This window comes from Aeromonas eucrenophila, assembly GCF_000819865.1.
Lineage (GTDB): Bacteria > Pseudomonadota > Gammaproteobacteria > Enterobacterales > Aeromonadaceae > Aeromonas > Aeromonas eucrenophila.
Genome location: NZ_CDDF01000001.1, coordinates 362722 through 418166, shown reverse-complemented (window position 1 = coordinate 418166; position 55445 = coordinate 362722). Strand labels below are relative to the sequence as shown.

Below are 55445 nucleotides of genomic sequence, written 5' to 3'. Positions count from 1 at the left end.
CGTTACGTGGTGCGCATGCTCTGCGCCGGCCTCATCCACGGGGATCTCTCCGAGTTCAACGTGCTGGTGGACCAACAGGGCCCCGTCATCATCGATCTGCCCCAAGTGGTGGATGCCGCCGCCAACAATCAGGCCAAGGCGATGCTGGAGCGGGACGTCAACAACATGCGCAACTACTACGGCATGTATGCCCCCGAGCTGCTCAAGACCCGCTACGCCAAGGAGATGTGGGCGCTGTTCGAAGACGGCAAGCTCACCCCGGAATCCGAGCTGACCGGCCTGTTCGAGGAGAGCACCGAGGCCATCGACATCGATGCCGTGCTGCACGAGATCGAGAGCGCGGAAGAGGAGGCGATGGAGCGTCGGGCCCGCATGAAGGCCGAGCAGGAAGAAGAGTTCTGATCGCAGCCCGAGTGGCTTATCGCCGCCGATTCGTTTACCGCCAAAAAGAGAGCGCCATCGGCGCTCTCTTTTTATTTGGATCGGGCGGTCTTCACAGCCCGGCCAGGGGCGGGGCGATAAGACGGGGGCCGGGGTAACCTGTCACCTCACCGAAGCGCGGATGGCCGCTCTCCCAATCCAGGGCGGCGGTGCGAATAGCGTCTCTGTCAAAGCTCACGAAGTTCCACCAGATCTGCAGCGGCTGTGACAGGGGCTCGCCACCGATCAGCAGCAAGCGGGCGCCCTTCGTCAGCTCGACCTCCAGGCTCTGCTCTCCCGGCGGCAGGTAGAGCAGCTGTTCGGCGGCGAGAAGTTCTTTGGCAATGCTCACCTGCCCCTGCAGGGCGAACAAGCCGTGCTCGAAGGCCGGGTCGAGGGACAGCCGCACCCGCTGCGTCTCGCTGGCGTGCAGATCCAGCCCCAGGATGGGGGAGAAGCGCAGGGTAGGGGCACTGCACCCCTGATAGTCGCCGATCAGCAGCGTGAAGCTGATCTCCGCCTCCTGCCAGCGGGGTAATGCGGGGTAGTGATCGAAACGGGGTTGGGTCTCCTGCTCGCCCTCTGGCAGCGCTATCCAGAGCTGGGCAGCGTGCAGGTCGGGATGGCCCGCCAGTGACTCCTCGGTGTGGGCTATGCCGCGCCCGGCGGTCATCAGATTGACCTGACCGGGGCGGATCACCTGCTCATGCCCCAGACTGTCGCGGTGCAATATTTCGCCTTCCAGCATCCAGGTGAAGGTCTGCAGGCCGATGTGGGGATGAGGCCCCACGTCCAAGCCCGCCGCGCCCGGCGCAAAGCGGGTCGGCCCTATGTGATCGAGGAAGCACCAGGGACCTATGGTGCGCCGCTCCTTGACCGGAATGGCGCGAGCCACCGGGATCCCGCCCACGTCGGTGAGGCGGGAGGCAATGCGTTGCCACTGTGGTTTCATCTTCTGCTCCTTGCTGGGCGTTGATCTTGCTGCATCAGGATAGTGTATCCCTCGCGCTCGCCGAGGGCAGTGAGCGCGAGGGATCAGGGCTAGCGGCGGCGGCCGCCACCGAAGCTGCGCATGGGGGTGAAGCTCGGCCTTATCGCCGGTCTGACGGTGGGCGTGCGCACCGGGGCGGCCATGGAGCGGGGGAGATGCGGTCGGGCATCCACCCTGGGTTGAGTCCCGGGGGTCAGCATGCCGTTATTTGTCTTGGGCAGAGTAGAGGGGGTCAGCGCGCCGGTATTGTTGCTGGGCAGGGTAGAGGGTACCAGCAGGCCGCCGTCGACCCTGGGTTGTGCCCCGGGTGCCGGCAGGCCGTTATCTTCCCTGGGTTGTGTCCCGGGTGCCGGCAGGCCGTTATCTTCCCTGGGCTGTGCCCCGGGTGTCAGCAAGCCGTTATCGACCCTTGGCTGTGCTCCGGGTGTCAGCAAGCCGTTGTCGACCTTGGGCCGCGGCGTTGGCGCCAGCATGCCGTTATCGGCCCTGGGGAGAGTGCCGCCCTTGTAGTCCAGTGGTGAGCGCGGGCCCTTGTCCGGGTTGCTGACGCTGGGTCTGTTTTGCCGGTTGTCACGCAGTGCCTGTTGCTGCTCCGGCGTCATGGCATTCCAGCGGCCCGCCAGCTCGCCCCGCAGGGCGGCCACATCAGGCTGGCCATTGTTCTCCTGCCAATCCTGATACTTGTCCTTGATCTCCTGTTGGCGCTCAGGATCGAGCCCGCTCCACCACTTCTTGATCAGCTCGTCAAAATCCCCCTCGTTATCGCAGCACCAGGGGTAGTAGTCATCCCAATAGCCGTAATAGTCGTCATACCACCAGTAAGAGGCGCCATAGTGACTGCCGTAATAGCCACCAGAGCCGACCCCCACACTGCCGCCTGAGGAGGAGGTGTTGCTGCAGCCTGCGAGGCCGAGGGCCAGCAGGGGGACAAAGAGGGCGATACGCATGGGGACTCCGCAACCTTGAAATGACGCAATGAACTGATGATAAAGTAAATATGCACTAATCCCGGCCCCGATGGCAGGCCTTTGCCGGATAAAACGGCCGCTTCCCACCTCCGCCACCTCGCGATAATTGCGGCCTGGCACTGTATGAACGTACAATAGTGCCATTCCAGAACCAATCCCTAGCCTGCATGACTGCGACTCAGACCCGATCCCCCCTCAGCCCACCCGTAGATGGCTTCATCCTGACCCGTCATGGGCGAGACGTGCGCGGGCGCACGGAAATCGTGATGTGGCTCTGGAGCGAACAGGGGCCGGTGCGGCTGGTAGTGCCGGGGCAGGAGCCGGTGTTCTTCCTGCCACAGAGCCACATGGAGGAGGCGGCCGAGCTGTTCAAGGGGGCCGGGGTGAGCGGGCGGTTTCGGCGCCTGCCCATGCACACCTTCGATGGGCGCGCCGTGGTGGGCTGTTATTTCGCCACCCTGAGCGCCTTTCACCGCGCCATCGAGCTGTTGCTGATCCGAGGTCTCGAGCACTTCGAGGCGGACATCCGGCTGCCGGAGCGCTACCTGATGGAGCGTTTCATCACCGCCGGGGTACGCTTTGGCGGCAAGGCGTCGCGCAAGGGCGGCAAGCAGGGCCATTGGGAGGTGAACGAGGCGCGCTGCGCCCCCCAGGCGGTGACGCCGAGCCTCTCCTGGGTGTCCCTGGACGTGGAGTGCGCCATGGACGGTGCCCTGTTCTCGGTGGGGCTCTATAGCGAGCAGGATGCGCGGGTCATCATGATAGGTGCCCCCGAAGCGGGCGCCGAGGCGTGGGAGACGACCATTGAGTGGGTGGCGGATGAGAGCGCCCTGCTCGGTGCGCTGGAGGCCTGGTTTGGCCGCCACGATCCCGATCTCGTGATCGGCTGGAACGTGGTGAACTTCGACTTTCGCCTGCTGCTGCGCCGGGCCGAGCTCAACAAGCGGCGGCTGCGGTTGGGGCGGGGCCGCGAGCTCTGCTTCTGGCGATCGTCGCGCAACGATCCCCAGACCGGCAACGTCATCATCCCGGGGCGCATGGTGCTGGACGGCATCGATACCCTCAAGAGTGCCACCTGGCAGTTTGCCAGCTACAGCCTGGATTCGGTGGCAAGTGAATTGCTCGGTCGCGGCAAGGACATCGAGGACGTGGCGAACCGGGGGGAGAAGATCACCGAGTTGTTCCACTCCGACAAGGAGGCGCTCGCCCGCTACAACCTGGAAGACTGCAAGCTGGTGTGGGAGATCTTCGACCATTGCCACCTCATCGCCTTTGCCATCGAGCGCGCCTCCCTCACCGGCCTGGAGCTGGACCGGATCGGTGGCTCGGTGGCGGCCTTCACCAACCTCTATCTGCCACGGCTGCATCGCGGCGGCTATGTGGCCCCCAATCTGCCCGCCGATGGCGGCCTGGCGAGCCCGGGCGGCTATGTCATGGACTCCAAACCTGGGCTTTATCATCACGTGCTGGTGCTGGATTTCAAGAGCCTGTACCCCAGCATCATCCGCACCTTCTGCATCGACCCCATGGGGCTGGTGGAAGGCTTGCAACAGCCCAATACGGCTATTCCTGGCTTTCGCGGTGCCATGTTCTCCCGTACCAGGCACTTTTTGCCTGATCTCATCGCCACCCTGTGGGCGGCGCGAGACAGGGCCAAGGCGGCCAGCAACAAGGCGCTCTCCCAGGCCATCAAGATCATCATGAACTCCTTCTACGGGGTGCTGGGCTCCGGCGGCTGCCGCTTCTACGATCCGCGCCTTGCCTCCTCCATCACATTGCGCGGTCACGGCATCATGCAGCAGACCCGGGAGTGGATCGAAGGGCAGGGCTATCAGGTGATCTACGGCGACACCGACTCCACCTTCGTCCACCTCAACCGGGCGGTCAGCCCGCAAGAGGCGGACGAGATCGGCCGCAAGCTGGCTGCCATGATCAACGAGAACTGGATAAACCTGATCAGGCGCGAGTTCGACCTGCCCTGTTACCTCGAGATCGAATACGAGACCCACTACCGTCGCTTCCTGATGCCCACCATCCGCGGCCTCGAGAAAGGCAGCAAGAAGCGCTACGCCGGTCTGGTGGGAGAGGGCGAGGGGGAGCACCTGGTATTCAAGGGGCTGGAGACGGTGCGCACCGACTGGACAACCCTCGCCAAGCAGTTCCAGACCCGGCTCTATGAACTGGTGTTTCACGACGCCGATCCCAGCGGCTATGTGCGCACCATGGTGGATGAGACCCGGGCCGGTCAGCACGACGAACTGCTGGTCTACCGCAAGCGGCTGCGGCAAAAGCTTGAGGAGTATCAGAAGAATGTGCCGCCCCACGTACGGGCCGCGCGTCTGGCGGACGAGGAGAACCTGCGCCGGGGCCGGCCCCAGCGCTACCAGCACAGGGGCACCATCTCCTACCTGATGACGGTAGTGGGGCCCGAGCCGCTCGAATACAGGCGCAGCGCCATCGACTACGAGCACTACATCGACAAGCAGCTGCGGCCCATCGCCGACGCCATCCTGCCCTTCATCGGTGAGTCGTTCGACCGGATCTGCGGCCAGCAGCTGGATCTCTTCTAGTCCGAAGGCGTGCAAGGCGTGGAGGGAAAAGAAGCGGGAGGGCGAGCTCAGACGGGGGCAGGCCTGGCCTCTGCTCCCGATTGGCAAGGTGCTGAAATGTAAAAAGCCCGCTCAATGAGCGGGCTTCTTTAATCTGGTGCGTCCTAGTGGATTCGAACCACCGACCCCCACCATGTCAAGGTGATGCTCTAACCAGCTGAGCTAAGGACGCAGGGTGCGCAAGGCGACTTTGTGTTTGCAGGGGAGTGGTGGGTTTAATTGGATTCGAACCAACGACCCCTACCATGTCAAGGTAGTGCTCTAACCAACTGAGCTATAAACCCACATCTGCAATTTATTCAAACTGTTATGGTGCGTCCTAGTGGATTCGAACCACCGACCCCCACCATGTCAAGGTGATGCTCTAACCAGCTGAGCTAAGGACGCATAACAGTGTTTTTCGTGATGGTGCGTCCTAGTGGATTCGAACCACCGACCCCCACCATGTCAAGGTGGTGCTCTAACCAGCTGAGCTAAGGACGCATCACGAAAAGTGGTGGGTTTAATTGGATTCGAACCAACGACCCCTACCATGTCAAGGTAGTGCTCTAACCAACTGAGCTATAAACCCACTCTATGAAATGAATTCGAACCAACGACACAATATTCACCATGCCAAGGTAATGCTCTGACCAACTGAGCTATAAACCCACTTCAACCACGCCAGCATTGCTGGCGTGGTCGGCATACTACCCATGCCCCCCAAGGCTGTCAACAAGGGACATGCACAAAGGAGATTGTTTGCCCAGTTCTTGCGCAGCCTGTTGATTTTGCAGGCGAGCCGCCCTCATGAGCGGCTCGGCAAGCCCCCTTTATTGGGCCCGGGAGAGGGTGGTGCAGGCCTCCGGACTCGCGAAGCGGCCATAGATGAGGCGCAGTCGGGCACCCAGCATCAGGGCGGCGCCGGTCAGGCCGACGATGAAGCCCACCCAGAAGCCCTGCGGGCCCATGCGTGGCACCAGCCAGTCGGTCAGCCCCAGGATCATGCCGGTGGGCAGCCCCAGCCCCCAGTAAGCGACGATGGTGACGTAGAAGATCGCCTTGGTGTCCTTGTAGCCGCGCAGTGCCGCGGCCGCGACCACCTGTACCGAATCGGAGATCTGGTAGATGGCGGCGAAGAACAGCAGGGTGGCCGCCAGCGTGATCACCTGCATGTCGTCGGTGTAGATCCCCGCAATATGCTCGCGCAGCAGCACGGTGAGGGCGGCGGTGCCGGCGGCGACCGCCATGCCCAGCATCAGGCCGGTGCGGGCGGCGACGCGGGCGCTCGCCGGTTGACCTTCCCCTATGCTGTGGCCAACCCGGATGGTCACGCCCACGCCGATGGAGAGCGGCAGCATGAACACCAGGCTGGAGAAGTTCAGCGCTATCTGGTGGCTCGCCACCGTCTCTGCACCGAACGGGGCCAACATCAGCGCCACCACGGTAAACAGGGTCACCTCGCAGAAGATGGCCATGGCGATGGGAAAGCCGAGCCGGAACAGGCGCGAGATCCGGCTGAAGTCGGGGCGGGCGAGCTGGGCGAACAGGTTGATGGCCTTGAAGTGGGAGGAGAACTTCACGTAGACGATCATCGCCAGCAGCATGGCCCAGAGCACCAGGGCGGTGGCCACGCCGCAGCCGACCCCGCCAAGCTTGGGCATGCCGAAGTGACCGTGGATGAAGACGTAGTTCGCGGGAATATTGACCGCCAGCCCCACGAAGCCGATCACCATGGTGGGCATGGTGTGGGAGAGCCCCTCACTGAAGTTGCGCAGCACCTGGAACAGCACGAAGGCGGGCAGACCCCACATGATGGCGTGCAGGAAGCCGGTGGTCTTGGCGGCCATGACCGGATCCACGTCCATCAGATGCAGCGCCAGAGGGCTGAAATAGAGCGCCAGCATGGCGAAGGGGATCACCATCAGCGCCAGCCAGAAGCCCTGGTGCACGGCGGGGCGCACCTCGTCCCGTTTGCGGGCCCCGTTGAGCTGGGAGACGATGGGGGTGAGGGCCATGATGATGCCCTGGGTCAGCAAGATGATCGGCAGCCAGAAGCTGGAGGCCACCGATACCGCCGCGAGATCCACGGCACTGACCTGGCCCGCCATCACGGTATCGACGAAGCTCATGGCGACCTGGGCGACCTGGGCCACCAGAATGGGGCTGGCTAGGCGAACGAGTTGCTTCGCCTCGGACCAATAACGTTGCACTGACACCTCCGAATGGATCAGATAAAAGAGAAAGAACGGATGATTGAGAGGGGCTTTTGTCTCCTCGTCCCGGAGGAGACAAAACGCGGGGGTGTCATTCTAGCCTGAAAAATGGCCAATACGAAAGGTGTGGCGGCGCATTTTGGCGCGGGATCAGGCGTCTTCGTGGTCGCTGATCAGCAGATTGGCGGCGGCATAGGCGGCCTGCTCGCGCAGCTCGCTTGGCACCCGCTCGTCGCTGGCCACGGCGTTGAGCGCCCTGATGGTGGCGGCGATGGCCTGCGGCACATAGCCCTGCTCCCCTGAGCCAATCTGGCTATAGGCGATACGAATGGCCTCACAACACTGATATACCTGCATTATTTCATCCTCAATCGGCAAAGTGCACTGGTCGCCACTATAGCGATCGGGCTCGCCCTTGTCAGCTGGCGTGCTTGTCTTGGCCTGTGGCTGGGGTTAACCTGCCAGCGATTTTTGACACAGCAGGAGACGAGACATGTTCACCGGCATAGTACAGGGGACCGCCGAACTGGTGGCCTTCACCGAGCGCCCCCACTTTCGCACCCATGTGATCCGCATGCCCGATCCGGCCTGGGGCGAAGGGCTGGCGCTCGGCGCCTCCGTGGCTCACAACGGCTGCTGCCTGACGCTCACCCGGATTGAGGGGGAGCTGGTCAGCTTCGATCTGATGCAGGAGACCCTGCGCCTCACCAACCTCGGCCAGCTGAAGGTGGGTGACAAGGTGAACCTGGAGCGGGCGGCCCGCTTTGGCGACGAGATCGGCGGTCACGCCATGTCAGGCCACATCATGGGCATGGCGGAGGTCAGCTCCGTCATCGATACCCCCGACAACCGCCAGGTCTGGTATCGCCTCGCCCCCGAACTGATGAAGTACGTGCTGACCAAGGGCTATATCGGTATCGACGGCATCAGCCTGACCGTCGGCGAGGTGCGCGGCAACGAGTTCTGCGTCAACCTCATCCCCGAGACCCTGGCCCGCACCAACCTCGGTTGGGTCAAGGCCGGCTGGCACACCAACATCGAGATCGATCCCCAGACCCAGGCCATCGTCGATACCGTCGAGCGGGTGCTGGCGGCGCGCAGTTAAGCCGACATCTCTCTATCGATGCCAAAAGGCCAGCAGATTGCTGGCCTTTTTTACATTCTACAGATGATGCATCTCGTTAAATCGAGGTAAGGCAGTGCAACTCACTGCCTGGTGGGGGCAATAAACGCACCCGGCACCGTTAAAACAGCTGCTCGTCGTCCGCATCCACAAACAGCTGCAGGCAGTCGCGCACCTCGTCTCGGTGCAGCCTCAGGTGGATGGGGTTGCAACAGGCCATGCAGTCCTCGTAGAACTCCTGGTCCCCCTGGCTCGCGTCGAGCTCGATCCGGGTGTGGTGGCCGCAGTGGGGGCAGACGATGCGCTTGCTGGTGTATTCGATCATGGTGACCTCCTGGGGCCGACTGGCCGCCTCTTTCCCCTGATTCTAGTCGGCAAGGGGCGCCACATCCGCGAGCGAGCGCACGTTTAGGGCAGGGGCAGCGATAGGGGGGATCCCCGTGGAGCGGACAATCCTGGATTGGGTTGTCTCCAATCCCGGCGCCGGCCGGGCACCGCAATCCCAGCGCATTGATTGGCGAAGAAAATAAAAAGCCCCGCACAGGCGGGGCTCAAAACCGGGATCCCTGTTGCCAGGCGGCTCAGGCTATCCAGCGCGCCAGCATGGCGTCATCCAGCTCGGCCAGAGAGCCGAGCTCGTGATCGGCGATGGCGAGGCGGGGGTCTCCGACCAAGGTCGGGCACATGGGAACGATCAGCGCCTCTCGATGACTCAGGCTATCCAGCGCGCCAGCATGGCGTCGTCCAGCTCGGCCAGGGAGCCGAGCTGATGATCGGCGATGGCGAGGCGGGGATCGCCGACCAAGGCGGGATCCGGCACTATCAGCGCCTGCATGGAGGCCGCCTTGGCCGCCAGCAGCCCGGTGAAGCTGTCCTCGATGGCCAGACACTGCACCGGCAGGACGCCGAGCTTCTCGGCGGCGTGGATGTAGACATCCGGGTGCGGCTTGCCGAAGCGCTCCACCTCGGCAGAGTGCACCGCGAGGAAGCGATCCCGGATGCCGAGCTTGCCGAGCACGGCGTCGACCATGGCAAAGGGCGAGGAGGTGGCGAGCCCGATCTTGAGGCCACGGGCCTCCATCAGTGCCAGCGCCTCCAGCACGCCCTCCTTGGGTTGGCCTTCCTGCAAGATAAGGGCGATCACCTGATCCAGGATGCGCTGCACCACCTCTTCCTGGGTCGGGCCACTCCAGGGACGAATGCGATACCAGTGGGCTACCAGCTGATCGATGCGCACGCCTATGGTGGAGTTGCAGTCTTCTTCTGTGTGGAAGTGACCAACTTCGGAGAACACGGCGATCTGGGCGCGCTGCCAAAAGGGTTCGGAATCGATCAGGACACCGTCCATATCGAAGATCACGGCAGTTAACATCATCTACTCCTGACAAGGTTGAACGGGGATTATAAGCCGGACGGGCAAATGCAAAAGGGGCATTTCACTGCCCCTTGCGCCGGATCATGTGGGAAGCGGCGTTCGCTTAAAAGATGACCTCTACCTTGGCGGCCACCGCCTTGGCCCGCTCGACCGCCTCGTCGCAGTCCTGACCGCGGGCCAGGGCCACCCCGAGCCGACGGCGACCGGCGATCTCGGGCTTGCCGAACAACCGCAGCTGGGCGCCCGGCACCAGGCTCAGGGCCTCGCCAATGCCTCGATAGCGGATGTCCTGGCTGTGGCCCTCTCGCAGCACCACGGCGGAGGCGCTCGGCCCGTATTGGGTGATTTGGCCTACGGGCAGCCCCAGGATGGCGCGCACGTGCAGGGCGAACTCGGAGAGATCCTGAGAGATGAGGGTCACCATGCCGGTGTCGTGGGGACGGGGGGAGACCTCGCTGAACCAGACGTTGTCACCCTGCACGAACAGCTCGACCCCGAACAGGCCATGGCCGCCGAGGGCTTCGACCACCTTGGCGGCGACTTCCTTGGCACGGGCTAGGGCCAGCTCGCTCATGGCCTGGGGCTGCCAGGATTCGCGATAGTCGCCGTCTTCCTGACGGTGGCCGATGGGATTGCAGAAGTGGATGCCATCCACCGCCCGCACCGTGAGCAGGGTGATCTCGTAATCGAAGGGCACGAAGCCCTCGACGATCACCTTGCCACGGCCGGCGCGGCCCCCCTCCTGGGCATAGGTCCAGGCATCGTCCAGCTTGGCAAGGTCGCGCAGCAGACTCTGGCCCTTGCCGGACGAGCTCATCACGGGTTTGATCACGCAGGGCAGGCCGATGGCCGCCACCGCGGCGACGAACTCTTCCTTGCTCTGGGCGAAGCGATAGCTGGAAGTGGGCAAGTCGAGCTCTTCGGCGGCGAGGCGACGGATCCCCTCCCGGTTCATGGTGAGCTGGGTGGCGCGGGCGTTTGGCACCACTCTCACCCCTTCTTGTTCAAGCGCCGCCAGGGTATCGGTGGCGATGGCCTCGATCTCGGGGATGATGAGGTCGGGTTTGACCCGTTCCACCAGGGCGCGCAGGGCCGCGCCATCGAGCATGTCCAGCACCTGGGCATCGTGAGCCACCTGCATGGCGGGGGCGTTGGGGTAACGGTCGGCGGCGATCACCTCGATGCCGAGGCGTTGCAGCTCGATGGCGACTTCCTTGCCGAGCTCTCCCGAGCCGAGCAGCAGGGCACGGGTGGCGCCGGGGCGGGTAGCGGTTCCAAACATCTGATCTCTCCTCACGTCGATGGCCGGATCAGGGCCAATGAAGGGACAAAAAAAGAGGCACGCATAGCGTACCTCAGGAAACGGATTTATGAGCGCGCTGCTCGAGATGAGTCAGCAGCGTGATGGCGCCTATGATGATGGCGGCGCCGAGCCACAATCGGCCGGGGGGCGCCCAGCCAAACACCAGCCAGCCTGCCAGCACGTTCATCGGCAGCTTGGCGAAATCGAACGGCTGCACAAAGGACGCCTCGGCCACGCTGTAGGCGCGGGCGATGGACATCTGCGCCAGGGCCGACAGCACGCCGGAGGCCGCCAGCAGCAGCCACTGGGTCTCGCCAGGCCACTGCCACTGGGGCAGTGCCAGCATGGCGTTGAACGGGGTGCTGAAGATGAGCAGGTAGACCACTATGGTGTGGGACGACTCGCTCGCCGCCTGGTAGCGCACCAGCAGGGAGTAACCGGCCCAGAACAGCGCCGCCGCCACCGGCAGCAGGGAGGCCATGCTGAAGTCATCGGTCCAGGGGGCCAGGATCAGCATGGCACCGACGAAACCGGCAAGGGTCGCCAGGATCCGGGCCCGGCTCACCCGCTCCTTGAGCAGCAACGCCGACCCCAGGGTGGCGAACAGGGGCGAGGTCATCAACAGCGCTATGCCCTGCCAGATGGGCACGGGCACCGCCAGCGCCCAGAGCCAGAACTGGATGCCGATGACCGCCAGCAGCACCCGCAGCAGGTGCAGGCGCAATTGATTGGTCATCAGGGATTGACGCAGGCCGTGGCGTATCAGCCAGGGCAGCAGGCACACCAGGGCGACCAGGTACTGATGGAAGGCGACCTGAGTGGAGGGGAGGCCGAGGGTGAAGCTGACGTACTGGCTCAGGCTGTTGACGGCGGCGAAACAGAGGCCTGCCACCATCATCCAGACGGCGCCGGCAAAGGGAGAGTGCCTGCGGGAGGGTTCCATGGGATCCGGGGTCATGCAAAAAAGTGCCGCGGATCATAACGGCAATCGTTTGTTCTGCCAAGGGCAGGGTGCTTGGCGAGTGCCCTCTGGCGAAGAAATGCCCAGTCATCAAATTTTTTGAATAAGTTGAGCATCTATTTTCGCTATCCGCCTTGAACCCCTCTGTTTATAGTGACCTCCATCGACAGTCCTGCTGTCCAACTGACAATCAAATGGAGTCTTACCATGGCCAACATCCTCGTACTCAAGTCCAGCATCCTGGGTCAATATTCCCAATCCAACGCCCTGATCGACGGCTTCCTGGCCGATCACCAGGATGACAACATCACAGTGCGCGATCTGGCTGCCCTGAACCTGCCGGTGCTGGATGGCGAGCTGGCCTTCGGTCTGCGCGGTGGTGAGAACCTGAGCGAGCGTCAACTGGCCGTGCTGGCGCAGTCCGACGAGCTGATTGCCGAACTCAAAGCGAGCGATCTGGTGGTGATTGCTGCTCCCATGTATAACTTCAACATCCCGACCCAGCTGAAAAACTGGATTGATCTGGTGGCTCGTGCTGGCGTGACCTTCCGCTACACCGAGACTGGCCCGATCGGCATGGTGGAAAATACCCGCGCCCTGGTGGTTAGCCCCCGCGGTGGCATGCACGTCGGCGCCGCCACCGATCTGGTGACCCCTTACATGCGCACCGTGCTCGGCTTCATCGGCATCAACGAAGTGGACTTCATCTACGCCGAAGGCATGGGCATGGGCCCGGATGCTCAGGCCAAGGGCATCGAGCAGGCCAAAGAGCAGCTGGAAGCCCTGGCTATCTAAACCGCTCAGGCTCTGCCAGACAGAAACAACAACGCAGCCCAAGGGCTGCGTTGTTGTTTTGAGGCGAGGGCGCCGCTGAGGCGATCACTCTTGCAGGAAATGGCGACAGCCGCTGCCGACCATCAGGCACACGGCCACCAGAGCACCGAGCAACAGGCTGCTGAGCCACTGTTCGGCGCTGTCTGGCAACTGGGGGGAGAAGAGGCTGATCGTGAAGAGGGCGCTAAGAATGATCAGGCTGGTCTGTCGGGTGAGGATCATGGGGGTCGTCCTTGGCTGGTGGATCTTGGTAACGCTAACCACCGTGTGTGACAGCCTGATGTATCCATACCTCAGGCGACGGCTCGGCACGTGGTCGCTCTCACCTTAGCAGTTTTTGCCGCCAGAACCAGCGCCATGGGGCAGTCTGTGATCCGGATCCCTATCTGAACTGCTTTTGATCCGTCTGATAATGGAAATCGCCGCTGGCGAGCCGGGCGACCAGGGCTCCTTGATCGAGATCCTGGGCCTTGCAGAGATCGTCGAGATCATCGTAACGATCACGCAACTGCATGTTGATGAGACTCAGCAGCATGTTGACGTCCATGGTGGCAAAATTTTTCAGGTTCATGGCTGTTGCTCCTGATCCAGCAGGTGGAGTTGCTCGATGGCGTCACTGACGCTCTGCAGGTGCAGACGAATGCTCTCCCGCGCCTCGCTCGGCAGGTAGTCGGTGAGGGTATGCTGCCAGCTACCGGCCTCGGTCTTGAGCTGCTGGAACAAGACCAGCCCCGCGTGAGTGAAGGAGACCAGGCTGATGCGCTTGTCCTGGGGGCTGCTCTCGGTGACCAAGATGCCTTTTTCCACCAGGCGGTGGATCTCGCGGGAGATCCGCACCTTGTCCATCCCGCTCGCCTCCACCAGCTCCTTCTGGCTGATGGGGTAGTTGGGGCCGAGCACCATCATCAGGCGCCACTGGGGTACCGTCAGCTGATAACGTTGCTGATAAAACTGTTCGAAGGTATCGCGCACCATCTCAGCGGCATGGACCAGCTGATAGGGAGGATAGTGGGCGAGCAGCTCTATGATCTTTGACATATGGACTTCCTGCTGTGGCGGCTGCATCTGGTGCAGTTTCTCTTGATACTTTGAATCTGATGATACGTAACACAAGGGCATTTGTCTGAACAAGCACCAGAAAAATGTGCGTTCGCGCACGTGTTACGTCATGAATATAGTTTTAAAGGTTTCAATTGAACTAGCTTGCCGCATTTTTTCGTAACGAGATCAAGGCATTGTGGCCGAGACGGCTTTCACGGCTGTGTAAAAAGCGGCGCAAGATCTCATTTTGGCGACTCGCCTGTCAGTCGGGAGGCTGAGGCCCCCGGACGCACGCAAAAAGCGGGTCAGCTCATCTCCTGCTCACAGTGTGTTGAGCCCCTAACGAAGCTTGTTTTAGATTTTACGGTGGCGAAGTCTACCCAAAAATGGGGTCATATGCAGCAAGGAGCTGGCTGAATGCTGCTAATATCGCCAGGGCGGTGCCAGGTGCACGGGAAAATAGCGCGGGGCAGGGGCAAGGGACTAGGCCCTGTCACGGCTCTGGGGTAACATGCGCGCCTGCATGAAAAATGACGCTGGCTGTCAGTGCCCACGGCATGACAGGGGCGATGCACACCTATATTACGGGCACGAAATTTGGGCCCACCCGGATATTGAAAGAAGAGATCACCATGTTACAGATTGGCAAGATGAACACCCTCACCGTCGTTGAGCTCGAAGACCGTGGCGCCTGGCTCGCTGCGGGCGAATATGGCGAGCTGTTGCTGCCCAAGCGCCAGTTGCCCGAAGGCGTCACCGTGGAGAGCGAGGTGTCCGTCTTCCTCTATCTGGATGCCGACTGCGAGCCGGTGATCACCACCGACAAGCCGTTTGCCATGGTGGGCGACATCGTCGGCCTCAAGGTGATCAACGCCAACAAGATCGGCGCCTTCCTCGACTGGGGCATGAAGAAGGACTTGTTTGTGCCGAGCCGCGAGCAGAACAAGCCGATGCAGGTGGGTCATGTCTATCTGGTGCACCTGATGCTGGACAACGAGGGTCGCATGGTGGGCACCAGCCGCCTCGAGCGCTTCCTCAGCATTCATAACCCGCCCTTCAAGGCCGGGGACGAAGTGACCGCCCTGCCCGGTGAACACACCCCGCTCGGTATCAAGGCGGTGGTCAATGGCAAGTACTCCGGCATGTTGTTCAAGAACGAGGTATTCGGCCGGGTGATGACGGGCCGTCCGCTGACCGCCTGGGTCAAGCAGGTGCGTGACGACGGCAAGCTGGACTTGACCCTGCAAAAGCCAGGGATGGATCGGATGGATGATGCCGGTGGCCGCATTCTGACCCGTCTGCAGAAGCAGGGCGGCAGCCTGGCGGTGGGGGACAAGAGTGAACCCGAGCTCATCTACAAGATGTTCAACATGAGCAAGGGCACCTTCAAGAAAGCCATCGGCGGCCTCTACAAGCAGGGCAAGATTATCATCGACGACAACAGCATCAGCCTGGTGGATGCGCCCAAGGCTGAACGCCAAGAAGAGGCTGGCGAATAAGTGCCGAGCCCCTGTATCGGTGACTGCCGGGCCAGGGACGGGCTCTGTCTCGGCTGCGGTCGTACCCTGACCGAGATTGGGCACTGGTCCGCCATGGACAGTGAGGCCCAGCTGGCGCGCATGGCCGAACTGGATGGTACGCGCAGCACCCATGTCTGCCCGGGCTGCGGCGAGCCGGCGTTTTGCGCCGTCTCCGCCGGTGAGGAGATCTCGGCCTGCTGGTGCAGCCAGTTGCCCCTGATGCCGATGAGCGAGGGGACTACCTGCTGGTGTCGCCGCTGCCTGGCCAAGGCCATCGCGCTGCAACCCTGAGCGGGATGCCAGACATCAGAAACGAGAAAGGCGCCCTGGGGCGCCTTTCTTATGCCTGTTGCTGACGGTGCCAGCGCACGTGCACCTCGTGCTCGCTCTGACTGCGGGGCAGCAGGTAGGTGGCGTAGATCACCTCGAACTCTTCCTGATGATCCAGCAAGCCGACCCACACCTCGGCCCAGCGCTCCATGTCGACTGGCACGCCGAGCTCGGTCGACCAGTCGGCGTTGGGCAGGGTTGCCTCGACGGCGCCGCGCTGCTCGAACTCGAGGGTGATGTCGACAATTTGTTCGGGGGCCAGCATGTCGGCGGCCTGCTCAAGAAACTGATCATAGGCCCACTCGACCAGCTGATCCGGGCTGCGTTGTTCCATGAAATCACTCCAGATACATCCAGGTTCGCCACTGTAGCAATTATTGATGAGGGCGGCCAGATCGGGGCGCAGACAAGGCCCCTATCCAATGGCCGGATCAGGGGATAAGGTTAACAGAGTCGCCGCCATCCGGTGGTATGAGAGGACATCTGGGCAGCATGAAACGACGACAGCAGAAGCGGCAGCTCAAACGGCGGCGGGAGACCTGGTGGTGGCACTACCTGCCGCTGCATCAAGAGACCATAGGCGGCCATCTGGGACCGGCGGCAGAGCCAGCCGAGGGCGCTAGTTGGCCTCGTGTACCCGGTCCAGGGTGATCTGGCCGAGCTGCCCCATCTGGCGGCGGATCCAGGCCGAGCGTTGCTGCACATAGGGGGAGGGCGGCTTGACTCGGTAGCGCCAGGGATTGGGCAGAGCGGCGGCGAGTAACGAGGCCTCGTAGCGGGTCAGGCGGGCGGCCGGCTTGCCAAAGTAGTGCCGCGCGGCGGCCTCGGCGCCATAGATGCCGGGTCCGAACTCCACGATATTCAGATAGACCTCGAGGATGCGGGACTTGTCCCAGCCCAGCTCCATCAGCAGGGTGAACCAGGCTTCGATCCCCTTGCGCAGGAAGCTGCGATCGCTCCACATGAAGAGATTCTTCGCCGTCTGCTGGCTCAGGGTACTGGCGCCGCGCACCCGCTCGCTGCGCTGGTTGTGCCTGAGCGCCGAGTTGATGGCATCCATGTCGAAGCCGTTGTGCTCGGCGAAGCGCTGATCCTCGGCGGCGATCACCGCGAGCTGCAGCTCGCCTGAGATCTTCTCAAGCGGCACCCAGTCATGCTTGACCTCGGTGATCTTGGCGGGCGGGAACAGGGCCCGCTCGATACGCCAGGTCCACATGGGAGGATCGATGAAGCGCAGCAGCACCACAGAGACTATGGTGCTGAGCAGCGCGGCCAGCAGCAGTTTGCCGAGCCAGCCCAGCAGGCGGCGTCTCAGCGCCGGTCGCACGGGGCCAGGCTCGGACTCCCAGACATACTGGCCAGGATCATCGGGGTCGGGAATTATTGGGGTAGCCATTCGATGTGGCAGAACTTCTCGTCGACACGGCGGGAGAGCAGCATGCGAGCGAACAGGTGCTCGTACTCTTCCTCTGCGTTGCCAAGGCCTATCCAGATCTCGGCGTATTCCTCATCGCTCACGGCAAAGCCCACGTCCGCTTCCCAGTCATCGGCCGGATCGCTCTCGGCCAACAGACCGCGGTTGTTGAACTCCTGGTTGAACAGGGCGATCTCCTGCTCCGGCAGGTTGTCCGAGGCCAGCTCCATAAAGAGTTCGAGGGCGGTATCGAGCAGTTCCTCGACGCTGTGCATTTCGTCGTTCAAAGACATAAGTCATCTGTTCCAGATAATAAAAATAAGAAGCCCCGTCGTGAGCGAACGGTGGCGCGCGGTATTCTAGCTGGCCCCCGAGCCCTTGGCGAGATGCAGCGTCATGCTGACTGGCATCGGGGCAATAAAAAACCGGATCCTGCTACAGGATCCGGTCTTCATTGAGGGAAGGGGTCACGCATGGGGCGTCAGCTCATCCCTTCTTGTCATCGGCGAAGGTGATGTTGAGCTCCAGTACCGACAGCTCATCACTCTTCTTGTCGAGCTGGACGGTGATCTTGTCCGGATCGATCTGCACATACTTGCGGATCACGTCGAGGAGGTCCTGCTTGAGCTGGGGCAGGTAATCCGGCCCCCCTCTGGATGAACGCTCGTGCGCGACTATGATCTGCAACCGCTCTTTGGCCAGTTGTGCGGTGTTTTGTTTCTTGTTGGAACGAAAATAATCCAATAATGACATGTTTAACTCCCGAACAGTCGGCTAAAGAAGCCCTTCTTTTCTTCTTCCAGAAAACGAAAATCCTTGGTGTCACCCAGCAGGCGGGCAACGGCATCCTCATAGGCCTGACCGGCATCGGACTCTTTGTCCAGAATGACCGGCTCCCCCGAGTTGGAGGCGCGCAGCACCGCCTGGGACTCCGGGATCACCCCGAGCAGCTTGATGGCCAGGATATCCTGCACATCCTGCACGCTCAGCATGTCGCCCCGATTTACGCGGGTCGGGCAGTAGCGGGTCAGCAGCAGGTGCTCCTTGATGGGGTCTTCACCACGCTCGGCACGGCGGGACTTGGAGGCCAGGATGCCGAGGATCCGATCCGAGTCACGCACGGACGAGACTTCCGGGTTGGTGGTGACGATGGCCTCGTCGGCGAAGTAAAGCGCCATCAGGGCTCCTGCCTCGATGCCAGCCGGGGAGTCGCAGACGATGTAATCGAACTTCATCTCCGCCAGCTGATCCAGGATCTTCTCGACCCCTTCGTGGGTCAGGGCGTCCTTGTCCCGGGTCTGGGAGGCGGGCAGGATGAACAGATTTTCGCAGCGTTTGTCCTTGATGAGGGCCTGATTGAGGTTGGCCTCACCGTTGATCACATTGACGAAGTCGTACACCACGCGCCGCTCGCAGCCCATGATGAGATCCAGATTTCGCAGGCCAATGTCAAAATCGATGACCACTGTCTTGTGGCCTCGCTGAGCTAAACCGGTGCTCAGGGCCGCGCTGGTGGTGGTCTTGCCAACGCCGCCTTTGCCCGATGTAACGACTATGATTCGCGCCATTCTCGCTTCCTTGTAACTCTATTTGATACGGTCTATACGGAGTTGTTCGTTGTCCAGCCGGATATGGACTGGCTCTTGGATAAGACCCGCCGGCAATGCATCGCTCAGCTGAAAAGTGCCGGCGATGGAGAGCAGCTCGGCCTGTAATTGCTGACAATAGATGCGGGCCCCGGTGTTGCCCTTGGCCCCCGCAATGGCTCTGCCACGCAGGGCGCCATAAATATGAATGCTGTCGTCGGCGATGACTTCCGCGCCCGGACTGACCGAGCCCAACACCACCAGGGAGGTGCCGGCGGCATACAGCTGCTGGCCGGAGCGCACCGGTCCTATGTGTACCTTGCTCGGCACCAGAGGGGCCGGAGCAGGCTCGGCCTGGACAGTCTCGGTTGGCGGGGGAACTGGCAGCGGGGCGGGTTCGGGCTCCACCTTGCGGCTCTTGCCCGACACCATCACCGCGAGGCCTGCCACCCTGGCCGCCGTCTTCATCGCCTCATCCTTCGCCCCCGTGATGCCGACCAGCACGAAGTCTTCCGACTCGACCAACTCCCTGAGTTGATCGAAATCCGGGATCTCTACCAGTCGCTCCACATTGATGACGAGGGGGGCACAATTAAAAAACTGGGGGGCTTGCGCGACCTTGGCCGCCAGCAATTGACGGATCCGGGCCGGATTGCCATCGCTGAGATGCAACACAGAAATAGTGAAGGTAGTCCCTTTCAATTCGTTATCGCGTTCAACCATGAATCTTCCCCGAACCGAGACGGTAATACGTTATTGTTATTCAATTCCTGATGTTATAGTTTGCCACCACCAGAGGCAATAAACCCGTCGGATTATATCAATTTCCATGTTGTGTGCAGTCTATAAAAGTCGCAAAAAAGCCGAGACCTATCTCTTTATTGAAAGAAGAGAGGATTTCTCCCGTGTGCCAGAGGCACTGATGAGTACCTTCGGTCGTCCCGAGCTGGTATTGATGACCAAGCTCGATCCCGCCAAACCCTTGGGGATCGCCTCGACCGAGCGGGTGATGGAGGCGCTCAAGCAACAGGGCTTCTATCTGCAAGTCCCGCCGCCGCCTGAGAATCTGCTGGAGCAGCACAAGGCGCAATTAAAGGCCTCATCCTGATGAGAGGGCGGCGGGCGCTGTTATTGCTAAGTGGCATATTAAGCATGCCGTTGCAGGCCAGCCCCGCGTTCGATGACTATGTCGTCGGGCTCAAACGGGAGGCGGTGGCGGCGGGGATCTCCCCGGCCACGGTCGAGGCCGCCTTTGCCGATATCCGGATAATCGAGGCAGCCATCAAGCACGACAAAAACCAGCCGGAATTTAAACTGACGCTGGATTCTTATATTCCCCGCGCAGTGCCCCAATGGAAAGTCAATCAGGCCAAAGCCTTATATCGCCAGCATCTGCCGCTGCTCACGAAAATAGGCCAGGAATATGGGGTGCAACCCCGTTTTATTGTCGCCCTGTGGGGCATCGAAACCAATTTCGGTAAATTGACCGGTAATTTCCCCCTGATATCGTCCCTGGCTACCCTGGCCTGGGAAGGGCGCCGCGAGGACTTCTTCAAGGGGCAACTGTTCGATGCGCTGCGCATCATAGAGCAGGGACACGTGACCCCCACCGCCTTTAAAGGCTCCTGGGCCGGCGCCATGGGGCAGGTGCAGTTCATGCCGTCATCCTTCCTCAAATACGCGGTCGATCAGGATGGGGACGGCAGGAAGGATCTGTGGGGCGATCTCGCGGATGTGTTTGGTTCTGCGGCCAATTATCTGCATCAGAACGGCTGGCGGGAGGATGCAACCTGGGGCCGGCGGGTGAGGGTGCCAGCGAGCCTGGACCCTGGCTTGCTCGGGCTGGAGCAGCGCAAGTCGCTGGCACAGTGGCAGGCACTCGGGGTGCGGCAGCAGGATGGATCAGCGCTGCCGAAGGTCAAGATGCAGGCCTCCCTCATCCGGCCGGATGACGTCCATGGGCGCAGCTATCTGGCCTATGACAATTACCGGGTGCTGCGCCACTGGAATCGTTCCCCCTATTTCGTGGTGGCGGTCGGGACCCTGGCCGATCGGATTGTGGAGTAGCCTCGCCGGGTACAGGGCGGATGGGAAACATCTGATCCGCAATAATCCGGGCAGGTAAAAAGGCATTCACAATATGGATGCTACCGGTTGGCCCGGACCACGCTAAATAACTCAAAATACGAATAATAAAAAAGGCGGGAACTCCCGCCTTTTTTGCATTTCATGTGCGTGCCTTATTCGCAGGCAACCTGCATCACCTTGATGGCCAGGCCACCGCGGGAGGTTTCACGGTACTTGGAGTCCATGTCCTTGCCGGTGATGTACATGGTCTCGATGACCTTGTCCAGGGACACCCGTGGCTTGGAGGTGCGACGCAGTGCCATGCGCGAGGCGTTGACCGCCTTCATGGCAGCGATGGCGTTGCGCTCGATGCAGGGTACCTGCACCTGGCCCGCGACCGGATCACAGGTCAGCCCCAGGTTGTGTTCCATGCCGATCTCGGCGGCTTCGCACACGTGCTCCGGGCTGCCGCCCATCAGCTCGGTCAGGCCGGCGGCGGCCATGGAGCAGGAGACGCCCACTTCACCCTGACAACCCACTTCGGCGCCGGAGATGGAGGCGTTCATCTTGTAGAGGATGCCGACGGCGGCGGCGGCCAGGTAGAAGCGAGTGTATTCGTCGCGACCCACCGGCTGGATGAACTTGTCGTAGTAGGCCAACACGGCGGGGATGATGCCGGCGGCGCCGTTGGTCGGGGCGGTCACGACACGGCCACCGGCGGCGTTCTCTTCACTCACCGCTAGGGCGAACATGTTGACCCAGTCGACGATGTTCATGGGATCGTTCGAGAGGTTCTCGTTGGTGGTGAGCTGGCGGTAGAGCGGCGCGGCACGGCGGGGCACGCGCAGCGGACCGGCCAGGATCCCTTCGGTACGGCAGCCACGCTCGATCCCCTCACGCATGGTGGTCCAGATCTTGCCGAGCTTCTTGTAGATCTCTTCCGGGGTGTTGAAGCACTTCTCGTTCTCCAGCATCAGGGCGGAGATGGAGAGACCGGTCTGGGCGCTGTGGGCCAGCAGCTCGGCCGCACTCTTGAACGGGTAGCGCACGGCCATGTCGCCGCTGTCGGCCTTGCCGAAGCTCTCCTCGTCGACGATGAAGCCACCGCCGATGGAGTAGTAGGTCTTGCTGTAGACAGCCTCGTCGTCGATGAAAGCGGTCAGCTTCATGCCGTTCTCGTGCAGCGGCAGGGCCTCGTCATGGAACACCATGGCGTCGCGGGGGAAGCTGACGGTGTGGCAGTGCAGACCGATGGGCAGGCGACCGGTCTGTTCGACCCGGGAGATGAACTCGGGGATGGCGTCGATGTCGACGTTTTCCGGCAGGTTGCCGGCCAGACCCATGATGATAGCGGTATCGGTGTGGTGACCTTTACCGGTCCAGGAGAGGGAGCCATAGACGTCGACCTGGATCCGGGTGATGTCACGGATCTTGCCGCCTGCACGCAGTTCATCCACGAACTGCTTGGCTGCTTTCATCGGGCCGACAGTGTGGGAAGAGGAGGGGCCAACACCGATTTTGAAGATATCAAAAACGCTGATCATGTAACAATTACCTCAGGGTAGAAGGGGGCGCCATGCCCGCTCGCAGAAATTGGGGTGATCCATGGGACGAGTCTGTCGTCGCAAAGGCCGATGAACCAGCTAACCGCAGTGTAACGGCTCACGGCTTAAAAAAAGTTGAAACAGATCTATTTTTGTTGAAATAACGGCGCGAGTATAAAATTTATTTTGATAGTTATCCAATTTGTTAAGCGCGTGGCAAACGTTTTGCGAAAAAATACCCGGACGAGCCGGGTATCTTAGAGCCAAACGCTGCCGTGTTACCTCGGGTTAACATTCCGTGATGTTGACGGCGAGGCCGCCACGAGCGGTTTCCTTGTATTTGGTCTTCATGTCGTTGCCGGTTTCCCACATGGTCTTGATCACCTTGTCGAGGGACACCTTGTGCTCGCCGGTACCGCGCAGGGCCAGGCGGGCGGCGTTGATCGCCTTGACCGCGCCCATGGCGTTGCGCTCGATGCAGGGCACCTGCACCAGGCCGCCGATGGGATCACAGGTCAAGCCCAAGTTGTGCTCCATGCCGATCTCGGCGGCATTCTCGACCACGGCGGGGCTGCCGCCGAGCAGCTCCGCCAGGGCCCCGGCCGCCATGGAGCAGGCGACGCCCACTTCCCCCTGACAGCCCACCTCGGCCCCCGACAGGGAGGCGTTCTTCTTGTAGAGGATGCCGATGGCGGCGGCGGTGAGGAAGTAGTGCAACAACAGCTCGTCATCCACCTTGCGCACGAAGCGATCGTAGTAGTGCAGCACCGCCGGGATGATGCCGGCGGCGCCGTTGGTGGGGGCGGTCACCACCCGGCCACCGGCGGCGTTCTCCTCGTTGACGGCGAGGGCGAACAGGTCCACCCACTCCATCACCATCAGCGGATCCTTGTTGAAGTTGGTCTCGCAGCTGAGCTGGCGGTAGAGCGCCGGGGCTCGGCGTTTCACCTTGAGCCCCCCGGGCAGCACCCCCTCGCTGCGACAGCCGCGCTCGACACTGCCTTGCATCGCCTGCCATATCTTGCGAAGGCCCGCCTTGATCTCGGCTTCAGTGCGAAACACCTTCTCGTTGGCCAGCATCAGTCCCGAGATGGAGAGACCGCTCTCCTGGCAGTGGGCCAGCAACTGGGCACCGCTCTCGAACGGGTAGGGGATGGGGTGGGCGGCATCGAAGCGGGCAGCCTCTTCCTTCGCGTTGGCGAAGTGGCTCTCCTCGATGATGAAGCCGCCGCCGATGGAGTAATAGGTCTGCTCAAACAGCAGGGCATCCGCCGCGAAGGCGCGCAGGGTCATGCCGTTGGAGTGGGCGGGCAGGGTCTTGCGACGGTTGAAGATGATGGCGCCGACCCGGGGAAACAGGCTGGGACGCTCCCCGCGAAGGAGCAGGGACTGGCTGTGCTCCACCAGATCGAGAAACGCCGGAATGGCCTCGATGTCCACCGATTCCGGTTCGAACCCGGCCAGCCCCAGGATGATCGCCTTGCCGGTACCGTGTCCCTTGCCGGTCTGACCGAGGGATCCATAGCACTCGACCACCACCCGATCGGTTTTAGGGAGCAGATCCGCCTGCTTGAGGACATTGACGAAGGCACAGGCGGCCCGCATCGGCCCCACCGTGTGAGAGGACGAGGGACCTATCCCGATGGAAAACAGGTCGAAGACGCTGATCATGACGTCACTCCAATGATGGGTTTTGTATCAACATTGTATTTTTTGTTGTAGGCGATGAACAGCAGAGAAGCGGCGGCTTGTGATGGCGGTGTGGAAATGGGGGAGACGGGTTGACGGACGGGGCCATGAGGGCCGGCATTGGCGCCTCATGGCTCCGGATTATTCGAAACTTAGTCGAGAAACTCGCACAGGTAGGCGGTCGGTGTCTTGACGGCCAGCTTGAAGGAGGAATGACCGGCAACCTCGAAGGATTGACCCTGGCCGTAGGTGTGCCACTCGTCTTCATCGGCCAGCTGGATGGTGAGAGCACCCTTGATCACCGTCATCCGCTCGGGGGCGGCGGTGTTGAACAGGTAGTCGCCTGCATCCATCACGCCGACCGTGGCTTTCTCGCTGTTCTGCTCGAAACCGATGGATTTAACATTTCCGTCGAAATACTCGTTAACTTTCAGCATCTTTTCTTCCCTGTATGCACGTTTGCCGAGCCAACGTAGCACACTTTTTTGGCCGTTGTCATGGTGAAATGGGGAAAAACAGAGTTGTTGCTTATGAGTCTTGATTTTACTGGGAAAATACTAAATTCATCGCGTTCAGGAATCATAATGTTAAACGGCGAGTAAATATGAGATAAAGCGCGCCGCCAGCGTAATGAGGAGGCTTTGTTGCGCTGGCCAGTCAATTGTACTGGAAAAGTGTCAGTCATTGCTCATTAAAGGAACATTTCGTGTTAACAAAAGGATTAATCAATAACATTGGCTTCCAGGTCGTGGTCGCCATGGTGCTGGGCGCCCTGGCTGGGGCGATGATGGGTGAAAATGCCACCGTCTTCGCGCCGCTCGGCACCCTCTTCATCCAGCTGATCAAGATGCTGGTGATCCCGCTGGTGGCGGTGGCCATACTGTCGGGGGCCGCCAACCTCGGGGCCAGTCCGGCCGCAGGCAAGATAGGGGCCACCACGCTCGCCTTCTTCCTCGGCACCTCGGCGCTGGCGGTGCTGCTGGCGCTGGTGATGGGCCAAGTCTTCAAACCCGGGGTCGGGGTCGACTTTAGCGCCATGGGGACCATGTTCTCCGGCGACTACGCCGACAAGGGCGCCTTGCCGGACGCGGTGGCCACCCTGCTCGGCATGATCCCGACCAACGTGTTCCAGTCCCTGAACGAGGCGAACATCCTGCAGATCCTAGTGTTCTGCATGTTCCTCGGCATCGCCCTGGCCAAGCAGCCGTGCGAGCGCGCCAAGCCGCTGGTAGACGGGCTCAACACCCTGGTGGATGCCTTCGTCTGGATGATCAACAAGGTGATGCTGATTGCCCCGCTCGGGGTGTTCGGCCTGATGGCCGATGCCATCGGCACCTACGGTTTCGACGTGCTGACCCTGGTGCTCAAGCTGTTCCTGGTCTATGTCGGCGCCATCCTGATCTTCGGCTTCGTGGTCTACCCGCTGCTGATCGCGATCTTCTCCAACACGCCGGTACGCAAGTACTTCTCGGCGATGAAGAAACCGCAGATCGTTGCATTCTCCACCGCCTCTTCCATGGCGACCCTGCCGGTCAACATGGAGACCTGCGAGCAGGAGCTGAAGGTGACCAATGCCACCGCCTCCTTCGTGCTGCCGCTCGGCGCCACCATCAACATGAGTGGCAACGCCATCTATTACGGTCTGGTCGCGATCTTCTTCGCCCAGGTCTACAACATCGATCTCAGCATGGGAGCCTGGGCGGCGATCATCCTGACCTCGACCCTGGGCGCCATCGGCCAGGCCGGCGTGCCGGGCCCGAGCTTCCTGGTGGTGGCCGTGCTGCTGGCGGCCGGCATTCCCATCGAGGGGCTGCCGCTGCTGTTCGCACTGGATCGCCTGTTCGACATGATCCGCACCGCGCTCAACATCACCGGCGACGCGGCCTGCGCCATCATAGTCGATCGCTACAGCCCGGATTACGATCCGGATCGCTGGAGCAAGGAAGCCCGATAAAAGCGCCATGTGCGCCGGGGTGAAAACAAAAGAGGGAAGCGATGGCTTCCCTCTTTTCGTTGGTGCGCGGCTCGCATCCTCGGCCCGCGGCGGATAGCCGGGCGCTTGTCAGGGCGTCAGCTGGGCCAGGGCTTGCTGGCAACGCTGTTCGGCGGCTTCGAGCTCCAGCAAGACCATCTTGATGTCTTCCAACTGCTGTTGCAGCGTCACCCGCTTGTCGGCCACCAGTCCCAGCATGGTCTGCAACTGGGTGCGGCTGCTCTTGTCCGCGTCGTAGAGATCGAACAGCTCGCGAATGTCCGCGAGGCTGAAGCCGAGCCGCTTGCCGCGCAGGGTCAGCTTGAGGCGCACCTTGTCCTGTCGGCTGTAGATGCGAGTCTGACCCTGCCGGGTCGGGTTCAGCAGCCCCTGATCCTCATAGAAACGGATACTGCGGGTGGTCACATCAAATTCACGGGCCAGCTCGCTGATGCTGAAGGTCCGGGCGTCATCCTTGGATCTGGTCATAGGGTTATCTTGGCCGTCATCTCGATTGTCAAGGCAGGCTGGCACCTTACCCAAACGTCAACTTCCCCGCAAGTCTTGTTCCTGTCCCGGCGAGGGCATATGTTATCCCCATGTAACAAAAGGAGCAGGTGACGGATGGACATAGTGATAGTGGCGGCCAAGCGTACCCCCATGGGGGCCTTTCAAGGGGCCCTGAGCGGCCTGAGTGCCACCGAGCTTGGCGCCTGCGCCATCGGGGCGGCCATGGCGGCGGCGGGACTCAGAGGCGAGCAGGTCGATGAGGTCTACATGGGCAATGTGCTGAGCGCCGGGCTCGGGCAGGCACCGGCCCGTCAGGCGGCACTCAAGGCCGGCCTGCCCGACAGCGTGCCCTGCACCACCATCAACAAGGTGTGTGGCTCCGGCATGAAGGCGGTGATGCTGGCCGCAGACAGCCTGCGCCTCGGTGAGGCCGAGGTGGTGGTAGCCGGTGGCATGGAGAGCATGAGCCGAGCACCCTATTTGCTCGACAAGGCGCGCAGCGGTTTTCGCATGGGCCATTCGAGCGTGCTGGATCACATGTTTCTCGATGGCCTGCAGGATGCCGACGAGGGGCAGCTGATGGGACATTATGCCCAGCTGAGTGCGGATCGGGCCGGGCTGACCCGGGCCGACATGGATGCCTATGCGCTCGCCTCTCTGGATCGGGCCCTGGCGGCCCAGCGCAGTGGCGGCTTCGCAGCAGAGCTCACTCCCGTTATGGCGGGGGATCGACTGTTGCTGGCCGAGGATGAACAGCCCGCCAACGCCAAACCCGGCAAGATCCCCCAACTCAAGCCTGCGTTCAGCAAGACGGGCACCATCACGGCGGCCAATTCCAGCTCCATCTCGGACGGGGCGGCGGCGCTGGTGCTGATGGGGAGCGATACCGCCGCCCGGCTGGGGCTGCCGGTGCTGGCGCGCATTGTGGGCTATCAGAGTCACGCCGCCCTGCCGGCGGAGTTCACCAGTGCCCCCATCGGCGCCATCCACAAGCTGCTGGCCCGGCTGGGTTGGTCGGTGGAGGAGGTGGACCTGTTCGAGGTGAACGAGGCTTTCGCAATGGTCAGCATGCTGGCCATGACGGGTTGCAATATCCCTCATCACAAGTTGAACGTGAACGGGGGCGCCTGCGCCCTGGGTCATCCCCTCGGCGCCAGTGGCGCCCGCATCCTGGTGACCCTGGTTCATGCCCTGCAGGCCCGTGGTCTGAGGCGAGGGGTGACGAGCCTCTGCATCGGGGGCGGGGAGGCCACGGCGGTGGCCGTCGAGCTGGGTTGAGCGCTTGCGCAGTGTCGGCCTGATGTCGCGCCGGCGTTGAGGCAAGACTTGGGCCGACAAGAGTGCCTTCTTCCCCTCTTTATCATCCTTCTCTGTCGAATCGATCCTGAGGCCGCGCGGGCGGCCTCGGGGTCACACTCTCTCATCTTGCGTCTATGACACCTCCGAGTGGCCGCGCCCTGGCCTATCCAGACGGTGCGAAATCGCGTTTTCCGCATCCGACAGTTGCGCCGAAAAGTCCGTTTTTGGCGGGGAAAACAGGCTTATTTGCATTCATTCAGCCGGGATTAAGCTTGGCGGCCGATTTCGGGACTGGTCTGATTTGTCGGCGCGAAGAGGCTCCCTACTATGCGCCATCTATTTTGCCGCTCTTGAGTTGATCCCGTTTTCGATGGCTCACGGCAGTACCGCATCGTGGTGGCCTGCGCCGCCGTGATGATCATCATCCTGAGTGCCTGCCTGTTGTGGGCGCCCAAACGAGAATCCAGATGACCACCCCATTCAAGCTCAGCATCCTTGCCAGCGCGCTGGCACTGCTCGCCACCAACGCCTCCGCCTCCGGCTTCCAGATCAACGAACACTCCGCCTCCGGCCTCGGCCGTGCCTTCGCGGGTGAGGGCGCCATTGCCGACAACGCCTCAGTGCTGGGCCGCAACCCGGCCGCCATGATGATGTTCGACAAGACTGCCGTCTCCGTGGCCGCCACCATGGTGGATCCGGATTACAGCGTGGACGGGGCCTTCGTCACCGATCTGCCGGGCAGCCGGTTTGATTCCAGCACCGCGGCCAGCCATGGCAACGCCGGCCCCAACGCCGTGGTGCCCGCCGCCTATATGATCCACCCGATCAACGAGCAGTGGGCCGTCGGTTTTGCCATGATGACCAACTATGGCCTCGGCACTCGCTTCGACGACAGCTTCGGTGCTGGCAGCAACCAGGCCGCCGGCTTGCTGGCGGGGGAGACCTCGCTGATGAGTGTCAACCTGAACCCCAATGTGGCCTACCGCATCAATGAGCAGTGGAGCGTCGGTGCCGGTATCAACTACACCATCGCCACCGGTTATGTGGACAGGGTCAATCCCAACGGGAACACCAATGGTTCTCATAATACCCTGGCCAACTTCGATGGTGCCGGCAACGGCTGGGGCTGGAACGTCGGCGGCCTGTTCGAAATCAATCAGGATAACCGCCTGGCGCTGACCTACCGCTCCCAGATCGACGTGGAGCTGGAGGGAGATTACACCGGTGCCGTGGGTGCTCCCGGTTACAAGGCAGATGCCACCGTCGATGTGCCCATGCCCGCCATCGCCGAGTTCTCCGGCTACCACCGTCTGAACCAGCAATTTGCCCTGCACTACTCGGTGATGTGGACCGACTGGAGCGCCTTTGAAAAACTGGAGGCCGTCAGCGGCCAGTGCAACCTGCCGGGCGGCGTCTGCCTGAGCAAGAACGAGCAGCTGCAAGATGCAATGCGCTACGCGGTTGGTGCGACCTGGTATGTGAACCCCCAGTGGGAGGCTCGCGTCGGTGTCGCCTATGACGAGTCGGCCGTGCAGAGCGAGCACGCCACCATCAGCCTGCCCGATGCAGACAAGTGGTGGTACAGCGCGGGGGCGACCTACCATCTGGATGAAACCAAGAGCATCGACATCGGCATGACCTATATCAATGGGGAAGCGAGTGAGGTGAAGGAAGGGGTCCACAGCAACGAACCGGGTCAGTCGTTCTATTTCGAAGGCAACAACGAAGGCAATGCCTTCCTGGCCTCGGTCCAGTTCAACATGCTGTTCTAAGGGTCTCACCGCCAGACATCAGAAACGCCCCTCTCGAGGGGCGTTTTTTTATGGTGTTTGCCGTGCCTGGCTCGGGGGAAGGGCGGCTGGATAGGGGAGCATCCGTTACGCCCTCATTTGTGAAGGACCTTCTCAATCAAATGCTTGAGTGACGGCTCATGGTGCATCACCAGCAACTGATCCGGGTGGCTGGTGGTCTGCTGCACCATCTGTGGCCGGCTGAAGAAGAAGCCCTGAAACAGCGCGACCCCCAGCGCCTTCATCCGCTCAAACTCCGCCTTGTTTTCCACCTTCTCGGCGAGATAGGTGAGGGGCAGGTGCCGGTGGCTCTCGATGAAGGCCTCGATGCTGGCGAGGGGCGTGGCCCTCAGGTCGAACTTGATGATGTGGACATAGGGCAGGAAGCGGTCCCAGGTCGTGGAAAGAGTGAAATCATCCAGTGCCATGCGATACCCCAGTTGATTCAACTCTATCACCTTGGCCAGCAGCGCATCGTCCGGCTCGGCATCTTCCAGGATCTCGATGATCACCTTGTCCTGGGGCAGGCATTCGGCCAGCCCGTCGAGCAGCAGGGAGTGAGGGAAGTTGATGAAGCAGGGGTGCCCGCCAAGCAGCTGATCGATATTCTGCTGCAAAAACTGTTCGGCCACCAGTCGGGCGGTGGCCTGTTGCGCCGAGATCAGGGGGAACACATTATCCAGGCTGTCGCGAAAAAGCAGCTCATAGGCGTGGGTCTTCAACTCCCGATCCAGGATGGGCTGCCTTGCTACGTAGGAATACATTCATATCTCCAGCATGAGTGCTGGCTTGATTCTATGGTGAAGCGGATCACTATGCCAGTGCTGACCGGCGCCCAAGGGTCAACAACTGGCATAGCATCTGGCGGGGAGCCCGGTGATTTAGAACAGGTAATTGAGCTGCAGTCCGGCCAGCCAGGCGTCCCCTTCCGAGGTGCCCTGGAAGCTGGAGCTGGTCTGCGGCACGCCCGGTTTGAGCTGCATGGTCTCGGTCACGTCCACCTTCTTGCCATCGAGCAGGGTGAGCCCGAAGTCCAGCGACAGGTTGCGATCCAGCTGGTAGCCGATACCGGCGCTGTACCAGATCCGGTCCGAATCCGGGATGGAGATGGTGCGGCGCTCGGCGGGGACCGGGCTGCGATCATAGGCAATCCCGGAGCGAAGCTGCCACTGGGGCGCCAGTTGGTAAGTCAGGCCGAGGGCGTAGCGCCAGCTGTCTTCCCAGTGCTCGTCCTTGATGTGCATGGTGCCATAGTGATCGAGCTCGGACTCGAGCTGGACGAACTTGCTCCAGTTGGTCCAGTTGATGCTCGAATGCAGCGCCAGGGCTGGCGTCAGCTGATGGAAGATCGCGAGCTCCGCAGTGGCGGGCAGCGGCAAGTCCAGGCTGCCGGTGTCGGTGAAGGTGCGCCCCTGCAGATCGGTACCGATGGCATCCCCGGACAGGGTGAGGGTCACATCGTGGCGGTAGGAGAGGCCGATGCGGGTCGCCTGTGACAGCTCCAGCAGGGCGCCCAGGTTCCAGCCAAGTGCCCAGCCATCCCCCTTGAGGTGCTTGGCAATCTTGTTGTTGGAGGGGAAGGTGCCGCCCACTTCTCCCTCGCCGTGGATGGCGGACAGGCCGCCACCCAGGCTCCACATCTCGTTGATGCGATAGGCGAGAGAGACGCCGAGATCCATGGTCTTGATGTCGGAGACATTGCCGAAGTGGCCTGCGTTGTAGTTGTCCGGCATCTGGACGCCGAGACCATAGTAGGAGGTGGCCGCGAGGCCGAGCCACCATTGTTCACTCAGGGGCACTATGAGGTAGGCATTGGGCACCCAGGCATCCCCCGCAATGTCGTAAGCGCTCGCGTCCAGGCTCACCGGCCCCGTGGCGGTCGGTACCCGGGTCACACCCTCGATGTTGACGTCGGGGTGGATGTGGATGACGCCGCCGGAGAAGGCCGTGCGTTCGAAACGGGTCATGGCCGCGGCGTTGCGCGACAGCACGCTGGCATTGTCGGCGATGGCCGCTTCCCCGGCGAAGGCGCGCCCCATGCCGGTCGCCGATTGCTCCGCCAGCTGAAAACCGGCCGCCTGGGTCTGGCTCGACAACAGGAGCAGGGCGATGAGGGAGGGCTTCATGTTCGAATGCATTGCGTTTCCTTGGGATGAACTTGGGGTTCATTCTGTTATTTGGTTGGGGGCGGGATTTTATATGGTATGACCAGTAAGGCAACGGGGGCGGGGTGGCTTGGGCCAAAACGGGATTAAATGCTGGAAGAGCGAGGGCTAACAGGCTGATAAAAAACGAAAAGCGTACAGCTGTTTGCTACAACTGTGCGCTGAAATGACGACTCGGTATAAAAAAAGAGCGCCCTTGGGCGCTCTTTTTGGTAACGGGTAAATCAGAATTTCATGTTGAACTGGGCAGAGGCCAGGAAGGCGTTGCCGTGGGAAGTTCCCTTCCAGCGAACCGGATCGGTGTGGCTGGTCAGGCCTTCGTTCACGTCCACTTCCTTGCCATCCAGGTAGGCCATGCCGAAGTCGACGCTCATGTCCTGATCGATATGGTAGGTGGCGCCGGCGCTGTACCAGACACGGTCGGAATCCGGGATGCTCAGGCTGCGGTATTCCGGCTCGATCGGGCTGTTGTCATAGGCGAAGCCGATGCGAGCTTCCCAGGCCGGGTTGATGTACCAGGTACCGCCCAGGGCGTAACGGGTAGAATCCTTGAATTTCTCGTCTTTTTGCAGACAGACACCGCCAGCACAGGAGTTGCTGGTGGCTTTGAGCTCCTGGAAGGCGCTCCAGTCGGTCCAGTTGACGGAGTAGTGCACCGCGAACTGCTGGTTCAGACGGTGGTAACCGGCGAACTCGGCCTGGGCCGGCAGATCCAGTTTCAGGTTGCCATCGACTGTCTTGTAGCCGGAGGTCAGGCCCTTGAAGTCGCCGTCAAAGCTTAAGTCCACCTGGGAGCGATAGGTCAGCGCCAGACGGTTGCTGTCATTGATCTCGTACAGGGTGCCGACGTTCCAGCCAAAGCCCCAGGTGTCACCCTTAAGGTGCGCGATGGCGGTGTCGCTGTTATGCACTATGCCGGTCTTGGCGGTCAGACCCGGCGCCAGGGCACCGGCGTAGCGGTTCAGCTCGGCCTGGGCATAGACGGCGTTGATACCGGCGCCGATGCTGAAGTTGGAGTTGATGCGGTAGGCGATGTTGGGGTTGATGTTGAAGGTCAACAGCTCGGTATCACCGGCACCGGCGCCCGCTGGGAAGGTCTTGGAGTATTCGGTGGCCAGACCGTAGTTGGAGAACAGTCCCAGGCCCCAGGCCCACTGATCGTTCAGCGGCTGGATGAAATAGGTCGCCGGTACGAAGGCATCCGGTGCTATGTCGCTCTCGCTGGAGGAGGCCAGCTTGGTGGGGCCGGCATAGATGTCACCGGAGACATTCACGTCAGGCTTGATATAGGTGCCGGAAACAGACAGTGCCATCTTGTCAAAGGTGGTCATGGCGGCCGGGTTGCGGGACAGCACGGACGCGTTGTCCGCGATGGCCGCTTCCCCTGCATAGGCGCGACCCAGACCGGAGGCCGAGTGCTCGTTCAGCTGGAAGGCGGCAGCAAAGGTCTGGGTACTGGCCAGGGTCACGGCCGCGGCGATCAGGCTTTTCTTGAAAAAGGCAGTTGTCATAGTGTTCTCTCTTGTAAGCAGATTTTCTGTCGATATCACGGCTCTTTGGCCGCTATACACGACAAGATCTGTTGTTATGTAAGCTTCTTCCCATTCACTTCTGGCGTGATTCTATGGATCTGGTAGGAGGTAAGAAATCAGACCAGTGACAGCAGAATACATAAAAGTTTCCATTGTGTTAATCATTTGTTTTAACTTGCCGTTTAAATAGCCAAACTCATCCATTATTGGGTAATTAACAGTCAATGGGTGCCATCTGTATCAGTAAAATAAATTGAGTGGTTTGACACGTAAAAGTGGGCAATGAGTGGGGAATGTCGCGATATGTGGAATGAACAGGCAGACAACGAGCGTGTCTGCCTGGGGTTAGGTGGAGGTAAAAACCCAGTCAGGCCGGGTTAAGTTCTGTTAAATGGACCAGTGCAGATGGGACGCCATTTGCTGGGCAACAGGGGCAAGTGACTCCTGCATATCGCCGATCAGCACCATGTTGGCGCCCTTGAGCGGCAAGATCTCCCCCTTGAGCTGACCATCCGCAAAATCAGGCTGGATCTTGAGGGGTACATGCTTGGGCACCAGGAACAGGGCGACGGGTCCCATCTTGCCCTGCAGCACCATGTGCAGGGCCGGCCCCTGGTAGAAGGCGCAGTGGTTGACATAGGTCACCTTCATGCCCGGCATGTCCATCAGGGTGGCCCCGTATTTCTCCATCTTGGCGTTGATGGTCTGCAGGCTGACCCGTTCATCGACCCCCTCGATGAAGGGTTCCTCCCCATAGACATGGGCCATGGCGACCTGGGCCAGGGACGGCTCATCCGGTGCCGTCACCGGCCAGCTGATCCAGCGGGTACTCATGCCGAGCAGGAAGGCGACCGAGGCCGCCACGGCGAGGGGACGCCAGTTGGTACGCATAGGCGGGGGCGGCAGCGGCACCATTTCATCATCGTCGGGTTCTACCGCTTGCCTGAGCAGGATGCGTTCGGCCAGGCCCGCCGGCACCTCGACCTTCAGGGTGCGGTGCAACTGACGATCCAGCTGCTTCATTTCCTCAAGATGGTTGCGATTGGCGGAGGACGCCTCTGCCGCCTCGAGGAACGCAGGATCTGCATCCGTTGGATGGGCGATGGCCCTGCGGCGAAACTCAAGCTCATCCATTTGTGTGTCCTCTTCGTTGTGCCGCTGACTCCATGGCCTCTTTGATCTGGTTGCGGGCCCGGAACAGCCGGGTCATGACGGTGTTCTTGTTCAGCCCCAACTGCTCGGCGATCTCCTCGCCGCTAAATCCCCCCAGCACCTGCAACAGCAAGGGCTCCTGGTACTCGGCGGGCAGCCGGGCGATGTGGCGCCTCAGCCATTCATGCTCCATCTCCTGCTCGTTGTGCAGGGCGCCCTGATCGCTCAGGGGATGCTCATCGAGACTGATGAGATCGAACTGCCTGCGCTCGAAGCGGCGGGCATTCTCCCGCCTGAGGATGGTGATGAGCCAGGCCTTGGCGGCCTTGTCGTCCAGCAGGGAGTCGATGGCCTTCCAGGCGCGCAGGAAGGTTTCCTGCACCAGATCTTCGGCTATCTGCGGGTCCCGACACAGCCAGTAGGCGTAACGGTAGATGTCTGCGTGCAGGGCATGCACCAGGGCTTCGTATTTGGTCTGTTTATCTGCCATATCCCCATAGACCGGCGTGGCCCCGGGATCCTTTCCCGTTCCCGAGCCTTTTTTTCTGAAAAAACCTAACGCCATGATTGGGCTTCCTTTTTATCCGGAGTCGCTGGCCGTGGGCTCAAGGGCGTCGCCACGCCAGCATTTTAAGGCCAGAGGTTACTGCAACAGTATCGAAGGCGCACAACGCCTTGGCGAGCCGTTGCCAGTCAACCTGAATATCGGCGGGTGAAGTGGAGGTGAAACAGGCCCTGTCCAGGCTGTCGAGCAGGACCCCGACGGCGGGGTCGCCATGGCAGGGCAGGCTGGCGAGGTGCTGATGAGTGCCGGCCCAGCGTTGGTCGGCCCAGGCCAGCAAGGCCCATCTGGCCGAATCAGGCTCCTCGCTCGCCAGGGCACGCTGCAGGCGATAGAAGGCCAACCAGCGGGGCCAGCCTCGCCACAAGGCACTCAGCAGCAAGGCCCCTAGCACCCAGCCAAGGCTCTCTCCCACGGGCGCCGGATCCTGATCGGATGAGGCGGGGGCTGCTTCAAATATCAGCGTCTGCGCCGGCAGGCGGGCATGCTCGATGCGTCCGCTCTGGGTATTGAACCAGGGCAGATCCACGGCGGGCAATTGATAGTGGCCAGGTGCCTCGGCGCTCAATGCCTGGCGCCATTGGCGCTCGAAGCGCAGGGCCCCCTTGGCCACGAAGCGTTCCTCCTGTTGCTCTCCGTCCGGTCTTGCCAGCAGGCCTGCAGGCAGCCTGGACAGTGCCGGCCTTGGCAGGCGGCTGCCATCTCCCCCCTCCATCACCAGGGTCAGGGTGCGGATCACCGGCTCGCCAACCTTGGCTCCCCTTGCCGGACTGAGTTGCTGGCGCAGGCTGAGGCTGCTCGCCACCGGCTCCACCGGTGCCTTGTCCACCTTGATGAACTGGGTTGCGGCCCTGGCCGAGAGGTTGTCGCCGGTGCCGCCGGTCATGGGCAGTCGTCCCTGAAAACGGGGGGACTCCAGCGGATGGAGTCCCGGCTCCCTTGCCTGCAGCAGCCATTTGCGGGTCAACCGGCCTGGCATGCCGGGGTCGGCGGGAGATTCCCACTGATCGTTGCCGAGGCGCCGGATGATGAAGCCAGCACCGACCGGTTCGCTGAGGTTGGGGGCCTCCAGGTTGGCGGGGATCCAGAGGCTCAGTTGATAGATGAAGGGTTGCCCGGGGTAGAGTGGCCCCTGATGCAGCACGCTGGCCTGCAATTCGATGGGGGAGTGAGGGGCTGCCCCAATGGCCGCTCCGGCGGATGTCTGTGGCTCGGTGCGCTTGGGTAGCGGCAAGGGCGGTGTCGATTGGGAGCCGAGCATGAGGGCGGGCACCTGTCTGGCGTCACTGGCCACCCGATGCAGCGGGATCTGCCAGCGGGTCAGGCTGCGGACCTCTGTGGTGACGCGGCTCATTGTCACCCGACCCACAGCGAACTGGCGCAGCAGGGGGGTGAGGCTGAGCTCATCGCCGCGCAGCTGCCCGTCGGCTTCGATGATGAGCAGCCAGTCGCCGTCGCTCGCCCCCGGCAACAGCTCGGCCCGTGGCGGCGCGGCCAGTGCCTGGCCCGCCAACGAGAGGCAGAGCAGCAGGAGCAGCCGGTGGCCCAGGCCGCCGATACGCAGGCGCAAGGCGGGGATCACCTGGACTCCTCGGGCTTGATGAATGAGGAGTCAGCTGTGTTGGCCAGGGCGCGGCGCTGCGCCTCCTTGCGCAGGCGCTGCTCGAGCAGCAGCACTGGGGGAGCCGGGGGCTGTGGGCGCTCCGGTGCTGCAGAGGGTGGCTCTGTGGCCGAAGGCTTGGGGGTCTCGCTGGGTTTGGGTTCCTGTGAGGCGCTTTGCGGCGGTGTGCGCAGCAGGGCCAGATTGAAGAGGGCATCCTGATGGCCGGGTTCGAGGGTAAGGGCGGCGAGATAAGCCTGCTCGGCGGCGCCTGGCTGCCCGAGCCGGACCAGCGCGTTGCCTCTGTTGTAGTGGGCGGTGGCGCTGTTGACGCGGGCATAGGCCGAGGCGGCCCGGGCGTAGTCGCCGGCCCTGTACCAGGCATTGCCCTGCCAGACGGGGTCCTGAAAGCCGCGGGCGGCCGCTTGATAGTGCCCCTGCCGGTAGTCCTGCCGGGCCTGTTGCTCCTGTAGTAAAGGATCGGAAAGGGGCGCGCTTGCCTGCAGCGGCGGCGAGTCGAGCAGGCCCATTCCCAGGCCGAGCAAGAGCAGCCAGTGCGCCCCGATGCGGGCCAGCAGCGCCAGCGGCAGCAAGGGGAGCAGCAGCCACGGGCCGAGATCCCGGGATTGATCTGTGGTCAGCGTCTGGCTGGTGGGCAGGGGGGCAAACCGTGGGATCCCGGCCTGCAGCCACTGCAGACGCCCTCCCAGATCGGTCGCGAGTTGTGCCATGGTTGCCCCATCGGGCGCCGGCAGCCTGCGTCCAAGGGCGCTGCCGAGCCCCTGGCTGGCGGTGGGCGAGGGGGCCAGTTCGGTGGCCTTGCCCCCATTGGCCAGCAGAATATCGAGGCGAGGTCTGGTGGATTGTTGGCAGAACAGCGTGCCCTGGCAGGGCCACAGCTCGGCGATACGCTCGATTTGAGCCGCCGAGAGTCCGTCGGTGACGAGCAGCAGCCGCGCGCTCTGGCCAGCGGGGATCTGCGCAAGGGCCAGCACGACGGCGCGTTCGGGGGCACTGCCTCTGCGGGAGGTCAGCTGCGGCATGATGGCCGGGCGCAAGTCTGGCAGCAGCAGCGAGATGGCCTGATGATCCCGGCTGGGGGGCATGGCGAGATAGGCATCGTCGGCGAACAGGATGAGGGCGATGGGGTGTCGATCCTCGCTCGCCCCCGTGCTCGAGGATTCGTCCAGCATGTCTTGCAGCAGCAGCCGCACCCGGGTCGCCCGATCCGGCGGCAGATCCTCGGCTCGCATGGAATCGGAGAGATCCAGCAGCCAGATGTCGAGGGCGGGGCTCTCGATGGACTGGCTCTGCTGGCGCAGGGCCGGGCCGCTCAAGGCCAAGATCAGGGGCAGGCAAGCGAGCCAGAGCCAGGGGAAACCACGATCCTGGCCCGGCAGCAGATAGGCCTGCATGGCGGGGGCGAGCAGGGTGGGCTGGCGACGACGGCGCCATCCCTGCCACAGCCAGGGCAGCAGGGCCAGCAGCCAGAGCGGGCGCAGCAGCATCAACTCCATGATGGACATTCCCGGCACTCACCCATGGGGCGGCTCCTCTGAAGGGCTGGGGCGTCGCCATCTGGGCCACGCTGGTGCCAGGGCGCTCAGCCGGGTCGGCCAGCTCAGCAAGAGCCAAGCCAGCGTGAGGGGCCAGGGATAGAGCTCCTGATTGGGACGATAGAGGGTCTGCGGGCGGGCCAACGGCTCCAGGCTATCGAGGGCCTGGTTGATGGCCTCCAGATCGGCCTGGCTGCGGGCGCGAAAATAGCGGCCCTGACCGAGTTCCGCCAGCTGTTGCAGCAAGGGTTCATCCAGTTCGGCGCTGGGATCGGCGCTCTCCTGCGGCTGGGCGAAGGTGCCGGGATCGGCGCCGACCCCCAGGGGGTAAATCCGGATCCCCGCGGCGGCGGCCAGTTTGGCCTCGCGCAAGGGATCCGCATTGCCCGCGGTGTTGCGGCCATCGGTGACCAGCAGCAGGGCGGTGGGTCTGGCGGGATCGGCATGCTGGCGCGCCAGCAGTATGGCTTCGCCGAGGGCCGTGGTGCGCCCCACCAGATCAAAATCGAGCTCATCGCTCAGGGTCAGCAGCGCCTTGGTCTCCTGGGTCAGGGGGGAGAGCAGGTAGGCGTGATCGGCGAAGACGATCAGGGCGATGCGATCGCCGGGACGGGTGCTTATCAGGGCCTTGAGTTGCTGGCGCACGGCGCCGAGCCGGTCCCGCTGCTCCCCCTCGTCCAGCATGTCCTGGGTGCGCATGCTGTCGGAGAGATCCACCGCCAGGATGAGATCCCGGCTGGTCTGGTAGTGAATGAGGGGCTCCACCTGCCATTGGGGGCGGCACAGGGCCAGCACCAGGGCGCACCAGCACAGGGTCATGCGCCAGAGTGGCTGGCCGGCTTGGGGGAGCAGCAGGGGAAAGCCGCCGTGGACTAGCCGGGTGCGGCCGTGCCGGTTGCCTGAGAGAGGGGGCAGGCCGAAGCGCACCAGCAGCGGCAGCACCAGGGCGAGGGCAAACCAGGGCCAGGCGAGGATCATGAGGCGCCTCTTCGGCCCTGGCCGGAGGCTCGTCGCCCCTGACCCTGCGGCAGTATCCGTGGCGAGCTGACGCAGCGACGCCCCCAGCGCAGGTAGGCGCGGCGCAGCAAGGCCCGCTGTCGGGCATCAGGCTGTTGCTGATCATAGAGCCAGCCGGCCCAATGCTCTGTCAGATCCGCAAAGCGGCTGCCCCCTTTTTTATCGAGCCAAATGAGCCAGGCCTCTCCTTGCAGGGTGCGCGCCTCGGGCCAGCGGGCCAGCGCCGCCTGGCGCAGCGTGGCTTGCAGCCTGGGCACCAGATCTGCGTCTTGCCAGTCTATTTGACGTGCCCAGCGCCGCTGGCGCCACAGGGTCAGCGCCAGGGTAGCGATCAGCAAAAGGGCGAGCACCGTGATCAGAAGCCAACCCCAGGCCAGCAGGCGAGGATCGGCAACACTGGCGAGCTCAGGCCCAGGGTGGATGTCGCGCAACTGGGCCTGGATCTCGTGCAATCGCCCCTGATCCAGCGGTGCCTGATCCGTTGTGAGGGTCGCGGCAGAGGGGGCGCTCAGAGCAGACGGCATCCACCCTCCTGCCATTGGCGTTGCAGACTCAGGCCGTTGTCGAGCCGATACAAGCGCTGCACCAGCGGCAACAGTTGCTGCTGGCTGCGCTCGGCCTGCTGCTCGGCCGCCTGCCGATAGCGCTGGCGAAAGGCGGACAGCCCCGCGTCGAGCCAGCCGCTGCGCTTGCCCGCTTGCACCGCCAGTCGCCCCTGTGTGGGCAGGCTCGCCTCCAGGGGATCGCGAATTTGCCAGTAGTGAATGTCGTGGCGGTGGCCGAGCAGTTGCAACTGCTCGGCGAGGGCCTCGTCACAGGGGTTGTGATCGCCGATGAGGGTCAACCTGGCGCCCTGGGGCAGCCTCAGGTGTGTCAGGGTCTGGGCCAGGGATGAGGGCAGTGGCGTGCGCGCCAGCCCGGCTTCGTACTGCTGGCAGAGGGTCTGCAGCAAGGGCACCAGGGAGCCGCGCTGGTGCGTTATTTTGGGGGCCATCCCATGGTAGACCAGGGTATTGGCCTGCTTTTCTCCCTGCCAGAGCAGGGCGGCGGCCAGCTCGCAGCCGAGGCGGGCCTTGAGCTGAGGCCCGGAGCCAAAATACATGGCGGGGGAGAGGTCGAGCAGCAGCCAGTGGGCCTGCTCCTGCTCTTCGCCGTAGAGTCGGGTGTAGGGGCGGCCGAGCCGGGCTGTCACCCGCCAGTCGATGTGGCGCACCTCATCCCCGGCCTGATAGGCCCGCAGCTCGCGAAAGCTCAAGCCCGGCATCCGACCTATCCGTCCCTGCCTCGCCTGATGCACCCGCGTCCTGAGCCCTTGTCTCGCCCAGAGCCGGATGGCCAGCAGCCGGGTCAGCGGCAAGGCGATGTCGGGATGAGCGCGAGGATCCTCGTGTTGCGTCAGGGGCAAGGTAAGGTATCCAGCAGCGTGATACATGCCTCGTCGGCAGGATGTATCACCCGTGTTTGAGCGCTGGGGCAGAAAGAAGGAGATGACTCAGGCCGGCAGAGGATCATGGGCATGGGATCATGTCCAGCAGCAGTGAGATCAGCGCCTCGTTATCGAGGTTGTCGGCCAGGGCCTGATAGCTGGGAATGAGGCGATGGCGCAGCACGGCGGGGGCCAGCTGCTGGATATCCTCCGGCAGCACGAAGTCCCGTCCCGCGAGCCAGGCCCGGGCCCGGGCGGCGCGCGCCAGGCCTATGCTGGCCCTGGGGCTGGCACCGACCGCGATCAGGGGTTCGAGCTCGGGACAGAGCCCGCTGCCGGGGCGGGTGGCGCAGACTAGCTGCACTAGATAGTGCTCGAGGCGCGCCTGCATCTGCACGGCCAGTACCTCGTTTCTCGCCGCCAGCAGCGCGTCCTGGCTCAGGGTCATCGACGGTGGTTGCAGCTGCTCGCCGCGGGCGTTGAGCTGCAAGATGGCGAGCTCCATGGCGGGGCTGGGGTAATCCACCATCAGCTTGAGCAGGAAGCGATCGAGCTGGGCCTCCGGCAGGGGGTAGGTGCCTTCCTGCTCTATGGGGTTTTGGGTCGCGGCCACCATGAAGAGCGGCGGCAAACGCCAGCTCTTCTTGCCGACGGTGATCTGGTGCTCGGCCATGGCTTCCAGCAGGGCAGATTGCACCTTGGCCGGGGCCCGGTTGATCTCGTCCGCCAGCACCAGGTGGTTGAACAGGGGGCCGGGCTGAAACACGAAGCTCGCATCTTGCGGGTGAAACACCTCGCTGCCGGTGAGATCGGCGGGCAACAGGTCCGGGGTGAACTGGATGCGGGCAAAGCGCCCCTCCACCACGCCGGCCAGCGCCTTGACTGCCCGGGTCTTGGCCAGACCCGGCGCCCCCTCGATCAACACATGTCCTTCACATAGCAAGGCGATCAAGAGCCCCTCGATGAGGGGGCCCTGTCCCAGAACCTGACTGCCAAGATAGTCCCTAAGCGCTCTGAATCCGGCCGCTGCCATGGAATGAACCCGTTGTTTTAATAGAAGTTGCTCTTTTTATACCCCAGATCCCCCAAGAGGGCGAGGCGAGGGGCCAAGATGGTGACAATTTAGTTTCAATCAGCCGTATGAAAGTTGTGAGTGGATTGTTAAGATGTGGCGCAATGAGGTCAGACCTCTTCCCTTTTAACCTTCTCGTTGAACCAAGGAGCCAGGATGAAACAGCCATTGAAACTGACGACGCGCCAGGGCGAACGGATTGCCGTCGTGGCGGGTCTGCGCACCCCCTTTGCCAAGCAGGCCACCGCCTTTCATGGCGTGCCCGCGGTGGATCTCGGCAAACTGGTGGTGAGCGAACTGCTCGCCCGCACGGATCTCGATCCCAAGCTCATCGATCAGCTGGTGTTCGGCCAGGTGGTGCAGATGCCGGAGGCGCCCAACATCGCCCGCGAGATAGTGCTCGGCACCGGCATGAGTGTCAGCACAGACGCCTATAGCGTGTCCCGCGCCTGCGCCACCAGTTTCCAGGCGGTGGCCAACGTCACCGAGTCCATCATGGCCGGCACGGTCGACATCGCCATCGCCGGCGGCGCGGATTCCTCCTCTGTGCTGCCCATCGGGGTCAGCAAGTCCCTGGCCCGTGCCCTGGTGGATTTGAACAAGGCCCGCAATCTCCAGCAGCGCTTCAATATACTGCGCCGCCTGCGCTTGAAAGACTTGATGCCGGTGCCGCCGGCGGTGGCCGAGTACTCCACCGGCCTCTCCATGGGGCAGACCGCCGAGCAGATGGCCAAGAGCCACGGCATCAGCCGGGAGGCGCAAGACGCCCTGGCCCACCGCTCCCACAGCCTGGCGGCCCAGGCCTGGGCAGATGGCAAACTCAATGCCGAGGTCTTCACCGCCCACGTGCCCCCCTACAAGTCACCGCTCGAGCGGGACAACAACATTCGCGAGAGCTCAGATCTCGCGAGCTACGCCAAGCTCAAGCCGGTGTTTGACCGGCTGCACGGCTCCGTCACCGCCGCCAACGCCACCCCGCTCACCGACGGCGCCGCCGCCGTGCTGCTGATGCGCGAAGGCCGGGCCAAGGAGCTGGGGCTAGAACCCCTCGGCTACATTCGCAGCTTCGCCTTCTCCGCCATAGATGTGTGGCAGGACATGCTGATGGGCCCCTCCTACGCCACCCCGTTGGCGCTGGACCGCGCCGGCATCACGCTGGCCGACTTGACCCTGATCGACATGCACGAAGCCTTCGCCGCCCAGACTCTGGCCAACCTCAAGATGTTTGCAAGCCATGAGTTTGCTCGCGACAAGCTGGGCCGTGACAGTGCCATCGGCGAGGTGGACATGGATAAATTCAACGTGCTCGGCGGCTCCCTGGCCTATGGCCATCCCTTTGCCGCCACCGGTGCCCGCATGATCACCCAGACCCTGCACGAGCTGCGTCGTCGCGGCGGGGGCCTCGGGCTCAACACCGCCTGTGCGGCGGGCGGGTTGGGTGTGGCCATGGTGCTGGAGGTGGAATGATGGAGGCGAGCAAGATGAACACAGCAACATTTGCACTGGATATTCGCCAGGACGGCATCGGCATCCTGACCATGGATGTGCCAGGCGAGAGCATGAATACCCTCAAGGCCGCCTTCGCGGCCGAGATCCGCACCGTGCTGGCCGAGGTGAAAGCCAACAAGGATCTGATCGGCCTGGTGGTGGTCTCCGGCAAGAAGGACTCCTTCATCGCCGGCGCTGACATCGCCATGCTGGCGGCCTGTACCAGCGCCACCGATGCCCAGACCCTGTCCCGGGAAGGGCAGGCGGTATTCGCCGAGATCGAGGCTCTGAGCATCCCTGTGATCGCCGCCATCCACGGCCCCTGCCTCGGCGGCGGGCTGGAGCTGGCCCTGGCCTGTCACGGCCGGGTCATCACGGATCACGGCAAGACGCTGCTGGGCCTGCCGGAAGTGCAGCTCGGCCTGCTGCCGGGCTCCGGTGGCACCCAGCGTCTGCCGCGCCTCATCGGGGTCGCCAAGGCGCTGGATCTGATGCTGACCGGCAAGCAGGTGCGCGCCAAACAGGCGAAGAAACTCGGCCTGGTGGACGATGTGGTGCCCCAGTCAATCCTGCTGGAGGCCGCCATCAAGCTGGCCAAGAAGGGCAAGCCGCGCCACGCGCTCAAGCGGGATCTGCAGGGCAAGCTGCTGGAGACCAATGCGCTCGGTCGCAAGGTGCTGTTCGATCAGGCCAGCAAGGGCGTCAAGGCCAAGACCCGTGGCAACTACCCGGCGCCGGAGCGGATCCTCGAGGTGGTGCGCATCGGCGTGGAGGAGGGGATGCAGGCCGGTCTCATCGCCGAGGCCCGCCACTTCGGCGAGCTGGTGATGACCCCCGAATCCGCTTCCCTGCGCTCCCTGTTCTTCGCCACCACGGAGATGAAGAAAGAGGTGAGCTATCAGGGCGCCGCCCCGCGCAAGATAACCCATGCCGCCGTGCTCGGCGGGGGGCTGATGGGGGGCGGCATCGCCTTCGTCACCGCCACCAAGGCCAAGGTGCCGGTGCGGATCAAGGATGTGGCCAGTGCCGGCATCGGCAATGCCATGCGTTACAGCTATGATCTGCTGGCCAAGAAGCTGAAACGTCGTCAGATCTTGCGCAGCGAACTGGAAAAGCAGATGAGCATGCTATCCGGCACCCTGGATTACTCGGGTTTCCACCGGGTCGACATGGTGGTGGAGGCGGTGTTCGAGGATCTCGCCTTGAAGCACCAGATGGTGCAGGACGTTGAGCGGGAATGCGGCGAACACACTGTGTTTGCCTCCAACACTTCCTCCCTGCCGATCCATCAGATCGCGGCAAACGCCGCCCATCCTGAGCGAGTTGTGGGGCTGCACTACTTCAGCCCGGTGGACAAGATGCCGCTCGCCGAGATCATCCCCCACGCCGGCACCAGTGCCGAGACGGTGGCCACGACGCTGGCCTTCGCCCGCGCTCAGGGCAAGACCCCGATCGTGGTCAAAGACGAGGCCGGCTTCTACGTGAACCGGATCCTCGCCCCTTACATGAACGAGGCGGCGCGTCTGGTGCTGGAAGGGGAACCGGTGGAAGTGCTGGATGGCGCCCTGCTGGACTTCGGTTTCCCGGTTGGCCCCATCACCCTGCTCGATGAGGTGGGGATAGATGTGGGTGCCAAGATCTCCCCCATCCTCGAGCGCGAGCTCGGTGGCGAGCAGTTCCAGGCGCCCAAGGCGTTTGACAAGCTGCTGCAAGACGATCGCAAGGGCCGCAAGAACGGCAAGGGTTTCTACCTCTACGGCAAGGCGGCGCCGCGCAACCGGCTCACCGGCAAGGAAGGCAAGAAGACGGTGGATGAGAGCGTCTACGGCGTGCTCGGGGTGTCGCCATCGCCCAAGCTGGCCCGCTCGGAGATCGCCGAGCGCTGCGTGCTGCTGATGCTCAACGAAGCGGCCATGGCGCTCGATGGCGGTGTGGTAGCCTCGGCCCGTGACGGCGACATCGGCGCCATCTTCGGCATCGGCTTCCCGCCCTTCCTGGGTGGCCCCTTCCGCTACATGGACAGCCTCGGCATCGCCCATCTGGTCGGCCGCCTCGAGCACTATCAGAAGCGCCACGGGGAGAGATTCGCCCCCTGCGCGCGGCTCAAGGCGATGGCGGCGGAGCAGCTGCGTTTCTACCCATAGCCCTGGGGCATGCCCGCGCGGCATGAACAGGATGATCAAGAGAGGCGACCCGGGTCGCCTCTCTTTTTTTGCTCTCTTTTCCTGGGCTATCGTTGAACGGAGGGCATCAGGAGCGTCTGGGCAAACAGATAGTCGGGTCAATAGGGGGTAAATTATTGATCTAGCGCAAACAAGTGCCCCATTTATTACTTTGGTGGCATAGGCGTTAGGCGCCGGTTGAGTTCAAATAACGGCATCAGGAGCGGGGCATCCCCGCCGCCAACGGAAACACCCATTTCACTGGATGAAGGACACACTATGAGTCTGCTTGAACAAACCATCTGGAACATATTGGGATACGGGGCCATGCCCTTTATCTTCCTGAGCGGGTTCGTGGCCGTGGCAGTGACCTGCTGCTTGCTGCTCAATGCCTTCGGGGTCAAGCCCGCCGAGAAGTGAGTCACTCTCGTTCATAACGCCAAATGCCAGTCTCAGGACTGGCATTTGTTTTTGTGCGCCCCTTCCCATGGCAAGGGTTTCACCAAGGTGGTCGAACCTGGCGCCGATTTTGATTACACTGGCGCGCAATCTCAGGCGCTCCCGCCCATTTTCAGCTATTCAAGGTTTCTATGGCTCTCAAGGCAACCGTATTCAAGGCCCAGCTCAGTCTGTCCGACATGGATCGCCATCTCTATCAGGATGTCTCCCTCACCCTGGCCCGTCACCCCTCCGAAACCGACGAGCGGATGATGATCCGGCTGGCCGCCTTCGCCTGGCACGCCACCGAGCGGCTGGAGTTCACCAAGGGGCTCAGTGCCGATGATGAGCCTGAGCTCTGGTGCAAGAACTACACCGACGAGATCGAGCTCTGGATTGAACTGGGCCAGCCCGACGAGAAGCGGCTTAAAAAAGCCTGCAACCGCTCCCGCCAAGTGGTGCTCTATCTCTACGGCGGGCGCGGCACCAGCGTCTGGTGGAAGCAGAACCAGGGCAAGCTCAGCCAGCATGACAACTTGAGCGTCATCGAGCTCTCCGACAGCCAGACCCTGCCGCTGACCGCCATGGTGGAGCGTACTATGCACCTCACCTGCACCATCTCCGATGGTCAGCTCTGGGTAAGCAATGGCACCCAGGAAGTCACCCTCGACCCCGTGGTGCTGATGGGCCGCCCCGCCCGGGAGCTGTAAGCCGTCACATGTTCGCGACCCTGCTCGATATCGTCATTCCCGTGTTTGCGGTGGTGGGCCTCGGCGCCCTCTACGGCCGGCTGCGGGCGGGGGCCGAGCTCGGTTACATCAACCGGGCCAACATAGAGCTGTTCACCCCGGCGCTGGTGTTCTCGGCGCTGGTGAAATACCCGCTGGCCCTTGGGGAGCATCTGCCGCTCGTCGCGGCGGGTACCCTGGTGATCCTGCTGCCGGGCCTGTTGCTCTCCCTATTCAGATTCAAGGAGATAGCGCGGGCGGCGCTTATTCTGCCCGCCATGTTTCGCAACACCGGCAACCTCGGCATCCCGCTGATGGTGCTGGCCTTTGGCGAACAGGAGCTCGGCGCCATCGTCATACTGTTCGTGCTCTCCAATCTGCTGCACTTCTCGGTGGGTATCTTCATCCTCTCCAGCAGTGGCGGCCAGGGAAGCAGTGACTCCCGCTGGCTCTGGTTGCGCAGCCCCATGCTGTGGGCCGCGCTGGCGGGGCTGCTGGTGGCGAACCTGCAGATCCCGCTGCCCGGCTATATGGTGACCAGCGCCTCCCTGCTCGGTCAGCTGTCGGTGCCCTTGATGCTGTTTGCCCTTGGCATCCGGCTGATGGAAGGGGAGCTCGGCCATCTCGGGCTCGCGCTCAAATGCAACCTGCTCTATCTGTTGGCGGGGGGCCTCTCCCTCGCGCTCGCAGTCTGGTTGCTGCCGCTGCGACCGGAGTGGATCCCGCTGCTGACCCTCTCGGTGGCGCTGCCACCGGCGGTGCTCAATTACATGCTCTGTGAGCAGTACCAATGCCAGCCGGACAAGGTGGCCAGCATCGTGCTCGGCGGCAATGCGCTCTCGGTGTTGGTGATCCCGCTGGCGGTCTGGTTGGCGCTGCATCTTGGCGGATAAGCGGCTGTTTATGCCTCGGTTTAATGAGAAAGGCCCACCTCGACGGTGGGCCTTTCTCATGGCAGGGCGTTCCAAACGGAGGTTCACCCCTGCGCCGTGCTCAGCACCAGCTTGCCGTCCTTGACCGGTATGGTAAGGCCGGGATCTTTCTCCATGCGGATCACGCCCTGCTGGCCAGCGAGGCTGTAGGTGACGTCATAGCCCAGGGTGCGGGTGCTGCTGTCTTGCACCGTCTTGCAGCGCTGCTCCTGGGTGGTGTAGGTGTCTTTGGCCTGCCTGTTGGCCTGTGCCTGACCCCCTGCATAGCCACCGGCCACGGCGCCGGCCACGGTCGCCACCTTCTTGCCGTTGCCACCGCCGAACTGGTTGCCGATGGCGCCACCGATCGCCGCACCGACCAGTTTGCCGGCGACCCTGCGCTCATCCTGCACCGGTTGCTGGTGAGTGACGGTGACGTTATGGCACTCCTGGCGCGGGGTCTTGATGGTCTCGGTCACCGGCTTGCTGGCCAGCACCTCGGCGAACTGGGGCTCGGCGGAAAACATGGATCCGCTGGCGACGGCGGACAGGGCCAATGCGGAGGCGATACCGACGCCGATACCTGCCAACATGGATTTGTTCATCTCACTCTCTCTAATATTTAATTAGTCAGTTGTGAGCCATTGTTGGATTTTTTGCCTTCGTCACTCAAGGGAAGGGCTCACCAATTGCGACAGAGGCTGACGACAGGGAAAGTCGCCCTGTCAAAGCGCTGTCGGTGATTGGCGACAAGCGAGCCAAGGGAGACTGCCTGGGCGGGGAATGAGGTGAGAGAATGGCCGAGAGGGCGCAGATGAAAAAAGGCCCACCCCTGACAGGGTGGGCCTTTTCCATGGCAGGGCGCTCCTAACGGAGGTTCAACCCTGCGCGTTGCTCAGTACCAGCTTGCCATCCTTGACCGGGATGGTGGGGCCGGGTTCTTTTTCCATGCGGATCACCCCTTCTTGGCCGGCGAGACGATAGGTCACGTCATAGCCCAGGGTGCGGGTGCTGCTGTCCTGCACCGTCTTGCAGCGCTGCTCCGTGGTGGTGTAGGTATCACCGGCCTGCATGTTGCCTTGCACCTGGTTGCCCGCATAACCACCGGCGGCGGCACCGGCGACGGTGGCCACCTTCTTGCCGTTACCGCCCCCGAACTGGTTGCCCAGCACGCCACCCAGGGCCGCGCCGACCACGGTACCCAGGATCTTGTGCTCATCCTGCACCGGCTTGCGGTGGGTGACGGCGATGTTGCGACACTCCTGTCTGGGGGTCTTGATGGTCTCGGTCACCGGCTTGCTGGCCAGCACCTCGGCAAACTGGGGCTGGGATGAAAACAGGGATCCACTGGCTGCTGCCGACAAGGCCAGCGCAGAGGCGATACCGATCCCGACACCTGCCAACATGGATTTGTTCATTTTGCGTTCTCCTGAGATGCACCATCTGATGCTGTTCGAGCTTGCGGTCATCTTGGCACAACGTCGTGGAGGAACAAGGCAGGCCGCGCGCAGGCACGACAACCTCTGACTCCACCAAAAGTGTCCCCGCCCACAAGGTGTCGGGCTTTGGCGACAAGGCCTGGCAGAAGGCTTGGGTGATCCCTGCCGGTGCAGAGCCGGACTTAAGCCCTGGGGAGCCCGATCTGGGCGGCGGTCATCAGATCATCATCACCTGCACCACCAGCATCAGGGCGCCAAAGCCCAGCACGAAGCCCACCATGGGCAGCACGAACTTGATCCATTGGTTGAACTGGATGCCGAGCATCTGCAGGGTGACCAGCACCAGCCCGGTGGGGGCCAGGAACAACATGGCGTACTGCCCCCAGTTGTAGGCCGAGACGACGATGTAGCGCGGGATCATCACGGTATCCGCTAGTGGGGCCATGATGGGCATGGAGAGCACCGCCAGCCCGGAGGAGGAGGGCACCACCAGCCCCAGCAGAGTGAACACTAGCATCTGGGCGACCGCGAACACGGCGCCGTGCATGCCGGAGACCAGATCGGAGGCGTAAGCCAAGATAGTGTCAGAGATCATCCCCTGATCCAGCACCAGGTTGACCCCCCGCGCCAGGCCGATGATGAGGGACACGGCCACCAGTTCGGAGGCGCCCTGAGTGAAGGCCTCGACCGCCTCCTTCTCTTTCAGCCCGGAGATGAAAATGATGATGATGGCGATGGTGAGGAAGGAGGCCGCCATCTGTGGGAACCACCAGCCCGCCATGGAGACGCCCCACACCATGAGAGGGAAGGCGAGGATAAACAGACTGAGGATGATCTTGCGGCGCAGGGTGAAGGGGACGGCTTCATCCAGCGAGCCTTCTTTCAGGAAACGGGCGCGAAAGCTCTCTCTGTCCTCATAGGTGTAAGAGAAGGCCGGGTTGGCCTTGATCTTCTTGCAGTACCAATAGAGGTAGGAGATGACCACCAGAGTCCCTACCAGACAGCCGATGGCGCGAAAGATCAGCCCCTCGGTGAAGGGGATGCCGGCGGCGTTGGAGGCGATCACCACAGAGAAGGGGTTGATGGTGGAGAAGGTGGTGCCCATGGAGGCGGCGAGGAAGATGGCCCCCACGCAGACGATGGCGTCATAGCCCAGCGCCAGGAAGATGGGCACCAGTATGGGATAGAAGGCGACCGCTTCCTCTTCCAGCCCGCAGGTGGTGCCGCCGAGCGCCATCACGAAGCAGACCAGCGCCACGAACATGAACTCGTTGCCCCGGGTCTTGCGCGACAGGGCGACCAGGCCTGCGCTGAAGGCGCCGGTCTTGTTGATGACGCCGATGAGCCCGCCGAGCACCAGGATGAAGACGATGATGTCGGCTCCCTCTATGGTGCCCTTGACCATGCTCACCGCCACGTCGGTCAGCCCCTTGGGGGCTTGCTCCAGCCGCTGGTAGGTGCCGGGAATGGCGATGGGTTGGCGGATGGTGCCGCTGGTGAATTGCGCCACCCCGATATTGATATGGAGTTTTTCAAGCTCGGCCTGGGTGGCGGGTACCTGGCTTATTTCGCCTTGTGGATCATTGACCATCAATGTGGCGCTGCCCGGATTGTAAGAGAGCTTGGAATAGGCCCCGGCTGGAATGATCCAGGTGAGCGCAATGGCCAGCAACATAATAAGAAACAGGATGGTAAAGGCGGTGGGGAATTGTCTGCGTGATTGCATATTCGGCTCGGCGCACATAAAACGCTCCTTGGTAAGCAGATTCTGGCTCGGCGGAATATCGGGTCGATAGGGTTTTTCGTCATACGGAGTGCGCTATTTCACTGCATTTTTCGCGCTAGGTGGCGATAAATCTGGCCTGATATTGAAGGTGTGGATTATTGTTTTACTGTGCAACCATAACGCTCGGCGACAGGGATGAACACGGGAACCCACCCGCTTTATGGGCTGGCTCACAGATTTTAGGGTGGGAAAATACCAGCTTTTGAATATTGAAAATATATCATTGACCACTTCATGGCATAAATATTCGGCTGGCTATTGATGCAAGTAATAGACGATAAATAGTGAGTGAAAAATAATAGTGTCTATATTGCATGGTGCCTTCAACCTATTCAATTTCAGCCTGGCTTTATTCTTTATCGGTGAGATTGAATATCACGACATGCTTCATCGGATGAAAAGAGAGGGACTGGTGCCTGCCGTTATCCCCAGGTGCAACAGGCGGATAGTCGGCTAAGACGTTTTGCTAATACCTGTCGCGGATCCCCCTTGATACCCTCTCTTTCCATGGGACATCCGCCCGGGCATGAGGCCCAGGGCCGTTTTCCGGCAACAGGCCAGCCAGCCGGACTCACCCGCTTTGTGCCACATATGAGGAAGGAACCCGATGACAGAGCAGAACATCTACGAGACAGGCCTCGATAAAACCGCCGCCAACTTCGAGGCGCTGACGCCCCTGAGCTTCCTCGCGCGGGCGGCCCGGGTCTACCCCGACTATCCGGCGGTGATCCACGGCCCCCTGCGCCAGAGCTGGGCCCAGACCGAGCAGCGCTGCCGTCGGCTCGCCTCGGCCCTGCGTCGACTGGGGATAGGTGAGGGGGATACGGTCTCCATCGTCGCCCCCAATGTGCCTGCGATGTTCGAGGCTCACTTCGGGGTGCCCATGAGCGGCGCCGTGCTCAACACCATCAACACCCGGCTCGATGCCGAGTCCATGGCCTTCATCTTCCAGCACGCCCAGAGCAAGGTGCTGCTGGTGGACCGGGAGTTCGGCGCCGTGGTGCGCAAGGCGTTGGCGCTGATCGAGTACAAGCCGCTGGTCATCGCCATCGACGATCCCCTCTATCGGGAAGGTGAGCTGATAAGCGCGCTCAGCTATGAGGACTTTATCGCCAGGGGCAATGGCGAGGAGCCAGGCTGGTTGCCGCGCGACGAGTGGCAAGCGATTTCCCTCAACTACACCTCGGGCACCACCGGCAACCCCAAGGGGGTGGTCTATCACCATCGCGGTGCCCACCTCAACGCCATCAACAACGTGCTCTCCTGGGACATGCCCAAACACCCGGTCTATCTGTGGACCCTGCCGATGTTCCACTGCAACGGCTGGTGCTTCCCCTGGACCCTGGCGGCCATCGCCGGGGTGAGTGTCTGCCTGCGCCACGTGCAGGCGCAGGCCATCTACCAGGCGCTGCATGAGCACAAGGTGAGCCACTTTTGCGCGGCGCCCATCGTACTCAACATGCTCAACAACGCCGATCCGGCGCTGAAGGTGGGGCTTGATCACCCCATTCAGGTGATGACGGCTGGGGCGGCGCCACCGGCGACGGTGATCGCCGGCATGGAAGCCATGGGGATATCGGTGACCCACACCTATGGTCTGACCGAGACCTATGGCCCCTGCGTGGTGTGCGAGCCCCAGCGCAGCTGGGAGGGGCAGGATGCCGCCGCCCTGTCGCGGCTCAAGGCGCGCCAGGGAGTGACTTCGCCGCTGCAGGGGGAGATGCGCGTCGCCAACCCCGTCAGCGGCGAGCCGGTGCCCCAGGATGGCAAGACCCTGGGGGAGATCTTCCTGCGTGGCAACGTGGTGATGCGGGGCTACCTCAAGAATCCTTCCGCCAGCGTGGAGGCGATGGCGGAGGGCTGGTTTCACAGCGGCGATCTCGCGGTCTGGCACCCGGACGGTTACGTGGAGATCAAGGACAGATCCAAGGACATCATCATCTCCGGCGGGGAGAACATCTCCAGCCTGGAGGTGGAGGACGTGCTCTACCGCCATCCCGACGTGGACGAGGCGGCGGTGATCGCCATGCCGGACGAGAAGTGGGGGGAGGTGCCCTGCGCCTTCGTAAAGCTTAAGGAGGGGAGGGAATTGAGCCAGGCTGAGCTTATCGCGTTTTGCCGTGAGCAGATGGCCCACTTCAAGGCCCCCAAGCGCATCATCTTCACCCCGCTGCCCAAGACCTCCACCGGCAAGGTGCAGAAGTTTATGCTACGCAAGCAGTTGGAGTGACGGGTCGTACATGCAATAAAAGAACGGGACGAGGCCCGTTCTTTTATTGGGAGATTAGGAGGAGACTATCAGCCGTATCGGTATAGGGTTGCTGTTACCAGCAGGGCCATCAGCGTGGGCTGTTAGTCCCCTTCAGGTGTTTGCCGATCGATTCCCCAATGCCCGAGATGAGATGGTAGAGTCCCCCTGCCTCGGTGGCCTTGGTGTACTCGGAGAGCGGTTCAATCATGCCGCTCCTGAATTTCTCGATGGCCTCCTGGTCATCTGCCGCGTCTATGTAATCTCCCACCACCTCGAAACCCTGTTCGAGCAGTTGTGCCTTTTCAGACAAGAAAGTGGGGGAGGACATCGGCAGGAAGGTGACGCTGGCGGGATCTTGCTGCTGGTGGAAGAACTGATATTTGCTCATAAGGCCTCTGACGGTGGAGGGAAAGCGGTAGCGCCATTATTGAGAGGAATATTCCTGCTGGGCAGCCCCCATCTGCGGCGTCAAAAGGACCCTTTGTTCAGGTCAGCTTCAGTCAGCCGCACAGTGACTTGCCCTTCCCAAATTGCGGGCACAAAAAACGGGCCAATGGCCCGTTTTGCTTTGTTCAGTTCAAAGACTACTTGGTGTGGCGCTCATAGAGGCGCTGCACCACATCCTGCAGGCCCAGCCCCTCATTTTGCAGCAGCACGGTCAGGTGATAGAGCAGGTCCGCGGACTCGTTGATGAGCTCCTCCCTGTCCTTGGCCATGGCGGCCAGGGCCACTTCAACCCCTTCTTCACCGACCTTCTGGGCGATGCGCTTGGTGCCCTTGCCGTAGAGGCTGGCGGTGTAGCTGGTGGCGGGATCCGCGCCCTTGCGCGCCGCCAGGATCTGCTCGAGCTCGGCGATGAAACCCAGCGGCGGGAGCGGATGACCATCGAAGCAGGAGACAGTGCCCAAATGGCAGGTGGGGCCCACTGGGTCGGCGGCGATCAGCAGGGAATCGTTGTCACAATCGGTACTGATGGCGACGAGTTTGAGCACATGGCCCGAGCTCTCGCCCTTGGTCCAGAGCCGCTGCTTGCTGCGGCTGAAGAAGGTGACCTGGCCGGTGGCCTGGGTTTTTTCCAGCGCTTCGCGGGTCATAAAGCCCTGCATCAGCACCTGACCGCTCGCGGCGTGCTGGACGATGGCGGGGATCATTCCCTCACATTTGGCCCAATCCAGGCGCTCGGCCAGCGGGGTCTGGTTGTTTACAGCTTGGTTATTCACGGATGGCGACTCCTTCGTTTTTCAGCCAGCGTTTCAATTCGGGAATGGGGATAAGGCCCTTGTGGAACACGGAGGCCGCCAGGGCACCGTCCACGTCGGCGAGGGTAAAGGCATCGAGGAAGTGTGCCATGGTGCCGGCGCCACCGGAGGCGATGAGCGGCACCTTGCACAGAGCCCGCACCAGCTTGAGCTGCTCGAGATCGTAACCCTGGCGCATGCCGTCCTGGTTCATCACGTTCAGCACGATTTCACCCGCGCCGCGCTTTTGCACCTCCTTGACCCACTCCAGGGTGGTCCAGGCGGTGGTGCGGGTGCGGCTCTCGTCGCCGGTGAACTGCTTGACCTGATACTCGCCGATGGCGGCATCGAAGTAGGAGTCGATGCCGACTACCACGCACTGCACGCCGAAGCGCTCGGCCAGCGCCGTGATCAGGGTCGGATCCGCCAGAGCGGGGGAGTTGATGGAGACCTTGTCGGCGCCAAACTCCAGGATCTGGCGCGCGTCTTCCACGCTCTTGATGCCGCCGGCGACGCAGAACGGAATGTCGATGACCTCGGCGACCCGGCTCACCCAGCTCTTGTCCACCACCCGGGCGTCGCTGGAGGCGGTGATGTCATAGAACACCAGCTCGTCGGCCCCCTCGCTGGCGTAGCGGCGGGCCAGCTCGACTATGCCCCCCATCACTTCGTGATTTCGAAACTGCACTCCCTTGACCACGACGCCGTCTTTGACGTCGAGACAGGGGATAATACGCTTTGACAACATGCTCGTTGCTCCATGTAAAGCACGGTTAACAATCGATTCAGCCGGGTGATGCCGGCTTTCTCGTGATCCTGGATAAAGCGGGCTGGCATGGCGCCGGTATGGGCCTAGGGGCAAAGAGCCCACACTATAAGCACGACCTCGTGCCCCGATCCAACCCTTTCTCCGCATTCCTCTCTGCGCCGCCCCTCAATGTCGGGTGATGGCGCCGGATCCCTCCGAATGGAAGGCCAGCAGGTTGTTCTCCACCTGCTTCAGCCCCCTGATGGTGATCAGGGCGCCGTCGAAGTCGAACCCCTTCAGCTGCTGGGCGAGCAGGGTGCCCTGTTCACCAAGGCCGACAAGCATGGCGCCGGCGTGCTGATCGAACAGGGTTATGGCGGCGGTATCGCTCTGGGCCAGCAGCGCCTCCAGCTGGCGCAGCAACTGCTGCTGCCAGTGGCTGCTTGGCAGGGGGGAAACCATGTCCGTCTGCTCATCCTCGGCTCCCAGCCGGAGCTCAAGCTCGACCAGATCCCGGCCTATGCCGGCGATCAGGGCGGCCAGCAGATCCTCTTCCTGTGCCCGCAAGGCCTGCTCCAGCTGCAACCCCTGCTCGGCAAGGCTGGTCAGACCCAGGGTCGAGGCGGCGCCGCG

Annotated in this window: 55 protein-coding genes, 5 tRNA genes and 1 pseudogene (2 of these 61 only partly in view); 17 read left to right on the top strand and 44 right to left on the bottom strand. The window is 62.3% G+C overall.

What is annotated here, in order from left to right:
* Positions 1–402: the final stretch of a PA4780 family RIO1-like protein kinase gene (locus BN1124_RS01760; protein ID WP_042638499.1), read on the top strand. The gene continues 459 nt to the left of window position 1, outside the view; only the last 402 of its 861 coding nucleotides appear in the window; its start codon lies off the left edge, out of view; the stop codon is at positions 400–402.
* A gap of 91 nt (positions 403–493) precedes the next feature.
* On the opposite strand, the gene BN1124_RS01755 is transcribed toward BN1124_RS01760, so the two are convergent.
* Together BN1124_RS01755 and BN1124_RS20450 are read right to left on the bottom strand one after the other, a co-directional pair.
* Positions 494–1372 carry a pirin family protein gene (locus BN1124_RS01755; RefSeq protein WP_082041393.1) on the bottom strand — a complete coding sequence of 293 codons (879 nt, stop codon included), beginning with the start codon at positions 1370–1372 and terminating at the stop codon, positions 494–496.
* 89 nt (positions 1373–1461) lie between these two features.
* Positions 1462–2358, bottom strand: coding sequence for a hypothetical protein (locus BN1124_RS20450; RefSeq protein ID WP_048822922.1), 897 nt, complete (start codon positions 2356–2358; stop codon positions 1462–1464).
* A 188-nt stretch (positions 2359–2546) separates the two neighbouring features.
* Between BN1124_RS20450 and BN1124_RS01745 the strand changes: the two genes are divergently transcribed.
* Positions 2547–4949 (top strand): DNA polymerase II, encoded by a 2403-nt coding sequence (locus tag BN1124_RS01745; protein ID WP_042638495.1) that lies wholly within the window; start codon positions 2547–2549, stop codon positions 4947–4949.
* 134 nt (positions 4950–5083) lie between these two features.
* Here BN1124_RS01745 and BN1124_RS01740 read toward each other — a convergent pair.
* The 7 genes from BN1124_RS01740 to BN1124_RS01710 all read right to left on the bottom strand — a co-directional run bounded on the left by BN1124_RS01740 (position 5084) and on the right by BN1124_RS01710 (position 7540).
* A tRNA-Val gene (locus tag BN1124_RS01740) sits at positions 5084–5160 on the bottom strand.
* 35 nt (positions 5161–5195) lie between these two features.
* Positions 5196–5272 (bottom strand) — tRNA-Val (locus tag BN1124_RS01735).
* 26 nt (positions 5273–5298) lie between these two features.
* A tRNA-Val gene (locus tag BN1124_RS01730) sits at positions 5299–5375 on the bottom strand.
* A gap of 19 nt (positions 5376–5394) precedes the next feature.
* A tRNA-Val gene (locus BN1124_RS01725) sits at positions 5395–5471 on the bottom strand.
* Between the two features lie 11 nt (positions 5472–5482).
* A tRNA-Val gene (locus tag BN1124_RS01720) sits at positions 5483–5559 on the bottom strand.
* Between the two features lie 241 nt (positions 5560–5800).
* Entirely contained in the window at positions 5801–7180 is a 1380-nt protein-coding gene (locus BN1124_RS01715; protein ID WP_042638494.1) for an MATE family efflux transporter, read from the bottom strand.
* Positions 7181–7333: 153 nt separating this feature from the next.
* Positions 7334–7540, bottom strand: coding sequence for a YaeP family protein (locus tag BN1124_RS01710; RefSeq protein WP_033131949.1), 207 nt, complete (start codon positions 7538–7540; stop codon positions 7334–7336).
* Positions 7541–7676: 136 nt separating this feature from the next.
* On the opposite strand from BN1124_RS01710, the gene BN1124_RS01705 reads away from it, so the two are divergent.
* Complete coding sequence (locus BN1124_RS01705) at positions 7677–8288, top strand: riboflavin synthase (protein WP_042638492.1); 612 nt, start codon at positions 7677–7679, stop codon at positions 8286–8288.
* Positions 8289–8427: 139 nt separating this feature from the next.
* Here BN1124_RS01705 and BN1124_RS01700 read toward each other — a convergent pair whose 3' ends face one another.
* From BN1124_RS01700 to BN1124_RS01680, 4 genes are all read right to left on the bottom strand, one after another.
* On the bottom strand, positions 8428–8631 hold the full coding sequence (locus BN1124_RS01700) for a CPXCG motif-containing cysteine-rich protein (RefSeq protein WP_033131947.1): 204 nt from the start codon (positions 8629–8631) through the stop codon (positions 8428–8430).
* A gap of 387 nt (positions 8632–9018) precedes the next feature.
* A complete protein-coding gene (gene hxpB, locus BN1124_RS01690; protein WP_042638488.1) occupies positions 9019–9678 on the bottom strand; it encodes a hexitol phosphatase HxpB in 660 nt (219 codons plus the stop codon).
* Between the two features lie 106 nt (positions 9679–9784).
* The gene (gene purT / locus BN1124_RS01685) at positions 9785–10963 is read right to left on the bottom strand and encodes a formate-dependent phosphoribosylglycinamide formyltransferase (protein ID WP_042638486.1); all 1179 of its coding nucleotides are present in this window, start codon (positions 10961–10963) and stop codon (positions 9785–9787) included.
* Positions 10964–11036: 73 nt separating this feature from the next.
* A complete protein-coding gene (locus tag BN1124_RS01680; RefSeq protein WP_042638972.1) occupies positions 11037–11927 on the bottom strand; it encodes a DMT family transporter in 891 nt (296 codons plus the stop codon).
* A 225-nt stretch (positions 11928–12152) separates the two neighbouring features.
* On the opposite strand from BN1124_RS01680, the gene BN1124_RS01675 reads away from it, so the two are divergent.
* Positions 12153–12740, top strand: a complete 588-nt coding sequence (locus BN1124_RS01675; protein ID WP_042638484.1) for an FMN-dependent NADH-azoreductase — start codon at positions 12153–12155, stop codon at positions 12738–12740.
* An 84-nt stretch (positions 12741–12824) separates the two neighbouring features.
* Here BN1124_RS01675 and BN1124_RS21085 read toward each other — a convergent pair whose 3' ends face one another.
* The 3 genes from BN1124_RS21085 to BN1124_RS01665 all read right to left on the bottom strand — a co-directional run bounded on the left by BN1124_RS21085 (position 12825) and on the right by BN1124_RS01665 (position 13817).
* Entirely contained in the window at positions 12825–13001 is a 177-nt protein-coding gene (locus BN1124_RS21085; RefSeq protein ID WP_152599363.1) for a hypothetical protein, read from the bottom strand.
* A 160-nt stretch (positions 13002–13161) separates the two neighbouring features.
* On the bottom strand, positions 13162–13350 hold the full coding sequence (locus BN1124_RS01670; protein ID WP_042638482.1) for a DUF4250 domain-containing protein: 189 nt from the start codon (positions 13348–13350) through the stop codon (positions 13162–13164).
* Positions 13347–13817, bottom strand: coding sequence for a MarR family winged helix-turn-helix transcriptional regulator (locus BN1124_RS01665; RefSeq protein ID WP_042638480.1), 471 nt, complete (start codon positions 13815–13817; stop codon positions 13347–13349). The genes BN1124_RS01670 and BN1124_RS01665 overlap by 4 nt, the downstream gene beginning before the upstream one ends.
* Before the next feature lie 617 nt (positions 13818–14434).
* On the opposite strand from BN1124_RS01665, the gene BN1124_RS01660 reads away from it, so the two are divergent.
* Together BN1124_RS01660 and BN1124_RS01655 are read left to right on the top strand one after the other, a co-directional pair.
* The gene (locus BN1124_RS01660) at positions 14435–15319 is read left to right on the top strand and encodes a CvfB family protein (protein WP_042638969.1); all 885 of its coding nucleotides are present in this window, start codon (positions 14435–14437) and stop codon (positions 15317–15319) included.
* Positions 15320–15631 carry a DUF1289 domain-containing protein gene (locus tag BN1124_RS01655; RefSeq protein WP_042638478.1) on the top strand — a complete coding sequence of 104 codons (312 nt, stop codon included), beginning with the start codon at positions 15320–15322 and terminating at the stop codon, positions 15629–15631.
* 49 nt (positions 15632–15680) lie between these two features.
* Here BN1124_RS01655 and BN1124_RS01650 read toward each other — a convergent pair whose 3' ends face one another.
* The 6 genes from BN1124_RS01650 to minC all read right to left on the bottom strand — a co-directional run bounded on the left by BN1124_RS01650 (position 15681) and on the right by minC (position 19393).
* On the bottom strand, positions 15681–16004 hold the full coding sequence (locus BN1124_RS01650; RefSeq protein WP_033132006.1) for an HI1450 family dsDNA-mimic protein: 324 nt from the start codon (positions 16002–16004) through the stop codon (positions 15681–15683).
* Between the two features lie 285 nt (positions 16005–16289).
* Positions 16290–16997, bottom strand: coding sequence for a monofunctional biosynthetic peptidoglycan transglycosylase (mtgA, locus tag BN1124_RS01645; RefSeq protein WP_156128014.1), 708 nt, complete (start codon positions 16995–16997; stop codon positions 16290–16292).
* Positions 16998–17050: 53 nt separating this feature from the next.
* Complete coding sequence (locus BN1124_RS01640; protein WP_042638474.1) at positions 17051–17377, bottom strand: HI1450 family dsDNA-mimic protein; 327 nt, start codon at positions 17375–17377, stop codon at positions 17051–17053.
* Positions 17378–17570: 193 nt separating this feature from the next.
* Positions 17571–17837, bottom strand: coding sequence for a cell division topological specificity factor MinE (gene minE, locus BN1124_RS01635; RefSeq protein WP_005311265.1), 267 nt, complete (start codon positions 17835–17837; stop codon positions 17571–17573).
* A gap of 2 nt (positions 17838–17839) precedes the next feature.
* The gene (minD, locus tag BN1124_RS01630; protein ID WP_005311266.1) at positions 17840–18652 is read right to left on the bottom strand and encodes a septum site-determining protein MinD; all 813 of its coding nucleotides are present in this window, start codon (positions 18650–18652) and stop codon (positions 17840–17842) included.
* Positions 18653–18670: 18 nt separating this feature from the next.
* Complete coding sequence (minC, locus tag BN1124_RS01625) at positions 18671–19393, bottom strand: septum site-determining protein MinC (RefSeq protein ID WP_042638469.1); 723 nt, start codon at positions 19391–19393, stop codon at positions 18671–18673.
* A gap of 106 nt (positions 19394–19499) precedes the next feature.
* On the opposite strand from minC, the gene BN1124_RS01620 reads away from it, so the two are divergent.
* Together BN1124_RS01620 and BN1124_RS01615 are read left to right on the top strand one after the other, a co-directional pair.
* Positions 19500–19778: a YcgL domain-containing protein gene (locus BN1124_RS01620; RefSeq protein WP_033132010.1), complete on the top strand. Its 279-nt coding sequence runs from the start codon at positions 19500–19502 to the stop codon at positions 19776–19778.
* Positions 19778–20737, top strand: coding sequence for a lytic murein transglycosylase (locus BN1124_RS01615; protein WP_042638466.1), 960 nt, complete (start codon positions 19778–19780; stop codon positions 20735–20737). The genes BN1124_RS01620 and BN1124_RS01615 overlap by 1 nt, the downstream gene beginning before the upstream one ends.
* A 173-nt stretch (positions 20738–20910) precedes the next feature.
* Here BN1124_RS01615 and BN1124_RS01610 read toward each other — a convergent pair whose 3' ends face one another.
* The 3 genes from BN1124_RS01610 to ppnP form a co-directional block, all read right to left on the bottom strand.
* On the bottom strand, positions 20911–22281 hold the full coding sequence (locus BN1124_RS01610; RefSeq protein WP_042638464.1) for an L-serine ammonia-lyase: 1371 nt from the start codon (positions 22279–22281) through the stop codon (positions 20911–20913).
* A 288-nt stretch (positions 22282–22569) separates the two neighbouring features.
* A complete protein-coding gene (locus BN1124_RS01605) occupies positions 22570–23952 on the bottom strand; it encodes an L-serine ammonia-lyase (RefSeq protein WP_042638462.1) in 1383 nt (460 codons plus the stop codon).
* A 170-nt stretch (positions 23953–24122) separates the two neighbouring features.
* Positions 24123–24407 (bottom strand): pyrimidine/purine nucleoside phosphorylase, encoded by a 285-nt coding sequence (gene ppnP, locus BN1124_RS01600; protein WP_042638461.1) that lies wholly within the window; start codon positions 24405–24407, stop codon positions 24123–24125.
* 269 nt (positions 24408–24676) lie between these two features.
* Between ppnP and BN1124_RS01595 the strand changes: the two genes are divergently transcribed.
* Positions 24677–25924, top strand: coding sequence for a dicarboxylate/amino acid:cation symporter (locus BN1124_RS01595; protein WP_042638458.1), 1248 nt, complete (start codon positions 24677–24679; stop codon positions 25922–25924).
* Between the two features lie 108 nt (positions 25925–26032).
* On the opposite strand, the gene BN1124_RS01590 is transcribed toward BN1124_RS01595, so the two are convergent.
* On the bottom strand, positions 26033–26431 hold the full coding sequence (locus tag BN1124_RS01590) for a MerR family transcriptional regulator (RefSeq protein WP_042638456.1): 399 nt from the start codon (positions 26429–26431) through the stop codon (positions 26033–26035).
* A gap of 135 nt (positions 26432–26566) precedes the next feature.
* Between BN1124_RS01590 and BN1124_RS01585 the strand changes: the two genes are divergently transcribed.
* Positions 26567–27730 carry a thiolase family protein gene (locus BN1124_RS01585; RefSeq protein ID WP_042638454.1) on the top strand — a complete coding sequence of 388 codons (1164 nt, stop codon included), beginning with the start codon at positions 26567–26569 and terminating at the stop codon, positions 27728–27730.
* Between the two features lie 488 nt (positions 27731–28218).
* Positions 28219–29523 (top strand): outer membrane protein transport protein, encoded by a 1305-nt coding sequence (locus BN1124_RS01580; RefSeq protein ID WP_042638452.1) that lies wholly within the window; start codon positions 28219–28221, stop codon positions 29521–29523.
* Between the two features lie 164 nt (positions 29524–29687).
* Here BN1124_RS01580 and BN1124_RS01575 read toward each other — a convergent pair.
* From BN1124_RS01575 to BN1124_RS01525, 11 genes and pseudogenes are all read right to left on the bottom strand, one after another.
* Positions 29688–30305 (bottom strand): annotated as a pseudogene (locus BN1124_RS01575) (EAL and HDOD domain-containing protein); the annotation flags it as partial.
* A 117-nt stretch (positions 30306–30422) separates the two neighbouring features.
* Positions 30423–31679 carry an outer membrane protein transport protein gene (locus tag BN1124_RS01570; protein ID WP_042638451.1) on the bottom strand — a complete coding sequence of 419 codons (1257 nt, stop codon included), beginning with the start codon at positions 31677–31679 and terminating at the stop codon, positions 30423–30425.
* 251 nt (positions 31680–31930) lie between these two features.
* A complete protein-coding gene (locus tag BN1124_RS01565) occupies positions 31931–33217 on the bottom strand; it encodes an outer membrane protein transport protein (RefSeq protein ID WP_042638450.1) in 1287 nt (428 codons plus the stop codon).
* A 408-nt stretch (positions 33218–33625) separates the two neighbouring features.
* A complete protein-coding gene (locus tag BN1124_RS01560) occupies positions 33626–34372 on the bottom strand; it encodes a DUF3379 domain-containing protein (protein ID WP_042638448.1) in 747 nt (248 codons plus the stop codon).
* Positions 34365–34955, bottom strand: a complete 591-nt coding sequence (locus BN1124_RS01555; RefSeq protein WP_082041392.1) for a sigma-70 family RNA polymerase sigma factor — start codon at positions 34953–34955, stop codon at positions 34365–34367. Before BN1124_RS01555 ends, BN1124_RS01560 begins: the two co-directional genes overlap by 8 nt.
* Before the next feature lie 40 nt (positions 34956–34995).
* Positions 34996–36534 (bottom strand): BatD family protein, encoded by a 1539-nt coding sequence (locus tag BN1124_RS01550; RefSeq protein ID WP_082041391.1) that lies wholly within the window; start codon positions 36532–36534, stop codon positions 34996–34998.
* Positions 36531–38069 carry a tetratricopeptide repeat protein gene (locus tag BN1124_RS01545; RefSeq protein ID WP_042638963.1) on the bottom strand — a complete coding sequence of 513 codons (1539 nt, stop codon included), beginning with the start codon at positions 38067–38069 and terminating at the stop codon, positions 36531–36533. The genes BN1124_RS01550 and BN1124_RS01545 overlap by 4 nt, the downstream gene beginning before the upstream one ends.
* 18 nt (positions 38070–38087) lie before the next feature.
* Complete coding sequence (locus tag BN1124_RS01540) at positions 38088–39086, bottom strand: VWA domain-containing protein (protein ID WP_042638446.1); 999 nt, start codon at positions 39084–39086, stop codon at positions 38088–38090.
* Positions 39083–39649, bottom strand: a complete 567-nt coding sequence (locus BN1124_RS01535) for a DUF4381 family protein (RefSeq protein WP_082041390.1) — start codon at positions 39647–39649, stop codon at positions 39083–39085. The genes BN1124_RS01540 and BN1124_RS01535 overlap by 4 nt, the downstream gene beginning before the upstream one ends.
* Positions 39634–40524 carry a DUF58 domain-containing protein gene (locus BN1124_RS01530; RefSeq protein ID WP_231553587.1) on the bottom strand — a complete coding sequence of 297 codons (891 nt, stop codon included), beginning with the start codon at positions 40522–40524 and terminating at the stop codon, positions 39634–39636. The genes BN1124_RS01535 and BN1124_RS01530 overlap by 16 nt, the downstream gene beginning before the upstream one ends.
* A 109-nt stretch (positions 40525–40633) precedes the next feature.
* Positions 40634–41584 carry an AAA family ATPase gene (locus tag BN1124_RS01525; RefSeq protein WP_042638443.1) on the bottom strand — a complete coding sequence of 317 codons (951 nt, stop codon included), beginning with the start codon at positions 41582–41584 and terminating at the stop codon, positions 40634–40636.
* Between the two features lie 195 nt (positions 41585–41779).
* Between BN1124_RS01525 and fadI the strand changes: the two genes are divergently transcribed.
* The 5 genes from fadI (at position 41780) to BN1124_RS01505 (ending at position 47332) form a co-directional block, all read left to right on the top strand.
* Positions 41780–43090: an acetyl-CoA C-acyltransferase FadI gene (fadI, locus tag BN1124_RS01520; RefSeq protein ID WP_042638441.1), complete on the top strand. Its 1311-nt coding sequence runs from the start codon at positions 41780–41782 to the stop codon at positions 43088–43090.
* Positions 43091–43104: 14 nt separating this feature from the next.
* Positions 43105–45255 carry a fatty acid oxidation complex subunit alpha FadJ gene (gene fadJ, locus BN1124_RS01515; protein WP_042638959.1) on the top strand — a complete coding sequence of 717 codons (2151 nt, stop codon included), beginning with the start codon at positions 43105–43107 and terminating at the stop codon, positions 45253–45255.
* A gap of 297 nt (positions 45256–45552) precedes the next feature.
* On the top strand, positions 45553–45693 hold the full coding sequence (locus tag BN1124_RS20580) for a TIGR02808 family protein (RefSeq protein WP_081966246.1): 141 nt from the start codon (positions 45553–45555) through the stop codon (positions 45691–45693).
* A gap of 170 nt (positions 45694–45863) precedes the next feature.
* Complete coding sequence (locus BN1124_RS01510) at positions 45864–46421, top strand: YaeQ family protein (RefSeq protein ID WP_042638439.1); 558 nt, start codon at positions 45864–45866, stop codon at positions 46419–46421.
* Between the two features lie 8 nt (positions 46422–46429).
* Positions 46430–47332 carry an AEC family transporter gene (locus tag BN1124_RS01505; protein ID WP_042638437.1) on the top strand — a complete coding sequence of 301 codons (903 nt, stop codon included), beginning with the start codon at positions 46430–46432 and terminating at the stop codon, positions 47330–47332.
* Between the two features lie 83 nt (positions 47333–47415).
* Here BN1124_RS01505 and BN1124_RS01500 read toward each other — a convergent pair whose 3' ends face one another.
* The 3 genes from BN1124_RS01500 to BN1124_RS01490 all read right to left on the bottom strand — a co-directional run bounded on the left by BN1124_RS01500 (position 47416) and on the right by BN1124_RS01490 (position 50533).
* Positions 47416–47955, bottom strand: a complete 540-nt coding sequence (locus tag BN1124_RS01500; RefSeq protein ID WP_042638435.1) for a glycine zipper 2TM domain-containing protein — start codon at positions 47953–47955, stop codon at positions 47416–47418.
* 273 nt (positions 47956–48228) lie between these two features.
* Positions 48229–48768: a glycine zipper 2TM domain-containing protein gene (locus BN1124_RS01495; protein WP_042638434.1), complete on the bottom strand. Its 540-nt coding sequence runs from the start codon at positions 48766–48768 to the stop codon at positions 48229–48231.
* 238 nt (positions 48769–49006) lie between these two features.
* Positions 49007–50533, bottom strand: a complete 1527-nt coding sequence (locus tag BN1124_RS01490; protein WP_042638431.1) for a YfcC family protein — start codon at positions 50531–50533, stop codon at positions 49007–49009.
* Positions 50534–51182: 649 nt separating this feature from the next.
* Here BN1124_RS01490 and BN1124_RS01485 point away from each other — a divergent pair.
* Positions 51183–52805 (top strand): acyl-CoA synthetase, encoded by a 1623-nt coding sequence (locus BN1124_RS01485; protein ID WP_042638429.1) that lies wholly within the window; start codon positions 51183–51185, stop codon positions 52803–52805.
* A 109-nt stretch (positions 52806–52914) separates the two neighbouring features.
* Here the strand turns inward: BN1124_RS01485 and BN1124_RS01480 are convergent, their stop codons facing one another.
* From BN1124_RS01480 to BN1124_RS01465, 4 genes are all read right to left on the bottom strand, one after another.
* Positions 52915–53214 (bottom strand): hypothetical protein, encoded by a 300-nt coding sequence (locus BN1124_RS01480; RefSeq protein WP_042638427.1) that lies wholly within the window; start codon positions 53212–53214, stop codon positions 52915–52917.
* A gap of 196 nt (positions 53215–53410) precedes the next feature.
* A complete protein-coding gene (gene hisIE / locus BN1124_RS01475; protein WP_042638426.1) occupies positions 53411–54046 on the bottom strand; it encodes a bifunctional phosphoribosyl-AMP cyclohydrolase/phosphoribosyl-ATP diphosphatase HisIE in 636 nt (211 codons plus the stop codon).
* Positions 54039–54812, bottom strand: a complete 774-nt coding sequence (gene hisF / locus BN1124_RS01470) for an imidazole glycerol phosphate synthase subunit HisF (protein WP_042638424.1) — start codon at positions 54810–54812, stop codon at positions 54039–54041. The genes hisIE and hisF overlap by 8 nt, the downstream gene beginning before the upstream one ends.
* Positions 54813–54998: 186 nt before the next feature.
* Positions 54999–55445, bottom strand: partial view of a PAS domain S-box protein gene (locus tag BN1124_RS01465; protein ID WP_042638422.1) — the 3' end only. Its footprint extends 2973 nt past the window's final position; 447 of the gene's 3420 nt are visible here — the last part of the coding sequence; the start codon falls outside the window, past its right edge — the gene reads right to left on this strand; its stop codon occupies positions 54999–55001.

What these genes read in the sequence shown, in the direction of transcription:
- BN1124_RS01755 (WP_082041393.1), bottom strand. Translation starts at nt 1,372, where the DNA reads ATGAAACCACAGTGGCAACGCATTGCCTCCCGCCTCACCGACGTGGGC.
- BN1124_RS20450 (WP_048822922.1), bottom strand. Translation starts at nt 2,358, where the DNA reads ATGCGTATCGCCCTCTTTGTCCCCCTGCTGGCCCTCGGCCTCGCAGGC.
- BN1124_RS01745 (WP_042638495.1), top strand. Translation starts at nt 2,547, where the DNA reads ATGACTGCGACTCAGACCCGATCCCCCCTCAGCCCACCCGTAGATGGC.
- BN1124_RS01710 (WP_033131949.1), bottom strand. Translation starts at nt 7,540, where the DNA reads ATGCAGGTATATCAGTGTTGTGAGGCCATTCGTATCGCCTATAGCCAG.
- BN1124_RS01705 (WP_042638492.1), top strand. Translation starts at nt 7,677, where the DNA reads ATGTTCACCGGCATAGTACAGGGGACCGCCGAACTGGTGGCCTTCACC.
- BN1124_RS01700 (WP_033131947.1), bottom strand. Translation starts at nt 8,631, where the DNA reads ATGATCGAATACACCAGCAAGCGCATCGTCTGCCCCCACTGCGGCCAC.
- hxpB (WP_042638488.1), bottom strand. Translation starts at nt 9,678, where the DNA reads ATGTTAACTGCCGTGATCTTCGATATGGACGGTGTCCTGATCGATTCC.
- purT (WP_042638486.1), bottom strand. Translation starts at nt 10,963, where the DNA reads ATGTTTGGAACCGCTACCCGCCCCGGCGCCACCCGTGCCCTGCTGCTC.
- BN1124_RS01680 (WP_042638972.1), bottom strand. Translation starts at nt 11,927, where the DNA reads ATGGAACCCTCCCGCAGGCACTCTCCCTTTGCCGGCGCCGTCTGGATG.
- BN1124_RS01675 (WP_042638484.1), top strand. Translation starts at nt 12,153, where the DNA reads ATGGCCAACATCCTCGTACTCAAGTCCAGCATCCTGGGTCAATATTCC.
- BN1124_RS21085 (WP_152599363.1), bottom strand. Translation starts at nt 13,001, where the DNA reads ATGATCCTCACCCGACAGACCAGCCTGATCATTCTTAGCGCCCTCTTC.
- BN1124_RS01670 (WP_042638482.1), bottom strand. Translation starts at nt 13,350, where the DNA reads ATGAACCTGAAAAATTTTGCCACCATGGACGTCAACATGCTGCTGAGT.
- BN1124_RS01665 (WP_042638480.1), bottom strand. Translation starts at nt 13,817, where the DNA reads ATGTCAAAGATCATAGAGCTGCTCGCCCACTATCCTCCCTATCAGCTG.
- BN1124_RS01650 (WP_033132006.1), bottom strand. Translation starts at nt 16,004, where the DNA reads ATGGAACAACGCAGCCCGGATCAGCTGGTCGAGTGGGCCTATGATCAG.
- BN1124_RS01640 (WP_042638474.1), bottom strand. Translation starts at nt 17,377, where the DNA reads ATGTCTTTGAACGACGAAATGCACAGCGTCGAGGAACTGCTCGATACC.
- minE (WP_005311265.1), bottom strand. Translation starts at nt 17,837, where the DNA reads ATGTCATTATTGGATTATTTTCGTTCCAACAAGAAACAAAACACCGCA.
- minD (WP_005311266.1), bottom strand. Translation starts at nt 18,652, where the DNA reads ATGGCGCGAATCATAGTCGTTACATCGGGCAAAGGCGGCGTTGGCAAG.
- minC (WP_042638469.1), bottom strand. Translation starts at nt 19,393, where the DNA reads ATGGTTGAACGCGATAACGAATTGAAAGGGACTACCTTCACTATTTCT.
- BN1124_RS01620 (WP_033132010.1), top strand. Translation starts at nt 19,500, where the DNA reads ATGTTGTGTGCAGTCTATAAAAGTCGCAAAAAAGCCGAGACCTATCTC.
- BN1124_RS01615 (WP_042638466.1), top strand. Translation starts at nt 19,778, where the DNA reads ATGAGAGGGCGGCGGGCGCTGTTATTGCTAAGTGGCATATTAAGCATG.
- BN1124_RS01610 (WP_042638464.1), bottom strand. Translation starts at nt 22,281, where the DNA reads ATGATCAGCGTTTTTGATATCTTCAAAATCGGTGTTGGCCCCTCCTCT.
- BN1124_RS01605 (WP_042638462.1), bottom strand. Translation starts at nt 23,952, where the DNA reads ATGATCAGCGTCTTCGACCTGTTTTCCATCGGGATAGGTCCCTCGTCC.
- ppnP (WP_042638461.1), bottom strand. Translation starts at nt 24,407, where the DNA reads ATGCTGAAAGTTAACGAGTATTTCGACGGAAATGTTAAATCCATCGGT.
- BN1124_RS01590 (WP_042638456.1), bottom strand. Translation starts at nt 26,431, where the DNA reads ATGACCAGATCCAAGGATGACGCCCGGACCTTCAGCATCAGCGAGCTG.
- BN1124_RS01585 (WP_042638454.1), top strand. Translation starts at nt 26,567, where the DNA reads ATGGACATAGTGATAGTGGCGGCCAAGCGTACCCCCATGGGGGCCTTT.
- BN1124_RS01580 (WP_042638452.1), top strand. Translation starts at nt 28,219, where the DNA reads ATGACCACCCCATTCAAGCTCAGCATCCTTGCCAGCGCGCTGGCACTG.
- BN1124_RS01570 (WP_042638451.1), bottom strand. Translation starts at nt 31,679, where the DNA reads ATGCATTCGAACATGAAGCCCTCCCTCATCGCCCTGCTCCTGTTGTCG.
- BN1124_RS01565 (WP_042638450.1), bottom strand. Translation starts at nt 33,217, where the DNA reads ATGACAACTGCCTTTTTCAAGAAAAGCCTGATCGCCGCGGCCGTGACC.
- BN1124_RS01560 (WP_042638448.1), bottom strand. Translation starts at nt 34,372, where the DNA reads ATGGATGAGCTTGAGTTTCGCCGCAGGGCCATCGCCCATCCAACGGAT.
- BN1124_RS01555 (WP_082041392.1), bottom strand. Translation starts at nt 34,955, where the DNA reads ATGGCGTTAGGTTTTTTCAGAAAAAAAGGCTCGGGAACGGGAAAGGAT.
- BN1124_RS01545 (WP_042638963.1), bottom strand. Translation starts at nt 38,069, where the DNA reads ATGGAGTTGATGCTGCTGCGCCCGCTCTGGCTGCTGGCCCTGCTGCCC.
- BN1124_RS01540 (WP_042638446.1), bottom strand. Translation starts at nt 39,086, where the DNA reads ATGATCCTCGCCTGGCCCTGGTTTGCCCTCGCCCTGGTGCTGCCGCTG.
- BN1124_RS01535 (WP_082041390.1), bottom strand. Translation starts at nt 39,649, where the DNA reads ATGCCGTCTGCTCTGAGCGCCCCCTCTGCCGCGACCCTCACAACGGAT.
- BN1124_RS01525 (WP_042638443.1), bottom strand. Translation starts at nt 41,584, where the DNA reads ATGGCAGCGGCCGGATTCAGAGCGCTTAGGGACTATCTTGGCAGTCAG.
- fadI (WP_042638441.1), top strand. Translation starts at nt 41,780, where the DNA reads ATGAAACAGCCATTGAAACTGACGACGCGCCAGGGCGAACGGATTGCC.
- fadJ (WP_042638959.1), top strand. Translation starts at nt 43,105, where the DNA reads ATGAACACAGCAACATTTGCACTGGATATTCGCCAGGACGGCATCGGC.
- BN1124_RS20580 (WP_081966246.1), top strand. Translation starts at nt 45,553, where the DNA reads ATGAGTCTGCTTGAACAAACCATCTGGAACATATTGGGATACGGGGCC.
- BN1124_RS01510 (WP_042638439.1), top strand. Translation starts at nt 45,864, where the DNA reads ATGGCTCTCAAGGCAACCGTATTCAAGGCCCAGCTCAGTCTGTCCGAC.
- BN1124_RS01505 (WP_042638437.1), top strand. Translation starts at nt 46,430, where the DNA reads ATGTTCGCGACCCTGCTCGATATCGTCATTCCCGTGTTTGCGGTGGTG.
- BN1124_RS01500 (WP_042638435.1), bottom strand. Translation starts at nt 47,955, where the DNA reads ATGAACAAATCCATGTTGGCAGGTATCGGCGTCGGTATCGCCTCCGCA.
- BN1124_RS01495 (WP_042638434.1), bottom strand. Translation starts at nt 48,768, where the DNA reads ATGAACAAATCCATGTTGGCAGGTGTCGGGATCGGTATCGCCTCTGCG.
- BN1124_RS01490 (WP_042638431.1), bottom strand. Translation starts at nt 50,533, where the DNA reads ATGTGCGCCGAGCCGAATATGCAATCACGCAGACAATTCCCCACCGCC.
- BN1124_RS01485 (WP_042638429.1), top strand. Translation starts at nt 51,183, where the DNA reads ATGACAGAGCAGAACATCTACGAGACAGGCCTCGATAAAACCGCCGCC.
- BN1124_RS01480 (WP_042638427.1), bottom strand. Translation starts at nt 53,214, where the DNA reads ATGAGCAAATATCAGTTCTTCCACCAGCAGCAAGATCCCGCCAGCGTC.
- hisF (WP_042638424.1), bottom strand. Translation starts at nt 54,812, where the DNA reads ATGTTGTCAAAGCGTATTATCCCCTGTCTCGACGTCAAAGACGGCGTC.